47 protein-coding genes and 4 tRNA genes (2 of these 51 running past the window's edge) are annotated in these 57,481 nt (G+C 70.9%); 11 read left to right on the forward strand and 40 right to left on the reverse strand.

Annotated elements, in window-relative coordinates; translation table 11 throughout:
- The 8 genes from fusA to rpoB form a co-directional block, all read right to left on the reverse strand.
- Positions 1 to 1,912, reverse strand: partial view of an elongation factor G gene (gene fusA, locus DAA34_RS01145; RefSeq protein ID WP_106817261.1) — the 5' portion only. Its footprint begins 206 nt before the window's first position; only the first 1,912 of its 2,118 coding nucleotides appear in the window; the start codon lies at positions 1,910 to 1,912; the stop codon falls past the left edge of the window.
- Positions 1,913 to 2,029: 117 nt separating this feature from the next.
- A complete protein-coding gene (rpsG, locus tag DAA34_RS01150; RefSeq protein ID WP_106817262.1) occupies positions 2,030 to 2,500 on the reverse strand; it encodes a 30S ribosomal protein S7 in 471 nt (156 codons plus the stop codon).
- Positions 2,500 to 2,874 (reverse strand): 30S ribosomal protein S12, encoded by a 375-nt coding sequence (gene rpsL, locus DAA34_RS01155; protein WP_050668617.1) that lies wholly within the window; start codon positions 2,872 to 2,874, stop codon positions 2,500 to 2,502. The genes rpsG and rpsL overlap by 1 nt, the downstream gene beginning before the upstream one ends.
- Positions 2,875 to 3,121: 247 nt before the next feature.
- Positions 3,122 to 5,836, reverse strand: a complete 2,715-nt coding sequence (gene ppdK, locus DAA34_RS01160) for a pyruvate, phosphate dikinase (protein WP_106817263.1) — start codon at positions 5,834 to 5,836, stop codon at positions 3,122 to 3,124.
- Positions 5,837 to 5,916: 80 nt separating this feature from the next.
- On the reverse strand, positions 5,917 to 6,189 hold the full coding sequence (locus DAA34_RS01165) for a hypothetical protein (RefSeq protein WP_106817264.1): 273 nt from the start codon (positions 6,187 to 6,189) through the stop codon (positions 5,917 to 5,919).
- A gap of 91 nt (positions 6,190 to 6,280) precedes the next feature.
- Positions 6,281 to 6,556, reverse strand: coding sequence for an HU family DNA-binding protein (locus tag DAA34_RS01170; protein WP_106817265.1), 276 nt, complete (start codon positions 6,554 to 6,556; stop codon positions 6,281 to 6,283).
- A gap of 253 nt (positions 6,557 to 6,809) precedes the next feature.
- Positions 6,810 to 10,715 (reverse strand): DNA-directed RNA polymerase subunit beta', encoded by a 3,906-nt coding sequence (locus tag DAA34_RS01175; protein WP_106817266.1) that lies wholly within the window; start codon positions 10,713 to 10,715, stop codon positions 6,810 to 6,812.
- A gap of 72 nt (positions 10,716 to 10,787) precedes the next feature.
- Positions 10,788 to 14,300: a DNA-directed RNA polymerase subunit beta gene (gene rpoB / locus DAA34_RS01180; RefSeq protein WP_106817267.1), complete on the reverse strand. Its 3,513-nt coding sequence runs from the start codon at positions 14,298 to 14,300 to the stop codon at positions 10,788 to 10,790.
- Positions 14,301 to 14,683: 383 nt separating this feature from the next.
- Between rpoB and DAA34_RS01185 the strand changes: the two genes are divergently transcribed.
- Complete coding sequence (locus DAA34_RS01185; protein WP_106817268.1) at positions 14,684 to 15,919, forward strand: phospholipase D-like domain-containing protein; 1,236 nt, start codon at positions 14,684 to 14,686, stop codon at positions 15,917 to 15,919.
- A gap of 85 nt (positions 15,920 to 16,004) precedes the next feature.
- On the opposite strand, the gene rplL is transcribed toward DAA34_RS01185, so the two are convergent.
- The 7 genes from rplL to DAA34_RS01220 form a co-directional block, all read right to left on the reverse strand.
- The gene (gene rplL / locus DAA34_RS01190) at positions 16,005 to 16,400 is read right to left on the reverse strand and encodes a 50S ribosomal protein L7/L12 (RefSeq protein ID WP_106817269.1); all 396 of its coding nucleotides are present in this window, start codon (positions 16,398 to 16,400) and stop codon (positions 16,005 to 16,007) included.
- A gap of 90 nt (positions 16,401 to 16,490) precedes the next feature.
- Entirely contained in the window at positions 16,491 to 17,108 is a 618-nt protein-coding gene (rplJ, locus tag DAA34_RS01195) for a 50S ribosomal protein L10 (protein WP_106817270.1), read from the reverse strand.
- Between the two features lie 357 nt (positions 17,109 to 17,465).
- Entirely contained in the window at positions 17,466 to 18,299 is an 834-nt protein-coding gene (locus DAA34_RS01200) for a hypothetical protein (protein WP_158707545.1), read from the reverse strand.
- Between the two features lie 85 nt (positions 18,300 to 18,384).
- The gene (locus DAA34_RS01205) at positions 18,385 to 19,551 is read right to left on the reverse strand and encodes an ABC transporter permease (protein WP_106817272.1); all 1,167 of its coding nucleotides are present in this window, start codon (positions 19,549 to 19,551) and stop codon (positions 18,385 to 18,387) included.
- A complete protein-coding gene (locus DAA34_RS01210; protein WP_106817273.1) occupies positions 19,548 to 20,231 on the reverse strand; it encodes an ABC transporter ATP-binding protein in 684 nt (227 codons plus the stop codon). The genes DAA34_RS01205 and DAA34_RS01210 overlap by 4 nt, the downstream gene beginning before the upstream one ends.
- The gene (locus tag DAA34_RS01215; RefSeq protein WP_106817274.1) at positions 20,228 to 21,301 is read right to left on the reverse strand and encodes a peptidoglycan-binding domain-containing protein; all 1,074 of its coding nucleotides are present in this window, start codon (positions 21,299 to 21,301) and stop codon (positions 20,228 to 20,230) included. Before DAA34_RS01215 ends, DAA34_RS01210 begins: the two co-directional genes overlap by 4 nt.
- Positions 21,298 to 21,522, reverse strand: coding sequence for a hypothetical protein (locus DAA34_RS01220; protein ID WP_106817275.1), 225 nt, complete (start codon positions 21,520 to 21,522; stop codon positions 21,298 to 21,300). Before DAA34_RS01220 ends, DAA34_RS01215 begins: the two co-directional genes overlap by 4 nt.
- A gap of 63 nt (positions 21,523 to 21,585) precedes the next feature.
- Between DAA34_RS01220 and DAA34_RS01225 the strand changes: the two genes are divergently transcribed.
- Entirely contained in the window at positions 21,586 to 23,025 is a 1,440-nt protein-coding gene (locus DAA34_RS01225) for an IS30 family transposase (protein WP_456077576.1), read from the forward strand.
- A 144-nt stretch (positions 23,026 to 23,169) separates the two neighbouring features.
- On the opposite strand, the gene DAA34_RS01230 is transcribed toward DAA34_RS01225, so the two are convergent.
- The 7 genes from DAA34_RS01230 to DAA34_RS01260 form a co-directional block, all read right to left on the reverse strand.
- A complete protein-coding gene (locus DAA34_RS01230; protein WP_158707546.1) occupies positions 23,170 to 23,832 on the reverse strand; it encodes a hypothetical protein in 663 nt (220 codons plus the stop codon).
- A 55-nt stretch (positions 23,833 to 23,887) separates the two neighbouring features.
- A complete protein-coding gene (locus DAA34_RS12705; RefSeq protein ID WP_106817277.1) occupies positions 23,888 to 24,292 on the reverse strand; it encodes a peptidase inhibitor family I36 protein in 405 nt (134 codons plus the stop codon).
- 176 nt (positions 24,293 to 24,468) lie between these two features.
- Positions 24,469 to 25,212 carry a 50S ribosomal protein L1 gene (rplA, locus tag DAA34_RS01240; RefSeq protein ID WP_106817278.1) on the reverse strand — a complete coding sequence of 248 codons (744 nt, stop codon included), beginning with the start codon at positions 25,210 to 25,212 and terminating at the stop codon, positions 24,469 to 24,471.
- Between the two features lie 98 nt (positions 25,213 to 25,310).
- A complete protein-coding gene (gene rplK, locus DAA34_RS01245; protein ID WP_106817279.1) occupies positions 25,311 to 25,745 on the reverse strand; it encodes a 50S ribosomal protein L11 in 435 nt (144 codons plus the stop codon).
- A gap of 88 nt (positions 25,746 to 25,833) precedes the next feature.
- Positions 25,834 to 26,664: a transcription termination/antitermination protein NusG gene (gene nusG / locus DAA34_RS01250; protein WP_106817280.1), complete on the reverse strand. Its 831-nt coding sequence runs from the start codon at positions 26,662 to 26,664 to the stop codon at positions 25,834 to 25,836.
- 58 nt (positions 26,665 to 26,722) lie between these two features.
- Complete coding sequence (gene secE, locus DAA34_RS01255) at positions 26,723 to 26,962, reverse strand: preprotein translocase subunit SecE (protein ID WP_106817281.1); 240 nt, start codon at positions 26,960 to 26,962, stop codon at positions 26,723 to 26,725.
- Between the two features lie 97 nt (positions 26,963 to 27,059).
- Positions 27,060 to 27,132: transfer RNA gene (locus tag DAA34_RS01260), tRNA-Trp, on the reverse strand.
- A 184-nt stretch (positions 27,133 to 27,316) separates the two neighbouring features.
- Between DAA34_RS01260 and DAA34_RS01265 the strand changes: the two genes are divergently transcribed.
- From DAA34_RS01265 to DAA34_RS01275, 3 genes are read left to right on the forward strand one after another with little or no spacing between them, the layout of a single operon-like run.
- On the forward strand, positions 27,317 to 28,636 hold the full coding sequence (locus tag DAA34_RS01265; protein WP_267894603.1) for an aminotransferase class I/II-fold pyridoxal phosphate-dependent enzyme: 1,320 nt from the start codon (positions 27,317 to 27,319) through the stop codon (positions 28,634 to 28,636).
- Positions 28,633 to 29,139 carry a DUF5709 domain-containing protein gene (locus DAA34_RS01270; protein WP_106817282.1) on the forward strand — a complete coding sequence of 169 codons (507 nt, stop codon included), beginning with the start codon at positions 28,633 to 28,635 and terminating at the stop codon, positions 29,137 to 29,139. The genes DAA34_RS01265 and DAA34_RS01270 overlap by 4 nt, the downstream gene beginning before the upstream one ends.
- A 5-nt stretch (positions 29,140 to 29,144) precedes the next feature.
- A complete protein-coding gene (locus DAA34_RS01275) occupies positions 29,145 to 30,188 on the forward strand; it encodes an adenosine deaminase (RefSeq protein WP_106817283.1) in 1,044 nt (347 codons plus the stop codon).
- A 23-nt stretch (positions 30,189 to 30,211) separates the two neighbouring features.
- Here DAA34_RS01275 and DAA34_RS01280 read toward each other — a convergent pair whose 3' ends face one another.
- From DAA34_RS01280 to DAA34_RS01305, 6 genes are all read right to left on the reverse strand, one after another.
- Positions 30,212 to 31,282: a UDP-N-acetylmuramate dehydrogenase gene (locus DAA34_RS01280; protein ID WP_106817284.1), complete on the reverse strand. Its 1,071-nt coding sequence runs from the start codon at positions 31,280 to 31,282 to the stop codon at positions 30,212 to 30,214.
- Positions 31,283 to 31,368: 86 nt separating this feature from the next.
- Positions 31,369 to 31,539 (reverse strand): 50S ribosomal protein L33, encoded by a 171-nt coding sequence (gene rpmG, locus DAA34_RS01285; RefSeq protein ID WP_106817285.1) that lies wholly within the window; start codon positions 31,537 to 31,539, stop codon positions 31,369 to 31,371.
- Between the two features lie 163 nt (positions 31,540 to 31,702).
- Positions 31,703 to 31,776, reverse strand: a tRNA-Met gene (locus DAA34_RS01290).
- A 41-nt stretch (positions 31,777 to 31,817) separates the two neighbouring features.
- A tRNA-Thr gene (locus DAA34_RS01295) sits at positions 31,818 to 31,890 on the reverse strand.
- 28 nt (positions 31,891 to 31,918) lie between these two features.
- The gene (locus DAA34_RS01300; protein WP_106817286.1) at positions 31,919 to 32,614 is read right to left on the reverse strand and encodes a DNA-3-methyladenine glycosylase I; all 696 of its coding nucleotides are present in this window, start codon (positions 32,612 to 32,614) and stop codon (positions 31,919 to 31,921) included.
- A gap of 93 nt (positions 32,615 to 32,707) precedes the next feature.
- Positions 32,708 to 32,790, reverse strand: a tRNA-Tyr gene (locus tag DAA34_RS01305).
- 114 nt (positions 32,791 to 32,904) lie between these two features.
- On the opposite strand from DAA34_RS01305, the gene DAA34_RS01310 reads away from it, so the two are divergent.
- The gene (locus DAA34_RS01310) at positions 32,905 to 33,399 is read left to right on the forward strand and encodes a YajQ family cyclic di-GMP-binding protein (RefSeq protein ID WP_106817287.1); all 495 of its coding nucleotides are present in this window, start codon (positions 32,905 to 32,907) and stop codon (positions 33,397 to 33,399) included.
- A 27-nt stretch (positions 33,400 to 33,426) separates the two neighbouring features.
- Here DAA34_RS01310 and DAA34_RS01315 read toward each other — a convergent pair whose 3' ends face one another.
- Both DAA34_RS01315 and DAA34_RS01320 read right to left on the reverse strand, forming a co-directional pair.
- Positions 33,427 to 35,046, reverse strand: coding sequence for an aspartate:alanine exchanger family transporter (locus DAA34_RS01315; RefSeq protein ID WP_106817288.1), 1,620 nt, complete (start codon positions 35,044 to 35,046; stop codon positions 33,427 to 33,429).
- A gap of 104 nt (positions 35,047 to 35,150) precedes the next feature.
- Positions 35,151 to 36,506 (reverse strand): MFS transporter, encoded by a 1,356-nt coding sequence (locus DAA34_RS01320; RefSeq protein WP_106817289.1) that lies wholly within the window; start codon positions 36,504 to 36,506, stop codon positions 35,151 to 35,153.
- A 44-nt stretch (positions 36,507 to 36,550) separates the two neighbouring features.
- Here DAA34_RS01320 and DAA34_RS01325 point away from each other — a divergent pair, with 44 nt between their 5' ends.
- Entirely contained in the window at positions 36,551 to 37,558 is a 1,008-nt protein-coding gene (locus DAA34_RS01325) for an NADPH:quinone oxidoreductase family protein (RefSeq protein WP_234354051.1), read from the forward strand.
- Positions 37,559 to 37,570: 12 nt separating this feature from the next.
- On the opposite strand, the gene pepN is transcribed toward DAA34_RS01325, so the two are convergent.
- Complete coding sequence (gene pepN / locus DAA34_RS01330) at positions 37,571 to 40,051, reverse strand: aminopeptidase N (RefSeq protein ID WP_106817290.1); 2,481 nt, start codon at positions 40,049 to 40,051, stop codon at positions 37,571 to 37,573.
- The gene (gene htpX / locus DAA34_RS01335; protein ID WP_106817291.1) at positions 40,048 to 40,932 is read right to left on the reverse strand and encodes a zinc metalloprotease HtpX; all 885 of its coding nucleotides are present in this window, start codon (positions 40,930 to 40,932) and stop codon (positions 40,048 to 40,050) included. The genes pepN and htpX overlap by 4 nt, the downstream gene beginning before the upstream one ends.
- A 190-nt stretch (positions 40,933 to 41,122) precedes the next feature.
- On the opposite strand from htpX, the gene DAA34_RS01340 reads away from it, so the two are divergent.
- The 3 genes from DAA34_RS01340 to rarD are packed head-to-tail and all read left to right on the forward strand — an operon-like array spanning position 41,123 to position 45,044.
- Positions 41,123 to 42,991, forward strand: coding sequence for a 2-oxoacid:acceptor oxidoreductase subunit alpha (locus DAA34_RS01340; RefSeq protein WP_106817292.1), 1,869 nt, complete (start codon positions 41,123 to 41,125; stop codon positions 42,989 to 42,991).
- The gene (locus DAA34_RS01345; RefSeq protein ID WP_106817293.1) at positions 42,988 to 44,100 is read left to right on the forward strand and encodes a 2-oxoacid:ferredoxin oxidoreductase subunit beta; all 1,113 of its coding nucleotides are present in this window, start codon (positions 42,988 to 42,990) and stop codon (positions 44,098 to 44,100) included. The genes DAA34_RS01340 and DAA34_RS01345 overlap by 4 nt, the downstream gene beginning before the upstream one ends.
- A complete protein-coding gene (rarD, locus tag DAA34_RS01350) occupies positions 44,097 to 45,044 on the forward strand; it encodes an EamA family transporter RarD (RefSeq protein ID WP_106817294.1) in 948 nt (315 codons plus the stop codon). The genes DAA34_RS01345 and rarD overlap by 4 nt, the downstream gene beginning before the upstream one ends.
- Positions 45,045 to 45,114: 70 nt before the next feature.
- Here rarD and DAA34_RS01355 read toward each other — a convergent pair whose 3' ends face one another.
- Positions 45,115 to 47,151, reverse strand: a complete 2,037-nt coding sequence (locus DAA34_RS01355; protein ID WP_234354052.1) for a PhoX family protein — start codon at positions 47,149 to 47,151, stop codon at positions 45,115 to 45,117.
- A 144-nt stretch (positions 47,152 to 47,295) separates the two neighbouring features.
- On the opposite strand from DAA34_RS01355, the gene DAA34_RS01360 reads away from it, so the two are divergent.
- Entirely contained in the window at positions 47,296 to 48,474 is a 1,179-nt protein-coding gene (locus DAA34_RS01360) for an alanine racemase (protein WP_106817295.1), read from the forward strand.
- 6 nt (positions 48,475 to 48,480) lie between these two features.
- Here the strand turns inward: DAA34_RS01360 and DAA34_RS01365 are convergent, their stop codons facing one another.
- The 7 genes from DAA34_RS01365 to nuoH all read right to left on the reverse strand — a co-directional run.
- On the reverse strand, positions 48,481 to 49,500 hold the full coding sequence (locus DAA34_RS01365) for a polyprenyl synthetase family protein (RefSeq protein ID WP_234354053.1): 1,020 nt from the start codon (positions 49,498 to 49,500) through the stop codon (positions 48,481 to 48,483).
- Positions 49,497 to 52,466, reverse strand: a complete 2,970-nt coding sequence (locus tag DAA34_RS01370; RefSeq protein ID WP_106817296.1) for an NADH-quinone oxidoreductase subunit M — start codon at positions 52,464 to 52,466, stop codon at positions 49,497 to 49,499. The genes DAA34_RS01365 and DAA34_RS01370 overlap by 4 nt, the downstream gene beginning before the upstream one ends.
- Positions 52,466 to 54,343, reverse strand: a complete 1,878-nt coding sequence (gene nuoL, locus DAA34_RS01375; RefSeq protein ID WP_106819641.1) for an NADH-quinone oxidoreductase subunit L — start codon at positions 54,341 to 54,343, stop codon at positions 52,466 to 52,468. The genes DAA34_RS01370 and nuoL overlap by 1 nt, the downstream gene beginning before the upstream one ends.
- A gap of 73 nt (positions 54,344 to 54,416) precedes the next feature.
- Positions 54,417 to 54,716 carry an NADH-quinone oxidoreductase subunit NuoK gene (gene nuoK / locus DAA34_RS01380; protein WP_106817297.1) on the reverse strand — a complete coding sequence of 100 codons (300 nt, stop codon included), beginning with the start codon at positions 54,714 to 54,716 and terminating at the stop codon, positions 54,417 to 54,419.
- Positions 54,713 to 55,564 (reverse strand): NADH-quinone oxidoreductase subunit J, encoded by an 852-nt coding sequence (locus DAA34_RS01385; RefSeq protein WP_106817298.1) that lies wholly within the window; start codon positions 55,562 to 55,564, stop codon positions 54,713 to 54,715. Before DAA34_RS01385 ends, nuoK begins: the two co-directional genes overlap by 4 nt.
- The gene (nuoI, locus tag DAA34_RS01390; protein WP_199847390.1) at positions 55,561 to 56,184 is read right to left on the reverse strand and encodes an NADH-quinone oxidoreductase subunit NuoI; all 624 of its coding nucleotides are present in this window, start codon (positions 56,182 to 56,184) and stop codon (positions 55,561 to 55,563) included. Before nuoI ends, DAA34_RS01385 begins: the two co-directional genes overlap by 4 nt.
- Positions 56,177 to 57,481: the 3' portion of an NADH-quinone oxidoreductase subunit NuoH gene (gene nuoH / locus DAA34_RS01395; protein WP_199847391.1), read on the reverse strand. 69 nt of this gene lie beyond the right edge of the window; 1,305 of the gene's 1,374 nt are visible here — the last part of the coding sequence; the start codon falls outside the window, past its right edge; it ends in the stop codon at positions 56,177 to 56,179. Before nuoH ends, nuoI begins: the two co-directional genes overlap by 8 nt.

Genomic DNA, 57,481 nt, shown 5'->3' on the forward strand with positions numbered 1-57,481 from the left:
GGGCGTTGATGTCACCGATGACGTCACCCATGTAGTCCTCGGGGGTACGGACCTCGACGCTCATCATCGGCTCCATGAGGACCGGGTCGGCCTTGCGGACGGCCTCCTTGAGCGCCATCGAACCGGCGATCTTGAACGCCATCTCCGAGGAGTCGACGTCGTGGTACGCACCGTCGAGCAGGGTCGCCTTGATCCCGACGAGCGGGTAGCCGGCGAGCACGCCGTACTGCATGGCGTCCTGGATGCCGGCGTCGACCGAGGGGATGTACTCGCGCGGGACACGACCACCGGTGACCTGGTTGTCGAACTCGTACAGATCCTCGGACTCGGTCGTGTCCAGCGGCTCGAGGCTGATCTGGACCTTCGCGAACTGACCGGAACCACCCGTCTGCTTCTTGTGCGTGTAGTCGTACTTCTCGACGGCCCGACGGATGGTCTCGCGGTAGGCGACCTGCGGCTTGCCAACGTTCGCCTCGACCTTGAACTCGCGCTTCATCCGGTCGACGAGGATGTCGAGGTGGAGCTCGCCCATGCCGGCGATGATCGTCTGGCCGGTCTCCTCGTCGAGCTCGACGCGGAACGTCGGGTCCTCCTCGGCGAGCTTCTGGATAGCGGTGCCGAGCTTCTCCTGGTCGCCCTTCGTCTTGGGCTCGATGGCGACCTGGATGACGGGCTCGGGGAAGGTCATCGACTCGAGGACGACCGGGGCGTTGATGTCGCAGAGCGTGTCACCGGTGGTGGTCCCCTTGAGACCGATGGCCGCGTAGATGTGCCCGGCGAGGGCCTCCTCGACCGGGTTCTCCTTGTTCGCGTGCATCTGGAAGAGCTTGCCGACGCGCTCCTTCTTGCCCTTCGTCGAGTTGAGCACCTGGGTGCCCGCGTCGATCCGGCCCGAGTAGACCCGGATGAAGGTGAGCGTGCCGAAGAACGGGTGCGCCGCGACCTTGAACGCCAGCGCCGAGAAGGGCTCGTCCGTCGAGGGACGGCGCATGATCTTCTCGTCCTCGTCGTTCGGGGCGTGGCCCTCCATCGCCGGGACGTCGAGCGGGCTGGGGAGGTAGTCGCAGACCGCGTCGAGGATCGGCTGGACGCCACGGTTCTTGAACGCGGAGCCGCAGAAGACCGGGTACAGCTCGGAGTCGATCGTCAGCTTGCGGATCCCGGCCTTGAGCTCCTCGATCGTCAGCTCCTCGCCACCGAGGTACTTCTCCATGAGGGCGTCGTCGGCCTCGGCGACGCGCTCGACGAGGTGGTTGCGGTACTCCTCGGCCTTCTCGAGCAGGTCCGCGGGGATCTCCTCGATCTCGTACTTCGAGCCCATCGTCACGTCGCCCTTGGCGTCGCCGGGCCAGGTGAGCGCACGCATGTAGAGCAGGTCGACGACACCGACGAAGTCGTTCTCGGCGCCGATCGGCAGCTGCATGACGAGCGGCTCCGCGCCGAGGCGGTCCTTGATCGTGTCGACCGTGAAGTAGAAGTCCGCGCCGAGCTTGTCCATCTTGTTGACGAACGCGATGCGGGGGACGTTGTACTTGTCGGCCTGGCGCCAGACCGTCTCGGACTGGGGCTCGACACCCTCCTTGCCGTCGAAGACCGCGACGGCACCGTCGAGGACGCGCAGCGAGCGCTCGACCTCGACCGTGAAGTCGACGTGGCCCGGGGTGTCGATGATGTTGATCTGGGTGCCCTCCCAGAAGGAGGTGACAGCGGCGGAGGTGATGGTGATCCCCCGCTCCTTCTCCTGCTCCATCCAGTCCGTCGTCGAGGCACCGTCGTGCGTCTCACCGATCTTGTGGTTGACACCGGTGTAGAAGAGGATGCGCTCCGTCGTCGTCGTCTTGCCGGCGTCGATGTGCGCCATGATGCCGATGTTGCGGACCTTGTTGAGGTCCGTCAGGACGTCGAGTGCCACTCGTTTCTCATCTCGTTCGTGGGACTGATCTGGGGGGTCGTGCGCACCGCTGCCGCGGTGGTCGTGCGCCACCGGCGCACCGGCGGGGTGGCCCCGGTCGGGACCACCCCGGCGGCGTCACCAGCGGTAGTGCGCGAAGGCCTTGTTCGACTCGGCCATCTTGTGCGTGTCCTCGCGACGCTTGACCGCGGCACCGAGACCGTTGCTCGCGTCGAGGATCTCGTTCATGAGGCGCTCGGTCATCGTCTTCTCGCGGCGCTGCCGGGCGTAGCCGACGAGCCAGCGGAGCGAGAGGGTCGTCGCGCGACCCGGCTTGACCTCGATCGGGACCTGGTAGGTCGCACCACCGACCCGGCGGGACTTGACCTCGAGGCTCGGGCGGACGTTGTCCAGCGCGCGCTTGAGCGTCTGCACCGGGTCCGTGCCGGTCTTGTCGCGGCAGCCCTCGAGGGCGCCGTAGACGATGCGCTCGGCGGTCGACTTCTTGCCGTCGAGAAGGATCTTGTTGACGAGCTGCGTGACGAGGGGGCTGCCGTAGACGGGGTCGACGACGAGCGGCCGCTTCGGGGCGGGACCCTTGCGAGGCATTACTTCTTCTCCTTCTTGGCGCCGTAGCGGCTGCGGGCCTGCTGGCGACCCTTGACACCCTGGGTGTCGAGCGAACCGCGGATGATCTTGTAACGGACACCGGGAAGGTCCTTCACACGGCCACCACGCACGAGCACGATCGAGTGCTCCTGCAGGTTGTGACCGACGCCCGGGATGTACGCCGTGACCTCGATGCCCGAGGTGAGGCGGACGCGCGCGACCTTGCGGAGCGCGGAGTTCGGCTTCTTGGGGGTGGTGGTGTACACGCGCGTGCACACCCCGCGGCGCTGCGGCGAGCCCTTGAGCGCAGGAGTCGAGACCTTCGAGGCCTTGTCCTGCCGGCCCTTGCGCACCAGCTGGTTGATCGTGGGCAACCTGTTCTCCGTCTGTATCGATGTGATCCGCCCCGCGAACGGGGCTCCTTGACCTACGCCCTCGACCCCCGAGGTCGGGTATGTCGTGGGCGGGCTCCTCCCTGCACTCCCGGCTGCGGCATCGGCCGCGTCGAGCTCCGGGCGCCCGGCAGGAGGTGGTCGCAGGCACACGTGTGCCCGTTACCTCGGTCGAGACTACCGGCGGGCCACCGGGCGGCCAAATCGCGCGGCGACGCCCGGGGCCTGCTCAGTCCCGCGCCGCGACGGCCGCGCGGCCGGCCTCGAGCCGCGCGATCGGCACGCGGAACGGCGAGCAGGAGACGTAGTCGAGCCCGGCGCGGTGGAAGAAGTCGACGGACTCCGGGTCGCCGCCGTGCTCCCCGCACACGCCGGTCTTCAGCGTCGCCTTCCTCGCCCGGCCCTCGGAGACGGCCAGGGTGATGAGGCGACCGACCCCGTCGACGTCGAGGGTCTCGAAGGGTGACACCGGGAAGACCCCCTTCTCGAGGTAGGTGGAGAAGAAGCTGCTCTCGACGTCGTCCCGGCTGAAGCCCCACGTCGTCTGGGTGAGGTCGTTCGTCCCGAAGGAGAAAAAGTCGGCCGAGCCGGCGATCGCACCCGCCGTCAGGCAGGCGCGCGGCAGCTCCATCATCGTGCCGATGGAGACCGGCTCGCCCGGGCCGGGGTCCTCGCCGTGGGCCCGGGCGATCTCGAGCGCCTCGGCGCGGACGAGGTCGAGCTCCTCGACCGAGTCGACGAGCGGCACCATGATCTCGACCGTGCCGCGGTGGCCGGTCCGGCGGACCTCGACGAAGGCCTCGAGGATGGCCCGGATCTGCATGGCGAACAGGCCCGGGCGCGCGATCCCGAGGCGGACGCCTCGCAGGCCGAACATCGGGTTCGACTCGTGCAGGCGCTCGACCGCGGCGAGCATCCGACGGCGGCCGGGGTCGGACTCGCCGCGCTCCGTCGCGAGCGCCTCGTCGACGGTGAGGTCGACGAGGTTCGGCAGGAACTCGTGCAGCGGCGGGTCGATGAGCCGGACGGTGACGGGCCGGTCCCCCATCGCCCGGAAGATCTCGACGAAGTCCTGCTTCTGCAGGGGGCGCAGCGCCTCGAGGGCGCCCTCCCGCTCGGCATCGCCTTCCGCGAGGATGAGGTGCTCGACGAGCTCGCGCCGCTCGCCGAGGAACATGTGCTCGGTACGGCACAGGCCGATCCCCTCCGCGCCGAAACGGACGGCACGGGCCGCGTCCTCGGGCGTGTCCGCGTTGGCCCGCACCTTGAGCCGGCGGGCGTCGTCGGCGATCGCCATGATCCGCGCGACGGCGCGGACGACCTCCGCTGCGCCCTCGTCGGGGACGGTGCGTCCCTCGAAGAAGTCGACGACCGGGCTCGGCACGACGTCCACCGCACCCTCGAAGACCCCGCCGGTGCTGCCGTCGATCGAGATGACGTCGCCCTCGTGGAGGATGTGCCCCGCCTCGCCCCGCACCATGAGGGACCTGTTCGCGACGTCGACGACGAGGGACTCCGCCCCGCAGACGCACGTCTTGCCCATCCCCCGCGCGACGACGGCCGCGTGGCTGGTCTTGCCGCCGCGGGAGGTGAGGATGCCCCGCGCGGCGATCATGCCCTCGAGGTCGTCCGGCGTCGTCTCCGCACGGACGAGGATGACGTCCTCCCCCGCCGCCGCCCGGCGGGCCGCCGTGGCCGAGTCGAAGACGATCGCCCCGACCGCAGCGCCGGGGCTGGCCGCGACGGCCCGGGTGAGGACGCGCGCGGAGGAGTCGGTGGCGAACCGGGGGAACATGAGCATCGACAGCTGCTGCCCCGTGACCCGACGCAGCGCCTCGTGCGCGTCGATGACCCCCTCGTCGACGAGCTGGCAGGCGATGCGGAAGGCGGCCTCGGCGGTGCGCTTGCCGACCCGCGTCTGCAGCATCCACAGCCGACCGCGCTCGATCGTGAACTCGATGTCGCACAGGTCGCGGTAGTGCCCCTCGAGCCGATCCATCGCGGCACGGAGCTCGACGTAGGCAGCGGGCGAGACGTGCTCGAGCTCCGCGAGCGGCGAGGTGTTGCGGATCCCGGCGACGACGTCCTCGCCCTGGGCGTTCATGAGGAAGTCGCCGTAGACGCCGGTCGCACCCGTCGCCGGGTCTCGGGTGAAGCACACGCCCGTGCCGGAGTCGTCGGAGAGGTTGCCGAAGACCATCGCCTGCACGTTCACCGCCGTGCCGAGGTCGTGCGGGATCCGCTCCTGACGCCGGTAGAGGACCGCCCGCTCACCGGTCCAGCTGGTGAAGACGGCACGGATCGCGGCGTCGAGCTGCTCGCGCGGGTCCTGCGGGAAGTCCCGGCCGGTGGCGGCGTGGATCGCGCGCTTGAAGCTCTCGACGAGCGACCGGAGGTCGTCGGCGGTCAGACCCGTGTCCGCCTCGACACCCCGCTCTGTCTTCAGCTCCTCGATCCGCGTCTCGAAGACCTCGCCGTCCACGCCCATGACGGTCCGGCCGAACATCTGGACCAGCCGGCGGTAGGAGTCCCATGCGAAGCGCTCGGACCCGGAGGCGGCAGCGAGCCCGGCCACCGAGTCGTCGTTGAGCCCGATGTTGAGGACGGTCTCCATCATCCCGGGCATCGAGAACTTCGCGCCCGAGCGGACGGACACGAGCAGCGGCTCGGCGGTCGCCCCCAGGCGGCGCCCCATCTCCGACTCCATCCGCGCCAGGTGCGTCGACACCTCGTCCGGCAGCTGGGCGGGCTCCTCGCCGTGGGCGAGGAAGTACCGGCAGGCGTCGGTCGTGATCGTGAACCCCGGTGGGACGGGAAGCCCGAGCCGCACCATCTCGGCGAGGTTCGCGCCCTTGCCCCCGAGCCGGTCCTTCTCGCTCATCGACCCCTCGGTGAAGTCGAAGACGTAGCGATCCACCTGCGCCCCGTCGCGCCTGCCGTCCATCGCCGTTCCTCCTCGCCCACCCGTCGTTCGGGCGGTCCCTCCATTCCATCACCCGCAGCCGCCGCGTGGTGGGACGGCCGTCAGAAGGGGGCCTGGGCCCCCGTGAGGACGAGCACGAGACGGTAGGCGGCGATCACGAGCAGGGTGACGACGATGACGGTCGCATCGAGACGGTGACGCCCGGACCAGCGGCTGACGGCCCATGCCGCCAGCCCCACCGCGAGCAGCTTCGTCGTCAGGCCCGCGGGCTTGAGCGCGAGCAGGACGGCGGCGAGGAGCAGACCGACGGCGATCGCGCGGTCCCGCAGCCTCGCCCCGCGGCCGGCCGGAGGGTTCGGCGTCGGCGTGGTCATACGGGGATCCTCTCAGCCCGGGACGGCTCGAGGCCGCCGACCCAGCGGTCGACGGCCTCGATCAGCGCGGCGGGCACGGCCCGCCGGCGGGTCACTTCTTGACGGCGTTCTTCAACGCAGAGCCGGCCGTGAGCTTGGCGGCGAAACCGGCCGGGATGGTCATCGACTCACCGGTCTGCGGGTTGCGGCCCTGGCGGGCGGCGCGCTCGGTGCGCTCCAGCGAGAAGAAGCCGGGGACGCTGACCTTCTCACCCTTGGCGACGGCGTCGACGAGGACGTCCTGCATGGCGGTGATGACGGCAGCGGCCTGGGCGGCGGAGACGCCGGCCTTCTCGGCGACGGCGGAGGCGAGCTCGGACTTGTTCATGTGGATCTCCGTTTCGGTTCACGGGCGGCCGGTCGGCCACCTGGACGTTCCACGACGGGGTGGTCCCGCGGGTCCGGGCCGACCGCAGCCAACCCGTCTGCCGCCCACACTACGCACGATCGCCGGAAATCCGGGGATCCTCAGCGAGTCGCGCGTTCCGCGCGTGGTCCGGGGCGCCCCGACCCGGGCCGGCCCGCACGCAGGGCGGCCCCGCACCCGGGGCGGGTACGGGGCCGTCCTGATCGGACCTGCGTCAGCGGAGCTCGTCGAGGCCGAGCTCGGCGTCGTCGAGGCGGATCGCCTCTCCGGTGCCGGGGCCGAACGCGGCGTAGCCGTAGTCCTCGTAGCTCGGCATCGAGTACGCGGCGGCCTTCGCCTCCTCGGTCGGCTCGACCGCGACGTCGCGGTAGCGGGACAGACCCGTACCCGCCGGGATGAGCTTTCCGAGGATGACGTTCTCCTTGAGGCCGAGCAGCGGGTCGGAGCGACCCTCCATCGCGGCCTCGGTGAGCACCCGCGTCGTCTCCTGGAAGGAGGCGGCCGAGAGCCACGAGTCGGTCGCCAGCGACGCCTTCGTGATGCCCATGAGCTGCGGACGCGCGGCCGCCGGGGTGCCGCCCTCGGCGACGACCCGACGGTTCTCCTCCTCGAAGCGGGCGCGCTCGGCGAGCATGCCCGGCAGGAGGTCGGTGTCGTGCGCCTCGAGGATGGTCACCCGGCGGAGCATCTGCCGGACGATGACCTCGATGTGCTTGTCGTGGATCGACACACCCTGCTGGCGGTAGACCCCCTGGACCTCGTCGACGAGGTGCTTCTGCGCCTGGCGCGGGCCGAGGATGCGCAGCACCTCCTTGGGGTCGATCGCACCCTGGACGAGCTGGTCACCGACCTCGACCGAGCCGCCGTCCTCGACGAGCAGGCGCGCACGCTTGCTCACCGGGTAGGCCTGCTCCTCGCTGCCGTCGTCGGGGACGACGACGATCTGCTTGCCCTTGTCGGTCTCCTCGACGCGGACGCGACCGGCCGCCTCCGAGATCGGCGCGACACCCTTGGGCGTCCGGGCCTCGAAGAGCTCGACGACACGCGGCAGACCGTGGGTGATGTCGTCACCGGCCACACCACCGGTGTGGAAGGTCCGCATCGTCAGCTGGGTGCCGGGCTCACCGATCGACTGGGCCGCGATGATGCCGACGGCCTCGCCGATGTCGACGAGCTGACCGGTCGCCAGCGAGCGACCGTAGCAGCGGGCGCACGTGCCGACCTTCGACTCGCAGGTGAGGACGGAGCGAACCTTGAGCTCGTCGACACCCGCCTGGTAGAGCCGCTCGATGGCGACGTCGCCGATGTCGTCCCCGGCGCGGTAGAGGACCTCGCCGTCCTTCTCGACGTCGGCCGCGAGGCACCGGGCGTACACGGTGAACTCGACGACCTCGTGCTTGCGCCGCTCGCCCGTCACCGGGTCGGCCTCGGCGATCGGCATCGTCAGGCCGCGCGTGGTCCCGCAGTCCTCCTCGCGGACGATGACGTCCTGGGAGACGTCGACGAGACGACGGGTGAGGTACCCCGAGTCGGCCGTACGCAGGGCGGTGTCGGCCAGACCCTTGCGGGCGCCGTGCGTCGAGATGAAGAACTCGACGACGGACAGGCCCTCACGGAAGTTCGTCCGGATCGGGCGCGGGATGATCTCGCCCTTCGGGTTGGCCATGAGCCCGCGCATGCCGGCGATCTGCCGCAGCTGGAACCAGTTGCCTCGGGCACCGGAGGAGACCATGCGGAAGATCGGGTTCTTGCGCGGGAAGTTGTTCTCCATCTCCTTGGAGACCTCGTTGGTCGCCTGGGTCCAGATCTCGATGAGCTCCTGGCGGCGCTCGTCGTCGGTGATGAGACCGCGCTCGTACTGCGTCTGGACCTTCGTCGCCTTCGCCTCGTAGCCCTCGAGGATCTCGCCCTTGCGCGGCGGGGTGACGACGTCCGAGACCGCGACGGTCGTGCCCGAGCGGGAGGCCCAGTAGTACCCGGCCTCCTTGAGCGCGTCGAGGGACGCGGCGACCTGGACCTTCGAGTACCGCTCGGCGAGGTCGTTGACGATGCGGCCGAGCCGCTTCTTGTCGACCGGCTCGTCGACGAACGGGTAGTCGACCGGCATCGCCTGGTTGAACAGGGCGCGGCCGAGCGTCGTGTCGGCGAGCCAGGTGGCGACCCGGCCGTCCTCGGCGACCTCGGTGCCCTCGGGCAGCGCGGTGCCCGCCGGCGGGACGATGTCGACGAGCCGGACCCGGATCGGGGTACCGATCTTGATCTCGCCGGCGTCGTAGGCCATGCGTGCCTCGGCCACCGTCGAGAACGCCCGGCGGTCCTTCTGCTCGACCTCGTCGGCACCCTCGACCTCGGAGGTGAGGTGGAAGAGCCCGATGATCATGTCCTGCGTCGGCATCGTCACCGGGCGACCGTCGGCCGGCTTGAGGATGTTGTTCGAGGACAGCATGAGGATGCGGGCCTCGGCCTGCGCCTCCGTCGACAGCGGCAGGTGCACGGCCATCTGGTCACCGTCGAAGTCCGCGTTGAAGGCGGTGCAGACGAGCGGGTGGATCTGGATGGCCTTGCCCTCGACCAGCTGCGGCTCGAAGGCCTGGATGCCGAGGCGGTGCAGCGTCGGCGCCCGGTTGAGCAGGACCGGGTGCTCGGTGATGACCTCCTCGAGCACGTCCCACACCTGCGGCCGCTGCCGCTCGACCATCCGCTTGGCGGACTTGATGTTCTGGGCGAGGTCGAGGTCGACGAGACGCTTCATGACGAACGGCTTGAACAGCTCGAGCGCCATCTGCTTCGGCAGACCGCACTGGTGGAGCTTGAGCTGCGGGCCGACGACGATGACCGAACGGCCCGAGTAGTCGACGCGCTTGCCGAGTAGGTTCTGGCGGAACCGACCCTGCTTGCCCTTGAGCATGTCGGACAGCGACTTCAGCGGCCGGTTGCCCGGGCCGGTGACGGGACGGCCGCGGCGACCGTTGTCGAACAGGTTGTCGACGGCCTCCTGGAGCATCCGCTTCTCGTTGTTGACGATGATCTCCGGCGCGCCGAGGTCGAGCAGCCGCTTGAGGCGGTTGTTCCGGTTGATGACGCGGCGGTAGAGGTCGTTGAGGTCCGAGGTGGCGAAGCGGCCACCGTCGAGCTGGACCATCGGACGCAGGTCCGGCGGGATGACCGGGATCGCGTCGAGGACCATGCCCACGGGCTCGTTGTCGGTCGTGAGGAAGGCGGTGACGACCTTGAGACGCTTGAGGGCGCGGGTCTTCTTCTGGCCCTTGCCCGTCGCGATGATCTCGCGCAGGACCTCGACCTCGGCCTCGAGGTCGAAGGTCTCCAGGCGCTTCTGGATCGCCGCGGCGCCCATCCCGCCCTCGAAGTACATGCCGAAGCGGTCACGCATCTCGCGGTAGAGGATCTCGTCGCCCTCGAGGTCCTGGACCTTGAGGTTCTTGAACCGGTCCCAGACCTGCGTGAGGCGCTCGACCTGCTGGTCGGCCCGCTTGCGGATCTGGTTCATCTCGCGCTCGGCCGAGTCGCGGACCTTCCGCTTCTGGTCCGACTTCGCGCCCTCCTCCTCGAGCTGCGCGACGTCCTGCTCGAGCTTCTTGGCGCGCGCCTCGATGTCGGCGTCGCGCTTGTTCTCCAGCTCCTTGCGCTCGACCTCGATCTGCGCCTCGAGCGAGGGCAGGTCGGCGTGCCGCTGCTCCTCGTCGACGTGCGTGATCATGTAGGCCGCGAAGTAGATGACCTTCTCGAGGTCCTTCGGGGCGAGGTCGAGGAGGTACCCCAGGCGGCTCGGGACGCCCTTGAAGTACCAGATGTGGGTGACCGGGGCGGCGAGCTCGATGTGGCCCATCCGCTCACGCCGGACGCCCGCGCGGGTCACCTCGACGCCGCAGCGCTCGCAGATGATGCCCTTGAAGCGGACGCGCTTGTACTTGCCGCAGGAGCACTCCCAGTCCCGGGTGGGGCCGAAGATGCGCTCGCAGAACAGGCCCTCCTTCTCCGGCTTGAGGGTGCGGTAGTTGATGGTCTCCGGCTTCTTGACCTCGCCGTGGCTCCACTCGCGGATGTCCGCGGCGGTGGCCAGGCCGATGCGCAGCTCGTCGAAGAAGTTGACGTCGAGCACGGTGTCCTTCTCTCGTTCGGTGTCGAGGAGGTCTGACGGGAGCGGGGCGCCGGTGGGGGCGCCCCGCTCCCGTCAGACCTCCTCGACGCTGCTCGGCTCGCGCCGGGAGAGGTCGATGCCGAGCTCCTCGGCGGCGCGGAACACGTCCTCCTCGTTCTCGCGCATCTCGATCGCGCTGCCGTCCGTCGAGAGGACCTCGACGTCGAGGCAGAGGGACTGCATCTCCTTGATGAGGACCTTGAAGGACTCCGGGATGCCCGGCTCGGGGATGTTGTCGCCCTTGACGATGGCCTCGTACACCTTGACGCGGCCGTTGACGTCGTCCGACTTGATCGTCAGCAGCTCCTGGAGGGCGTAGCTGGCGCCGTAGGCCTCGAGCGCCCAGACCTCCATCTCGCCGAACCGCTGACCACCGAACTGCGCCTTACCACCGAGCGGCTGCTGGGTGATCATCGAGTACGGCCCCGTGCTGCGCGCGTGGATCTTGTCGTCCACGAGGTGGTGCAGCTTGAGGATGTACATGTAGCCGACCGAGACCGGGTCCGGGTACGGCTCGCCCGAGCGCCCGTCGAACAGCTGCGCCTTGCCGGAAGCACCGATGAGGCGCTGGCCGTCGCGGGTCTTGCGGGTGCTGTCGAGCAGGCCCTTGATCTCCTCCTCGCGGGCACCGTCGAAGACGGGGCTGGCGACGCGCGAGTTCGGCTCGGCCGCACGGGCGTCCTGCGGGATGAGCTCCGCCCACTCCGGGTTGCCCTCGATCTCCCAGCCGCGGCTGGCCGCCCAGCCGAGGTGGAGCTCGAGGATCTGACCGATGTTCATCCGGCCGGGGACGCCGAGCGGGTTGAGGACGACGTCGACGGGCGTGCCGTCCTCGAGGAAGGGCATGTCCTCGACCGGGAGGATCTTGGAGATGACGCCCTTGTTGCCGTGCCGGCCGGCGAGCTTGTCGCCGTCGGTGATCTTGCGCCGGTTGGCGACGTGGACCCGGACGAGCTGGTTGACGCCCGGGGGCAGCTCGTCGCCGGCGTCCTTGTCGAAGACCTTGACGCCGATGACGGTGCCGGTCTCGCCGTGGGGCACCTTGAGGGAGGTGTCGCGGACCTCGCGCGCCTTCTCACCGAAGATCGCGCGCAGGAGGCGCTCCTCCGGCGTCAGCTCGGTCTCGCCCTTCGGCGTGACCTTGCCGACGAGCAGGTCGCCGTCGCGGACCTCGGCGCCGATGCGGATGATGCCGCGCTCGTCGAGGTCGGCGAGGACCTCCTCGGCGACGTTCGGGATGTCCCGCGTGATCTCCTCGGGGCCGAGCTTCGTGTCGCGGGCGTCGACCTCGTGCTCCTCGATGTGGATCGAGGAGAGGACGTCGTCCTGGACCAGGCGCTGGCTGAGGATGATCGCGTCCTCGTAGTTGTACCCCTCCCACGGCATGAACGCGACGAGGAGGTTGCGCCCCAGCGCCATCTCGCCGCCGTCGGTCGCCGGACCGTCCGCGATGAGCTGGCCGGCCTCGACCCGGTCCCCCTCGGAGACGACGACCCGCTGGTTGTAGCTGTTGCCCTGGTTCGAGCGGGAGAACTTCATGATCTTGTACGTCCGCTGCGTGCCGTCGTCGTGGGCGACGGTGACGAGGTCGGCGGACACGGAGGTGACCGCGCCGGCCTTCTCGGCCCGGACGACGTCACCGGAGTCGAGCGCGGCACGCCACTCCATGCCGGTGCCGACGAGCGGGGCCTCGGCGCGCACGAGCGGGACGGCCTGACGCTGCATGTTCGCGCCCATGAGCGCGCGGTTGGCGTCGTCGTGCTCGAGGAAGGGGATCATCGCGGTCGCGGCGGAGACCATCTGCCGCGGCGAGACGTCCATGTAGTCGACCTCGTCGCCGGGGATGTACTCGACCTCGCCGCCCTTGGACCGGACCAGGACGCGCTCCTCGAGGAACGAGCCGTCCTCGGCCAGCGGCGCGTTCGCCTGGGCGACGACGACCTTGTCCTCCTCGTCGGCGGAGAGGTACTCGACGTCGTCGCTGACGACACCGTTGCTCACCTTGCGGTACGGCGTCTCGATGAAGCCGAACGGGTTGATCCGTCCGTAGCTCGCGAGCGAGCCGATGAGACCGATGTTCGGGCCCTCGGGGGTCTCGATCGGGCACATCCGGCCGTAGTGGCTCGGGTGGACGTCACGGACCTCCATCTGGGCGCGGTCACGGGAGATACCGCCCGGGCCCAGCGCCGAGAGCCGACGCTTGTGCGTCAGACCCGACAGCGGGTTGTTCTGGTCCATGAACTGCGACAGCTGGCTGGTGCCGAAGAACTCCTTGATGGAGGCGACGACCGGCCGGATGTTGATGAGCGTCTGAGGCGTGATCGCCTCGACGTCCTGTGTGGTCATCCGCTCGCGGACGACGCGCTCCATCCGGGACAGGCCCGTGCGGACCTGGTTCTGGATGAGCTCGCCGACGCTGCGCACGCGGCGGTTGCCGAAGTGGTCGATGTCGTCGACCTCGACGGGCACGTCGTACGCCTCGCCGTCGCGCGTGCCCGGGAGGGTCTCGTCGCCGGCGTGGAGGGCGACGAGGTAGCGGATCGTCGCGACGATGTCGTCGATCGAGAGCACCGAGTCCTCGAGCGGCACCTCGACCCCGAGCTTGCGGTTCATCTTGTACCGGCCGACCTTGGCCGTGTCGTACCGCTTCGGGTTGAAGTAGAGGTTGTCCAGCAGCGTCTGGGCGGCCTCGCGGGTCGGCGGCTCGCCCGGACGGAGCTTGCGGTAGAGGTCGAGGAGCGCGTCGTCCTGACCCTCGGTCGTGTCCTTCTCGAGGGTGAGGTCGACCGACTCGTAGTGGCGCTCGGCCCCGTTGGCGTCGACGCCGACGAGCGCCTCGCGGATCTCGGCCTCGGACATGCCGAGGGCCTTGAGCAGGACGGTCGCCGACTGCTTGCGCTTGCGGTCGACGCGGACGCCGATCATGTCGCGCTTGTCGATCTCGAACTCGAGCCACGCACCGCGGCTGGGGATGATCTTCGCCGAGTAGACGTCCTTGTCGGAGGTCTTGTCGGGGGTGCGCTCGAAGTAGACGCCCGGGCTCCGGACGAGCTGGCTGACGACGACCCGCTCGGTGCCGTTGATGACGAACGTGCCGCGCTCGGTCATGAGCGGGAAGTCGCCCATGAAGACCGTCTGGCTCTTGATCTCGCCCGTCGTGTTGTTCATGAACTCGGCGGTGACGAACAGCGGCGCCGAGTACGTCTGGTCGCGCTCCTGGCACTCCTCGATCGAGTACTTGGGCGACTCGAAGCGCGACTCGCGGAAGCTGAGGCTCATCGACTCGGCGAAGTCCTCGATCGGGGAGATCTCCTCGAAGATCTCCTCCAGGCCCGAGCGGTCCGGCACGTCGGTGCGACCGGCCTCGATCGCCTCGGCGACGCGGGCCTGCCACTTCTCGTTGCCGAGCAGCCAGTCGAAGCTCTCCGTCTGGAGCGCGAGGAGGTCCGGGACCTCCAGGGGCTCCCGGATCTTGGCGAACGACAGCCGGCCGGAGGCCGTGCGTGCGGTGGTCAGGGACTGGGGCGCGGTGCGCGAGGCAGCCAAGGGTGGTCCTTCCACGGTCCTCGAGAGACGGAGCGGCGCGCCGTCCGACCGGCATCCTCCGGCCGGGACGCCCACTCGCCGGACGTGGCCGGACCCGCGGGACGGGTCGGGCCACGGCGAGGTGGGGGCGATCAGGGCAGGCAGACGCGGACAGGGCAGCGCAAAGCACAACGATAGCGCATCTGGGCATGACAGTCCAACCCCGTCAAACCGTACGGCCGGGGGCTGGCGCCGGGTCCCGTCGGGCGACGGGCATGGTGCGGCGCGAACGCAACGAGGATGACTCGCGGGGGCGCGCACGTCAAGCAGGCACGGCCGCTGCGGGACCGTGGGGTCGGCAGCCGGGCACCCCGGCCTCGCCGCTGCGTCCTACGCTGGCGGCCATGACCGGCCGACCATCTCTCCGCCGCCTGGCCGTCCGCGGTGGCCTCGCCGTCGTCGGCGCGCAGGTGGCGACAGCCGCCGGTCTCGTCGCAGTGGACCAGGCGCGCAAGAAGGACCGGCCGTACAAGGAGTTCCCCCGCTCCCCCGTGACCACCGTCCCCGTCGAGGGCGGCGAGCTGTCGATCTACTCCTACGGGGACGACGTCTACGACGCGATGCTCGAGGCGATCGGGACCTCCACGACGTCGGTCATGCTCGAGACGTTCATCTGGAAGGACGACGTCCTCGGGCAGCGGTTCAAGGACGCGCTCGTCGCCGCCCACGAGCGGGGGGTCACAGTCCACGTCATCTATGACCGCTTCGCCAACCTCGTCGTCCCGCAGGAGTTCTTCCGCTTCCCGCCGGGTGTCCACGTCAAGCCCCACCCGGTCTTCGCCGGCGGGTGGAAGAGCATCAGCCCGCGATACTCCGGGCGGGATCACCGCAAGCTCCTCGTCGTCGACGACGACACCGCGTTCATCGGCGGGTACAACATCGGGGCCCTGTACGCGACGCAGTGGCGGGACACCCACGCGCGCCTGACCGGAGACCTCGTCGTCGAGCTGAAGAACGCCTTCATCGACTTCTGGAACCTCATTCCCGCCAAGGGCGAGCAGCCGCTGGCGGAGGTGAGGCATCGGACCTGGTCGACGACGATCCGCGTCCACCGGAACATTCCCCGGCACGTGGTGTTCCCCATCCGCTCGATGTACCTCGAGGCGATCGACCGGGCCGAGCACCACATCTACCTGACCCAGGCGTACTTCCTGCCCGACGAGGCCCTGACCCGCGGCCTGGTCAAGGCGGTCGAGCGCGGCGTGGACGTGCAGATCATCGTCCCGGAGATCTCCAACCACGTCGTCGCCGACTGGATCAGCCGGGCGCTCTACGACACCCTCCTCGCCGGCGGGGTACGGATCCTGCGGTACCGCAACGCGATGGTGCACGCCAAGACGGCGACGATCGACGGGCGCTGGTCGACGATCGGGACGGCCAACCTCGACCGGCTCTCGCTCGCCGGCAACTACGAGATCAACATCGAGCTCACCGACAAGGACGTCGCGGCGCGGATGGAGGAGATCTTCGCCACGGACGCCGAGAACTGCGCGGAGCTCACCCTGGAGGAGTGGCGCTCGCGCGGCACGGTCGCGCGGACCGTCGAGGGCCTGCTGTCCCCCTGGCGGCCGATCCTCTGAGGACGGCTGAACGCCGAACGGGCGGGCCGGGATGTTCCCGACCCGCCCGCTGGCGGTGGTGCGCGCGCCCGTCAGGGCGCGGGTGTCACTTGAGCTCGACGGTGGCGCCGGCGCCCTCGAGGGCCTCCTTGGCCTTCTCCGCGGCAGCCTTGTCGACCTTCTCCAGGACGGGCTTCGGGGCGCCGTCGACGAGGTCCTTGGCCTCCTTGAGACCGAGGGACGTGAGGGCGCGCACCTCCTTGATGACCTGGATCTTCTTGTCACCGGCAGCGGTGAGGACGACGTCGAACTCGTCCTTCTCCTCGGCGGCCGGGGCGTCGCCACCGGCGGCGCCACCCGCAGCGCCGGCGGCCGCGACGGCGACCGGGGCGGCGGCGGTGACCTCGAAGGTCTCCTCGAACTGCTTCACGAACTCGGAGAGCTCGATGAGGGTCATCTCCTTGAAGGCCTCAAGGAGCTCGTCGGTGCTGAGCTTCGCCATGATGGGCGTCCTTTCTCGAATGTGTTTCAGCCGTGAGTGGCGTCGTGCTGGTTGTCGAGCGGGCGGAACGCGGGTCACCCCGCGGTCACGTCAGCTCTCGTCGCCACCCTCGGCGACGGTCTCGGTGGCGGCGTCGGCCTCCGCCGGCGCCTCCGTGCTCTCGGCCTCCGCGGCGGCCGGCTGCGCCGGACCCTCCGCCTCGACCTTCTGCCGCAGCGCGTCGACGACCCGGGCCGTCTGGGCGAGCGGGGCCGCGAAGAGGTACACCGCCTGGCTGAGCTGGGCCTTCATGGCACCGGCCAGCTTGGCGAGCAGCACCTCGCGCGACTCGAGGTTCGCGAGCTTGCTGATCTCCTCGACGCTGAGGGCCTTGCCCTCGAGGACACCGCCCTTGATGACGAGGAGCGGGTTGTCCTTGGCGAAGTCACGCAGACCCTTGGCGGCCTCGACCGGGTCGCCCTCGACGAAGGCGATCGCGCTCGGGCCCTCGAGCAGGCCGTCGAACGCCGTGACACCGGCGTCCTTCGCGGCGAGCTCGGTCAGCGTGTTCTTCACCACGGAGTAGGTGGCGTTGCCCCGGAGCTTCGTGCGCAGGTCGGTGATCTGCGCGACGGTCAGCCCGCGGTACTCCGTCAGAACGGCCGCGTTCGAGGTGCGGAGCTTCTCCGACAGCTCAGCGATGGCAGCAGCCTTGTCAGCCTTGGCCATGGGGCCTCCTTCCGTGCGTGGTGCCGTCGGCGAGGGGCCCGAGCACGACGAGAGCCCCGCGCAGGGCACGGGGCTCGGAAGGCACGCCGGAAGGCGTGGATCGGAACTCATGGCCTGCGCTGGACGCCCGCTGCTGCGGGACCTTCGGCCCGTCACCCCGGGACGGGGATCAGGACGACCGGCGGTCTGTGGTCGAGGGGAGACCATACGCGGCCGTCGGGCGGGCGTCCAATCGGCGCCCGGGTCACCCCCTCGCGCCCCTTCACCGGGGTCGATGCACGCGAGGCGTCCCGCCCCGAGGACGCCGCAGGGCCCGACCGCGGCGTGCGGTCGGGCCCTGCGCCGTGCGGCGCGGCGTCAGAGCGTGGCGCCGGTGGACCCGGAGCTCATCTCCGGCATCTGCGCCGTGCCGGCCTCGCCGGCCGGCGGCGCCTCGATCGTCACGTCCTTGCCCCAGTCGGAGTAGGTGACCTCCATCGGGGTGCTCGAGTTGGTGGCCCGGGTCCGGACCGGGAGGTTGTCCTTGTCGACCGTCAGCTCGATCTTCTGGTCCGCGGCGGAGGCCGACGGGGCCGACGTCGAGGAGCTGCTGGAGCCCTTGTTCGGGTCGAGCTTCTCGGCGAGCTTCTTCTGCTGCTCGGCCGTGAGGGTGATCTCGTACGTCGTCTCGTCGCCCGAGGTGCTCTTCACCTTCGCGTCACCGTCTATCCCGCCGATGAGCTTGCCCGGGTCGGTGATGTTCTCGAAGACCCCGATGACCGGGCCCATCATCTTGCTCATCATGTCGGTGCCGTCGGCGGTGATCTTGATCCACTTCTTGCCGCCGGACACCTGGTCGACGCCATCGCCGCTGAGGTAGAGAGTCTTGTCGATGTAGACCATCTCCATCGGGGCGCTCTCCATGTCGCCCTTCATCGTGAAGGCCGGCGTGTCGCCCAGCCGGACCGCGCCCGTGACCTTCTCGTTCTCGCTGTTCATCTCCACCGCGACGGTCTTCTTCTCGGACGTCGCTCCGCTGATCCGCTGAGCGAGCTCCTTGACCGGGACGGTGTCACCGACCTTGACGTCCTGCGCCTGGCTCGCGCCGCCCCCACCGTTGCCACCGTCGGAACCACCGGTCGCGCCGCAGCCCGTGAGCGCGATCGCCATGCCAGCCACGAGCGCAGCGGCGCTCCCCATCGTCTTCTTCATGGGTTGTCTCCCCTGCGGGTCGTCTGTGGTTGGAACGCCTGTCACCGTAGCCCAGGAAGCCGGCCGCGCCGCCGGCCCGTGCACCTCAGCCTGCGGAATCGCGCAATGCGGTCGACGGCTCGATGGCGGCTGCTCGCATCGCCGGCGGGAGCCCCGCAGCCGAGCCGATGACCAGCCCTGCGAGCGGGCCGAGCACGAGGGCCCACGGGGACATCACCGGTACCCAGCCTCGGATGGTCGAGGCGATGAGTACCGCCAGCTGCCCGAGGACCACGCCGCTGACGCTGCCGAGCAGCCCGATGACGACCGACTCGGCGAGCACCTGAAAGGCGACGTCCCGCCGCCGAGCGCCGAGCGCGCGGCGGAGCCCGAACTCCGAGCGGCGTTGCGACACCGACAGCAGGGTCGCCGTGAGGATGCCGAGGACCCCGACGATGAGTGCGACGGCGACCGTGACCCACATGACCGACCCGAAGTCGGCCAGGACGGTGTCCCGGACCGCGCCGATCTCGGGCGATGCCTGGGCGATGACCGAGTCGGGGGCTGCCGGAGCGACGACCAGCGGAAGGGCACCGGCGACCTCGGAGGCGGCACCGGGACGGACGGTGACGAGCATCTCGGTCGACCACGGGCCGGGCACCGAGGTCGAGTCCAGCATCACGACCGAGCCGACCAGCTCGGGGCGCCGCTCGACCGATCGGACGACGCCGGCGAGCACGCACCGCGCTCCTTCGACGGACAGCACGCGAGATGAGTCGAGGTAGGTCAGCCCGAGCACCTGGGCGACCTCGCGGCCGACGGCGCAGGGTGGGTACTGGCCGTCGCGGCGGAGCGTCGTGAGGTCTCGCCCCCACGACATCGTGGGCTGGAGGGCAGCGAAGGACTGTGCGTCCATGATCTCGACCCCGGCGTCCGCGTTGACCCCCGGCGCGCCGGCATCGACGGTCACGTCGTCCTGGTGGATCGCGTAGACGGACACCGCTTCGACGCCGTCGAGCCGCTCGACCTTGCGCCGTGCTCGCGCATCGATGGGCCCGCGGCCGTCTCCCGCCGGGACGAGCGCGACCGTCGTCGCCTCGATCGACAAGAAGCTGTCGGTCACCTGGCTGCGCCCGGTCGCCTGAAGGCCGGTCACCGCGACGATGCCCGCGATGGCCAGCACCGTGCCGAGGGCGGTGAGGAACGACCGGGCCGGCTTGTGGAAGATCGCCATGGCGGCCTCCGTCCACAGCTCGGTCGATGCCCGCCTCATCCCTCGCCGTCCTCGATGAGCCCGGCCGTCATCCGCAGCCGTCGGTCCGCGCGCCGCGCGACCTCCGGGTCGTGGGTGACGACCACGAGCGTCGTCCCGTCCGTGCGCAGCGCGTCCAGGAGGGCGAGCACGTCCTCGGCGTTGTCCGGATCGAGGTTGCCGGTCGGCTCGTCGGCGAGAAGGAGAGCGGGGGCTCCTGCGATTGCGCGCGCGATCGCGACCCGCTGCTGCTCCCCGCCGCTGAGGTGGCGGACGGAGGCGGAGGCGCGGTGCGCCAGCCCGACGCGCTCGCACACGTCGATCGCGCGAGCGCGCCGCTCGTCAGCGGGGCACCCGCCGTACAGCATCCCGAGGGCGATGTTCTCCACGACGTCCCGGTCGGGAAGCAGGTGGAAGCTCTGGAAGACGAACCCCAGATGAGCCGCCCGCATGGAGGATCGGGTGGCGTCCGGCATCTGGGAGGTCTCCACCCCGGCCAGTGCGTAGTGCCCGGCCGACGGGCGGTCGAGCAGGCCGAGGATGGCCATGAGCGTCGACTTGCCCGACCCGGAGCGGCCGACGACGGCGACGTGCTCGCCGGCCGCGATCGACACGCTCACCCCCCGCAGCGCCTCGACCGCCGGCGGCCCCGGGTAGGTCTTGACGACGTCCCGCAGCTCGACGATCAGCGGGTCTGTCATGCCGGGTCGGCCTCACGCTCGCCGACGACGACCTCGTCACCGGCCGAGAGCGCGGTGCTGCTGACCGCCGTGTAACCCCCGCCCGCCACGCCGACGGTGACGGGCACCTCACGGACGGTGTCGCCCGTCGCGACCCGCACGACGGTCTGCGCGCCGCGAACGACGACGGCGGTGCTGGGCACGGCGAGGACCGCCCCGGACGACTGGGCGCGGACGAGCTCGGCTGTCGGACGCCCCCGGGTCGGACGCGGGCACCGGACGGCGACCTTCCCCTTGGTCGATCCTGCCGTCCGGCACTGCTGCGTGCCGCCGGCGCCCCGGACCTCGACGCGAAGCCCCGCGCCGACCGCAGCTGCTCCGCGGCAGGAGAGGCTGGCCGTTCGGGTCGTGGCGGTGGCGAACGGCTTGCCCGGCTCGAGCACCTGGCCGACCGTCGCGGCGATGCGTACCGTGTCGGCCCGCAGCCTGTCGACGAAGACGAACTCACCCTGATCGATGGTGATGGTCGCCTTCTTTCCCCGGCCGCTGGTACGGATCGGCGGTGGCGCTCCGAGGTGGGTGTAGAGGGAGCGGAGCGCGCGGACCGTCCCCGCCCCCATCCTGCCCCGCTCGCCCGTGGGGTAACCGGCTGCGGCGAGCGCGTCCTGGAGCTGGAGGACGTCCGAGCCGCGCGCTCCGGTCCTCAGCGACCGATAGACGGGAAGGCGCCCGGGGAGCACGACGATCGGCCGGTCCTGGACGTACAGGGGCACCCACCCCGCAGGGATGGAGCCGGCAAGGTCGTCGGACACCGAGGTGACGACCGCCATCCCCCCACCGCCGGCCCACCGGAGCGGGCGCTCGGTGATCTTCGGGGTGCAGGTGAGCGGCGTGGCATCCCGGATCCGTCGTCGCTCGACCGGTGCGGTGATCCGGCTGAGGTCCGGGGGTGCCACCTTCGCCGCCTCGCTCGCCGGGGTCGAGAAGCTCCGGCCGGCGACGAAGGACCCGACCGCGACGAGAGCGAGGACAAGGGCAAGGACCAGCAGGCGACGACGGGCCGCCCGGCGAGGGTGCTCGTCGTACGTCACTCCTCGAGCACCGTTCGGGCCTCGCGCAGCCCGCGGGCCCGCAGCTCGAGATACCGCACGATCAAGCCGTTGGGGGCCTTCTTCTCCTTCAGGAGCTCTGTACGCCACGCCGCGTCGACGACCGGCGTGTAGCGATGCTGGTCGTCGCACCGGTACACCGCCGTCGCCAACGCGATCTCGCGGTCCTTCGCCTGCGGTACACGGTCGGCGTTCCACTCCAACGCTCGGGCGTAGGGCGGATTCAACTGGTCGTCGCAACACCTCGATCATGGAGGTGTTCAGGGATGGCGACGAGCGACTGGCGTAGGAAGACCAGCGATGTACCGGAGGGGCTTCGTCGGCAGTGGCGTGCGGATCGGGCGTTGCGCCCGCCAATGCGTTCGCCTGGACGGCCCGAGCCCTCGCGGGCGGTGCAGCGACAGTTCTGGCGGTTGATCGCCACGGGCATCACCTCGGCCGAGGCTGCGGTGAGGGTGGGCGTGTCCGTGCCGGTGGGCTCGCGCTGGTTTCGTCACGCTGGCGGCATGCCACCGATCTGTCTGGCCGAGCCCACGGGCCGTTACCTGTCTTTCGAGGAACGCGAGGAGATCGCGATCCTGCGCGCCCGAGGTCAGGGAGTGCGCCAGATCGCCCACGCGATCGGTCGTGACCCGGGGACGATCTCACGCGAACTGCGCCGCAACGCCGCCACCCGTGGCGGGAAGCTGGAGTACCGGGCGGGGGTGGCGCAGTGGAAGGCTCAGCAGGCGGCCAAGCGCCCCAAGACCGCGAAACTCGTCAAGAACGAACGGTTGCGGCAGTACGTCCAAGAACGGCTCGCGGGCAGCGTCCGGGGACCTGACGGCACGCCCGTCGAGGGTCCGAGACCGCCCGCGTGGAAGGGGCTGAACAAGCCGCACCGCCAGGATCGTCCGTGGTCGACGGCGTGGAGCCCGGAGCAGATCTCACAGCGGCTGAAGGTCGACTTCCCCGATGATGAGTCCATGCGCATCAGCCACGAGGCGATCTACCAGTCGCTGTTCATCCAGGGGCGTGGCGCGCTCCAGCGCGAGCTGGTCGCCTGCCTGCGCACCGGTCGAGCGCTGCGGCGGCCGCGGGCCCGTACGCGCAACAAGGCGCAAGGGCACGTCACCGCTGATGTCGTCCTGTCCGAGCGTCCGGCCGAGGCCGATGACCGTGCCGTACCCGGTCACTGGGAGGGCGATCTGATCATCGGCACCGGCAGGTCAGCGATCGGCACCCTCGTCGAACGCAGCAGCCGGAGCGCGTTGCTCGTATACCTGCCGCGGCTGGAGGGCTGGGGCGAGAAGCCGCACGTGAAGAACGGGCCGGCCCTGGGTGGCTACGGAGCCGAAGCGATGAACGCCGCGCTCACCAGATCGATGACCACGCTGCCCGAGCAGCTGCGCAAGACCATCACCTGGGACCGCGGCAAGGAACTCTCCGGCCACGCAACGTTCGCGCTGGCGACCGGCACCAAGGTGTTCTTCGCCGACCCGCACTCGCCCTGGCAGCGGCCGACCAACGAGAACACCAACGGGCTTCTGCGGCAGTACTTCCCCAAGGGCACCGACCTGTCCCGCTGGTCGGCCGAGGACCTCGAAGCCGTCGCATACGCACTGAACAACAGGCCCCGCAAGGTCCTCGGGTGGAAGACCCCCGCCGAGGTCTTCGAAGAGCAACTACGCTCCCTTCAACAACACGGTGTTGCATCGACTGGTTGAACCTGCCTNGACCTCGAGGCCGTCGCATACGCACTGAACAACAGGCCCCGCAAGGTCCTCGGGTGGAAGACCCCCGCCGAGGTCTTCGAAGAGCAACTACGCTCCCTTCAACAACACGGTGTTGCATCGACTGGTTGAACCTGCCTAGGCTCCGTCCGGATCCTTCACAACCTCCCCGGTCGCGTCCTTGACGCACCGTCGCCACGAGCGGGTCACCGTCCGCACGTCACTGCGCCTGTCGACCACGGCACCGACGATGGAGTCGAGGTTCGCCGCGTGGAACGTGGAGACGTTCCATCCCCCGACGTCGCCGTACAGACGACGGTCCGCTGACGCCTGGCATCCGTCCGTCGGGTACTCGAGGACCGAGCCCTGCGCGGTGCGGACCTTCTCGTAGCGCGTCCCGAAGAGCGCCTCCTGGCGCGCGCGATCGTCCGGCCCGGCCGGCGGCTGGACGTCCTCTGCCGGCTCGGGCGTCGGCGCGGTGTCGGGGTCGATGCCCCAGCCGATCTTCCGGGCGAGGGTGTGGTCCTTCTCGACCTCGTCCCGCCTCGACGCACCAGCGGCGATCTCGACCGCCCGGTCGTCACTCGCCTTGATCTCGTCGAAAGACGTCTCCTCGAACTCGAAGCCGGCATCCTTCATGCAGCGGGCGACGAGCTTCATCTGAGCCGCGTGGAGGGTCCGCTGGTCCGCCTCCGGCAGCGGCGGAACGACCTCGTCGCTCCTGGAGCTCGTCGACGGGGTGTCTGCGACGTTCTGGCCCGAGGAGGCGCAACCCCCGGCCAGCAGAATGCAGAGGAGCACGGCTGCAGCAGGTGCCGCGGTCCGCCGACCCAGGACGTGCCGACCCATCACCCGGTCAGCACCCACCCGCCGTGTAAGGCCACCGGTTCGACGTGCCCAGATTGTCGAGGGCCTGGTACCCAATCCTCTGCCCAGGCCGTAGGCACACCTCAACACGACCGCCAAAGTTCGGATATTCGTACACGGCCGCGAAGCGGTTCTGCGCGCTGTTGTTGTACCAAGACGAGTCAGCGTTGGTGATCATCCACCCCGAGTCCCAGCGCGCGTTCTCCTGGGAGAACTGAGAGCCGCCGGATACGGGCGCTTGCGTGTAGTATGGGCCGACCCACGCGCACAGGTTCCCCGATCGACAGTTCACGTAGTCATCGGAGGCCATGGCCGGCGCGAACGCCCCTGATGTCGCCACGATGACCCCGGCGACCACCGCGACCCGGCCAAGGGTCTTACGAATACCCCTCATCACGATCTCCTCAAGCGAGACGAAGACGCCGAGGGAAGCCCCCCCCCCCCCACGTGTGGCTGACGGTACCACTGCGGTCGAGGCAGCCGTCAAGACACCAGCTCGCCACCCTGAACCACACGCAGGCCCCCGCCGACGGGGTTGTCGACGGGGGCCTGCGTGGTGGTGCGGTCAGGTCACTCCTGCTCGGCGACCTCCGCGGCGGCGACGGGGGCCGCCTCCTCGAGGAGGGCCTTGGTGCGGGTGTGGTCGAGCGGGATGCCCGGGCCCATCGTCGTGCTCATCGTCGCCTTGACGATGTAGCGCCCCTTGGAGGCCGACGGCTTGAGCCGGAGGATCTCCTCGAGCGCGGCCTGGTAGTTCTCCACGAGCTTGGTCTCGTCGAACGAGGCCTTGCCGATGATGAAGTGCAGGTTCGCGTGCTTGTCGTTGCGGAACTCGATCTTGCCGCCCTTGATGTCCGAGACGGCCTTGGCGGTGTCCATCGTGACCGTGCCGGTCTTCGGGTTCGGCATGAGACCACGCGGACCGAGGACCTTGCCGAGCCGGCCGACCTTGCCCATGAGGTCGGGCGTCGCGACGACAGCGTCGAAGTCGAGCCAGCCACCCTGGACCTTCTCGAGCATGTCGTCGCTGCCGACGTAGTCGGCGCCGGCCGCGCGGGCGGCCTCGGCCTTGTCCCCGTTGGCGAAGACGAGGACGCGGGCGGTCTTGCCCGTCCCGTGCGGGAGGTTGACCGTGCCGCGGACCATCTGGTCCGCCTTGCGCGGGTCGATGCCCAGCCGGAACGCGACCTCGACGGTCTCGTCGTACTTGGCCTTCGCACCCTCCTTGGCGAGGCGCACGGCCTCGAGCGGGCCGTAGAGGGCGTCGGCGTCGATCTTCTCCGCGGTGGCGCGGTAGTTCTTGCTGCGCTTCATGTGCTGCTCCTGCGGTGTGCGGTGGAGTCGTGGTCGTCGGGCCAGCGCTGGCCCTGCCACACCGGACGCGGCGCGCCCGGGGTCCTGGTGAACCAGCCTCAGCCGAGGTCGGTCGTGATGCCCATCTGGCGGGCGGTGCCGGCGATGATCTTCATCGCCGCGTCGATGTCGTTCGCATTGAGATCGGGCATCTTCGTCTCCGCGATCTCCTTGAGCTGGTCGTGCGAGAGGTGCGCAACCTTGTTCGTGTGCGGCTCGCCCGAGGCCTTCTGGATGCCCGCGGCCTTCTTGATGAGCTCGGCGGCCGGCGGCGTCTTCGTGATGAAGGTGAAGGAACGGTCCTCGTAGACCGTGATCTCGACGGGGATGACGTTCCCGCGCTTGTCCGCCGTGGCGTCGTTGTACGCCTTGACGAACTCCATGATGTTGACGCCGTGCTGACCGAGCGCCGGACCGACCGGCGGGGCGGGCGTCGCCTGACCGGCCTGGATCTGCAGCTTGATGAAGCCGGCGACCTTCTTCTTGGGGGGCATGCGTGCTCTCTTCCGTGGTGGGCCGACGCCGTGGGCGATGACCCGGTTGCACGGCCGACGCGGTCGCGGCGGCCGGGGTGGGGCTCGATCAGATCTTGGCGACCTGGTTGAACCCGAGCTCGACCGGGGTCTCCCGGCCGAAGATGGAGACGAGGACCTTGAGCTTCTGCGACTCGGGCAGGATCTCGGAGATCGTCGCGGGCATGGTCTCGAAGGGACCCTCCATGACGGTGACCGACTCCCCGACCTCGAAGTCCACCTCGACGGGGGCGGCGGTCGTCGCGAGGACGTCCCGCTGCTCGCCCGAGCCACCGGCGGCGAGCTCGGCCGCGGCCTTGGCCGACGCCTCGAGGTCGGCCGGCTTGAGCATCGTGTAGACCTCGTCGAGGCTCAGCGGCACCGGGTCGTGGGCGTTGCCGACGAAGCCCGTGACGCCGGGCGTGTGCCGGACGGCGCCCCAGGACTCGTCGGTGAGGTCCATGCGGACGAGGACGTACCCGGGCATCCGCGGCTGCTTGCGGGTCTTCTTCTGGCCGTTCTTGATCTCGGTGACCTCGTCGATGGTCACGGCGACCTCGAAGATGTAGTCCTCCATGTCGAGGTTCGAGATCCGGGTCTCGAGGTTGTGCTTGACCCGGTTCTCGTAGCCCGCGTAGCTGTGGATGACGTACCAGTCGCCGAACTTGCCCGCCAGCTCGTCCTTGAACGCCTGCACCGGGTCCGCGGGCAGCTCGTCGTCCTGCGAGCCGTCCTCGACCGCCTCGCCAGCGTCAGCAGCGGTCGCGTCGGCAGCGTCCGCGACCGCGTCGCTCGCGGGCTCGCCGAGGGTGTCGGCCTCGGCGGTCACGTCGGCCGTCAGCTCGTCGGCGGGGTCGACGACGGGCGCCTCCTGCTCGGGGGTCGGCTCCAGGTCGCTCATGAGGGCTCCTCGGTGGATGGGTGGGCGCCGCGCGGGGCGGGCCGGGTCGGTGCGCGCGTCAGGCCGCGAAGGCCCAGAAGACGAGCTTGGTGAAGACGAAGTCGAGCGCCGAGACGAGCGCCATCATCACGGTGACGAAGACGATGACGACGAGCACGTAGTTGAGCAGCTCCGAACGGGTCGGCCGGACGACCTTCCGCAGCTCGTCCACGATCTGCCCGACGAACGTGATCGGGTTCGTCGTGCGGCGACGCTCCGCGTCGTCCGACGTGCGCGCGGTGGTGCCCGCTTCGCTCACGATGTCCTCTTCTCGTCGTCTTCCGGCGTGCCCGGACTGCTCCGGATGCCCGGGGACGAGCACCGCGTACCCGCAGCGGCTGCGGGGTCCTTCGACGCAGGGCAGGAGGGACTCGAACCCCCAACCGCCGGTTTTGGAGACCGGTGCTCTACCAATTGAGCCACTGCCCTTCGGAACCCGCCGGTGGGGCGGCGAGCTCCGCGGCCGCTGACCAACCTCACTCGCCCCGGAAGGATCCGGGCACGACGAGACGATGGTCGAGACAACCAAGGTCCGATCATACGCAACCGGGGCCGCCGGTGCGAACCGAGACCGCGGCCCCGTCCGGGCGGGGTGTGGTGCGAGGATGACCGGGTGAGCACGACACCCGCCGCCCGCACCCCCCTGCCCCGCCTGTCGCCGCAGGAGCTGACCGAGCTGCGCGACCGGCTCGCCGCCGAGCACTCCGACCTCGCCGCGCGGGGCGTGAAGCTCGACCTCACCCGGGGCAAGCCGTCGTCGGACCAGCTCGATCTGTCGGACGGCATGCTCCGACTGCCCACGCGGCACACGGACGCCTCCGGGACGGACGTGCGGAACTACGGCGGGCTCCAGGGCCTGGCCGAGCTCCGGACGATCTTCGCCGAGCTCCTGGGCGTCGAGACCGAGCAGCTCGTCGCCGGTGGCAACTCCAGCCTGACGATGATGCGCGACTGCCTCGTCGACCTCCTGCTCTTCGGCGGGGTCGACTCGCCGCGCCCGTGGAGCCAGGAGGAGAAGGTCACCTTCGTCTGCCCCGTCCCTGGCTACGACCGGCACTTCACGCTGCTCGAGTCGCTCGGGATCGACATGGTCACCGTCCCGATGCACGACGACGGCCCCGACGCCGAGGCGGTCGCGGCGCTCGTCGCCCAGGACCCGAGCATCAAGGGCATGTGGATCGTCCCGACCTACTCCAACCCGGCGGGGGCGGTCTGCAGCCAAGAGGTCGCCTCGCGGCTCGTCGGCATGGAGACGGCGGCCCCGGACTTCAAGATCTTCTGGGACAACGCGTACGCCCTGCACCACCTCACGGACGACGAGGCGAAGAGCGCGGACGTGCTCAGCCTCGCCTCCGCCGCCGGCCACCCGCACCGCCCGATCATGTTCGCCTCGACGAGCAAGATCACCTTCGCCGGCGCCGGGGTCGCCTTCCTCGCGGCCTCCACCGAGCAGGTCGCGTGGTACCTGAAGCACCTGGGCACGGGCTCGATCGGCCCCGACAAGGTGAACCACCTGCGGCACGCGGAGTTCTTCGGCGACGCCGACGGGGTGCGCCGCCACATGGTCGAGCACCGACGGATCATCGCGCCGAAGTTCGACGAGGTCGACCGGGTGCTCACCGAGAAGCTCGAGGGGTACGACGTCGCGACGTGGAACCGTCCCGCCGGCGGCTACTTCGTCAACCTCGACGTCGTCGACGGCACGGCGAGCCGGGTCGTCACGCTCGCGAAGGAGGCCGGGGTCGCGCTCACACCGGCCGGCGCGTCCTTCCCCCGCGGGGAGGACCCGCGCGACCGGAACATCCGCCTCGCCCCGACGATGCCGCCGGTGGCCGAGGTGACCGAGGCGATGGAGATCGTCGCGACGTGCGTCCTGCTCGCCGCGGTGGAGAAGGCGCTCGGCGACGCCGGGCAGAGCGGAGGAACGGCATGAGCAGCATGGACGGCAGCGCCGCGGGCGAGGGCCTCGAGCGGTACGCGAGCGACCCGAGCGACTTCGAGAACCAGCTCCAGCCCGAGGACACCTTGATCGAGGACGGCGTCGACGACGTCCTCGACCGCGGCTACTCCCCGCCGGACTCCGCCCGCGGGTCGATGGCCCACGGCGTCACCGCGGACGAGGCGCGCCACGAGGAGACGATCGAGGAGCGCATCCGCCAGGAGGTGCCGGACCCGGCGACCGCCTACGGGGCACCCGACGACGAGTCCGGGCTCGACCGCGAGCGGGTCGGCGGCGACGACCCCGACGCGATCGACGCGGACGACGACTGGCTCGGTGACGCCGAGGTCGGCGACCGGCGCGCCGGTCGGCTCGTCGCCCCGGACGAGGGCTCGCACGGCGACGACACGAGCGAGGCCTTGGGCCGGGACGTCGGTGTCGACGGCGCCGGCGCGTCGGCCGAGGAGGCCGCGGTCCACATCATCGACGCCGACTGAGGACCGTGCGCGACCTCACCCTCCTGCCCAAGGCCCACCTGCACCTGCACTTCACGGGGTCGATGCGCGTCCCGACCGTCCTCGAGATGGCCGATCGGCACGGCCTGCACCTGCCCGAGGTGTTCCGCTCGCAGTGGCCGCCAGAGCTCACCGAGGCTGCCGACGCCCGTGGCTGGTTCCGCTTCCAGCGGCTCTACGACGCGGCGCGAGCGTGCGTGCGGTCCGAGGCCGACATGCGCCGCATCGTCCGTGAGGCGGCGGAGGACGACCACGCGGAGGGCTCGCGCTGGCTCGAGATCCAGGTCGACCCGACGTCCTACGGGCCGTTCGTCGGCGGGATCACCCCGGCGCTGGAGATCGTTCTCGACGAGGCGCGTGCCGTCTCGGCGGAGGCCGCCGCGGGCGGGCCGGTGTCCCCCGTGGCGGTCGTCGTCGCCGCGAGCCGGATGCGGCACCCGCTCGACGCCCGCGCGCTCGCTCGGCTCGCCGCCCACCACGCCGGCGACGGTCCGGGCAGCGTCGTCGGCTTCGGCCTGTCGAACGACGAGCGTCGTGGCGTCACCCCAGAGTTCGCCGGAGCCTTCCGCATCGCCCACGCGGCCGGTCTCGCGCTGGTCCCCCACGCCGGCGAGCTCCTGGGGCCCGAGGCCGTCGTCGAGACCCTCGACGCCCTGCACCCGGACCGGCTCGGGCACGGGGTCCGTAGCGTCGAGGACCCAGCCGTCCTCGACCGGGTCGTCGAGCAGCAGGTCGCGCTCGAGGTGTGCCCGGGCAGCAACGTCGCGCTCGGGGTCTACGACGACGCCCCGCAGGTGCCGCTGCGCCGGCTCGTCGACGCCGGGGCGACGATCGCCCTCGGCGCCGACGACCCGCTGCTCTTCGGCTCCCGCCTCGTCGACCAGTACCGGACCGCCCGGGACGTCCACGGGCTGCCGGACGAGACCGTCGCCGAGCTCGCCCGTGGGTCGATCCGCGCGAGCCGCGCCCCGCGCACGCTGCGGGAGCAGATGCTTGGCGAGGTCGACGCCTGGCTCGCCACGCCGACCTGAGACCCGCGCGGGCGACCGGGGGGTCAGAGCGTCATACCGACGAGCACCGGCTCGTTGACGAGGGTGACCCCGAAGGCGTCGCGCACCCCGTCCCGGACCGTGCGGGCCAGATCGATGACATCGGCAGCGCTCGCACCGCCGCGGTTCGTCACGGCGAGGGTGTGCTTGGAGGACAGGGCGGCCCGCCCGGTCGTCGTGAACCCCTTGCCGAAGCCGGCACGGTCGATGAGCCAGGCCGCGCTCGTCTTCGCCTGGCCGTCGGGGGCATCGAAGCGTGGCGGCTCGGCGTCAGCGCCGCACCGGGCGTGCACGGCCTCTCGCATCCGCTCGAAGTCCGGCGCCGAGACGATCGGGTTGGTGAAGAACGAGCCGCAGGACCACGTGTCGTGGTCGTCGGGGTCGAGCACCATGCCGCGCCGGCGGCGCTGCTCGATCACCGCCGCCCGGGCGTCCGCGAGCGGGACGCGGTCGCCGAGCTCGACGCCGAGCTGGCGGGCGAGGTCGGCGTACGCGACCGGCGCGGAGAGGTCGGCGAGGACGAGCTGGAAGAGGACGTCGAGGACGACGTAGCGGTCGCTGCCCTTGAACCGGGAGTGGCGGTAGGTGAAGGCGCACTCTGCGTTGGTCAGGGTGCGGACGGCCTGCTCGTGCCGGTCCCACGCACGGACGGACGCGATGGTCTGGGCGACCTCTTGGCCGTACGCTCCGACGTTCTGGATCGGCGTGGAGCCGGTCGCCCCAGGGATCCCCGCCAGCGCCTCGATCCCCGACCACCCCTCGGCCACCGCGCGCTCGACGAGGCCGTCCCAGGACTCCCCCGCGGCGACGCGGACCATCGCCCCACCGCAGTGGTCGGCCGACTCGACGGTGATCCCCCGCGTGGCGACCCGGACCACCGTGCCCGCGACACCCTCGTCGGCGACGACGAGGTTCGACCCGCCCGCGACGATCAGGAGCGGCTCGTCGGCGTCGTCGACCTCGCGCACGGCGTCGACGAGCTCGTCTGTCGTGCTCGCCTCGAGGTAGCGCTGCGCCGGGCCACCGACCCGCATCGTCGTGAGGTCGGCGAGGCGGACGGGGTCGGTCTGCGGCATGCGGGGAGCCTAACGGCGTCGGGAATGCACGAACCGCCCCGGTCGCAGCGGCGACGGAGGCGGTTCGGGCGTGTGGCGGGACCGGCTCAGCGGGTCTCGCGGTGCGCCGTGTGCTTCTTGCAGCGCGGGCAGAACTTCGCGAGCTCCAGGCGGTCCGGGTCGTTCCGCCGGTTCTTCTTCGTGATGTAGTTGCGCTCCTTGCAGTCCGTGCACGCCATCGTGATCTTGGGGCGCACGTCCTTGCTGTTGCTGGCCATGGGCCTACCTTCTCTCGGGTCCTGCTGTCTGTAGGGCGGCACGCACGCGAGGTGGTCCCTCGGGCTGCGGCCGGGTGGTCCGCGGAGCGGACCTGCAACCGTCAAGGATACGCGAGGTCCGGAACGATCGACGATCGCCCCGGACACCCGCGTCTCCGAGCCGTAGCGGGAGCGGGGCTCGATCCCGCGACCTCACGATTATGAGTCGTGCGCTCTAACCAGCTGAGCTACCCCGCCAAGGAGGACGACGGTCCCGGCAGGCCGGTCTCGTCACCCAGAGCCCCCTGTCGGAATCGAACCGACGACCTTTTCCTTACCATGGAAACGCTCTGCCGACTGAGCTAAGGGGGCGTCTCCCGCACGTGCTGCGCGGGAAGCGCTAGGCGAGGGTACACGCCCCGACCGCCGGGGTTGAAATCGGCCCGGCTTCCCCCCCGGTCCAGACTCCCGAGCTCCCCCGCCGATGGGAGCCGATCACATGGGTGTCGACGATGCCCAGGGCCTCCATGAGGGCGAAGATCGTCGTCGGCCCGACGAAGCGGAAGCCTCGCCGCTTGAGCTCGTTGGCCAGTGCGACGCTCTCGGGCGAGGTGGAGGGCACGTCCGTCACGCGCGTCGGGGTCGGCGTCGTCGCCGGCCGGAACGCCCACACGAGCCCGGCGAGGTCCCGCACCCCGTCCGGCAGGTCGCCGGCCTCCCGCAGCGCCACTGTGGCCCGCGCGTTGACGATCGTCGCCTCGATCTTGCGGCGGTTGCGGACGATCCGGGCATCGGCCAGGAGGCGCGCCACGTCGCCGTCGTCGAAGACGGAGACGACGTCGGGGTCGAAGTCGGCGAAGGCCTCGCGGAAGGCCGGCCGTTTCCTCAGGATGGTCGCCCACGACAGGCCCGACTGGAAGGCCTCGAGGCTGAGCCGTTCGAAGACGCCGCGCTCGTCGGTGACGGGCATCCCCCACTCGGTGTCGTAGTAGTCGCGCAGGAGCGGGTCGGTGGCGGCCCACGGCGGGCGGGCCAGCCCGTCCTCGCCGGTGACCAGCCCGCTCCCGGCGGCGGGGGTGCTCGGGATCTTCGGCATGGCCCCGACGATGGCAGGGACCGCCGACAACGCGGCGGAGGTTATTGACGTGGAAGGCCCCGGACGCACGAGCGTCCGGGGCCTTCCACGGGGTGGCAGGTGCAGGATTCGAACCTGCGTAGCGTTACCGCGACGGATTTACAGTCCGCTTCCATTGGCCACTCGGACAACCTGCCGGGCTTGCGGGCCTGCTCCGAGTCAGGAGCGTCGGCCAGCGCGCGTGCAAGGATAGCAAGCCGCGCACCGATCAACGAACCGGCAGATGCCGGAAGACCCCCCGGGAGGCACCCATGGCCGACAGCTCGTTCGACATCGTCAGCAAGGTCGACCGGCAGGAGGTCGACAACGCCCTCAACCAGGCGGCCAAGGAGGTCGCCCAGCGCTACGACTTCAAGGGGGTCGGCGCCTCCATCGCGTGGAGCGGCGACAACGTCGTCATCAAGGCGAACACGGCCGAGCGCGTCCTGGCCGTCCTCGACGTCTTCGAGTCCAAGCTCGTCCGCCGCGGCGTCTCGCTGAAGAACATCGACTTCGGCGAGAAGGAGCCCCAGGCATCGGGCAAGGAGTACGTCCTGTCGGGCCCGACCAAGGAGGGCATCGACCAGGAGAACGCGAAGAAGATCAGCAAGATCATCCGCGACGAGGGACCCAAGGGCATCAAGGCGCAGATCCAGGGCGACGAGCTGCGCGTCACGGGCAAGTCGCGCGACGACCTCCAGGCCGTCATCGCCCTGCTGAAGGGCAAGGACCTCCCGGTCGCCCTCCAGTTCACCAACTACCGCTGAGGCCCGCACCGCAACGGGCCGAGGCTGCTACAACGCGGCAAGGACCGTCGCCGTGAGGATCTTGGCGATCATCGCCGTCGGGTAGACGAGCGCGTAGCCCAGCATGACCCGCGGGTCGTGGTTGGTCCGCCCGTTGGCGTACGCGAGCAGCGCCGGCTGGGTCTGCATGCCCGCGAGCACCCCGGACAGGCGGGTACCGCCGAGACCGAGGACGAACCCCATGAGGACGTACGCCGACGCACCCGAGAAGGCGGTGACGACCGCACCCAGGACCAGGATGCGCCACCACTTGCCCGAGGTGAAGGCCTGGGCGATCTGGCTCCCGGCCCTCGTCCCGGCGTAGGCGAGGAAGAGCGTCAGCCCGAGCTCGGTGAGCACCATGGCCGCGGTGTGCGGCAGCGCCGTGACGAAGCGGCCGACCCGCCCGACGCGACCCATGACGAGGCCGACCACGAGTGCCCCGGCGGCCGAGCCGACGGCGAAGGTCGACCCGCCCGGCAGCGGGATCGGGATGGCCCCCAGGACCAGTCCCAGGCTGAGCCCCACGCCGAGCGCGACGGGGTTGATGTCGGTCAGCCCGCGCGCGGAGTCACCGAAGAACGCGCTGACCTGCTTCATCCGGGAGGCCGGTGCGATGACCCGGACCCGGTCCCCGAGCTGCAGCACCGTCGAGCCGACACCCACGATGTCGACGTCCCCGCGACGCACGCGCGAGATGGTCGCGCCGTACGTCCGCTCGAGGTTCAGCTCGCGGATCTCGCGGCCGGCGAGCTTCGGGTCCGACACGGTGATCCGTCGGAAGTCGAGGTAGCGACGGTCCTTCGGCAGGGCCAACGACGAGGGGTGGCCGAGCTCTCGAACGATCGCCTCGACCTTCTCCCGCGGACCGATGACCGTGACGACCATCCCCTGCTCGAGGACGTCCTCGTTCGTGGCGACGTGCTGCGTCGCGGCATCGCCGTGCCCCTCCCGGATCCGGTTGAAGCGGACGTCCGAGCCGTGCCGCTGCGTGATCGCCTCGACCGTCGGACGGTCGTCCCGCTCGACCCGCACCGACTGCTCGAACAGCTCCGAGGGGGCGTCGGTGTCGCTGCGGCGGTACGCGAGCGCCATGTTGATGACGACCAGCATCCCCACGACGCCGAAGAGGTAGGACACCGAGTACCCGACAGTGGCACCGGGGGTCCCTCCGGCCGCTGAGAGCGAGGGCGTGTTCGTCAGGGCCCCGGCGAAGGTCCCGGCCGTCGTGTCGGGGGCCAGGCCGAGCAGCCGGCCGCCGGCGGCCGTCACCCCGCCGGCGACGACGAGGACGAGCGCGCTGACGAGGATCCGCGACCATGCCGTGCGCACCGCGTGGAAGAAGCTCGGGCCGCTCGTGATGCCGATGGCGAAGGCGAAGAGCGCCAGACCGAGGTCACCGACAAGCGTGGAGATCTCGATCGTCACCCCGTTCGCCACCCCGAGAGCGGTGACGGCGATGGCGACGAAGAGGACCGCGGCCGCGTGGAGGCGGATGCCCCCGACCTGGATGCTCCCCAGCAGGGCGCCGATCGCCACGGTGACGAAGAGGTGGACGAGGGGCTCCTCGGCGAGGAACGCAAGAACGGTGTGAACGGCTGCCTCCGGCGGTCGGTACGACGTCGTCACCGTCGACGACCGGACGCCTTCAGCCTACGAAGGCGCCGGGCCGCAGGCACCTCGGCTCGCCCCGTCCGGCACCCGCGCTGACCCCGGGTGCCGGACGGCGGGGCTCACTCGGTCAGCTGGGCCCCGCGCCGCTCGGGCAGGAGGAAGGCTGCCGCCGCCGCGAGGAGGAACGATGCCGCGAAGATCGTGAAGACGACGCCCTGCCCGCCCCAGCTCGCGGCGAGGACGAAGGGCACGGCGAACGGCGCGATGATCGAGGCGATCCGCCCGAACCCGGCCGCCGCACCGGCCCCGGCCCCGCGGACCGACGTCGGGTAGATCTCCGGGGTGATCGCGTAGAGGGCACCCCAGGCGCCGAGGTTGAAGAAGGACAGGGCGCACCCGGCGGTGAGCAGCTCGGTGCCGGTCGTCGCCTGCCCGAAGAACCACGCGGAGACCGCCGAGCCGACGAGGAAGGTCGCGAGCGTCGAGCGTCGGCCCCACAGCTCGATGAGGACGGCCGCGACGGCGTACCCGGGCAGCTGCGCGAGGGTGATGATGAGCGTGTACTCGAACGACTTCGTCATCGCCGACAGCCGTTCGTCGAGGATCGTCGGGATCCAGATGAAGGCGCCGTAGTACGACAGGTTGACGAAGAACCAGACCACCCAGATCCCCAGAGTGCGGACCCGCAGGGCGGAGGTCCACAGCCCCGCCGGTCCGCTCGCCGACGGCGGGGGCAGCGGACGCGAGGCCTGCGGCTCGACGCCGGCCGACTGCTCGAAGGACCGCACGACCTTCTCGGCCTCGTCGACCCGCCCGCGCCGCTCGAGCCACAGCGCCGACTCGGGCAGACCGAGCCGGACGACGATCGCGTAGAGCGCCGGCAGGAGCCCCAGGGCCAGGCCCCAGCGCCACCCGTTCTCCCCGTGCGGGACGACGAAGAACCCGATGAGTGCCGCGAGGATCCACCCCACGGCCCAGAAGGACTCGAGTGCGACGACGATCCGGCCGCGCAGACGTGTCGGTGAGAGCTCGCTGACGAGGGTCGAGGCGACGGGCAGCTCGGCCCCGAGGCCGAGGCCGACGAAGAACCGCAGGACGAGGAAGAGCGCCAGACCGCCGACGAGCGCCGAGGCGCCGGTAGCCAGGCCGTAGACGAGCATCGTCAGCGCGAAGACGGTGCGCCGCCCGAACCGGTCGGCGAGCGCCCCGCCGAAGGTCGCACCGATGGCCATCCCGATGAACCCGATGGCGACGGTCCACGACTTCTCGGCGGGGGTGAGCTCCCACTGCTTCGACAGGACGACGAGGACGAAGGAGATGAGGCCGACGTCCATGGCGTCGAGCGCCCAGCCGGCACCGGAGCCGAGGACGAGCCGACCGTGACGGCGGGTGAAGGGGAGCCGACCGAGGCGTTCGAGGCGGGTGGGGTCGGCGCCCTTCGAGGGGACCGTCGCCACCGCGGGCGTGGAACTCATGTGCGCATCATGCCGCCCCCCATGCGTCGATACCCTCCCGTCTCATGAGCATGCGCGCGTGGCAGGTCGCCGAGCTCGGCGAACCGGCGGAGGTCCTTCGTCTCCGCGAGGTCCCCGAGCCGGTCCCCGGCCCGGGTCAGGTCCTCGTCGAGGTCGCGGCCTCGGCGATGAACTTCGCGGACTCGCTGCTGTGCAGGGGCGAGTACCAGGTGAAGCCGCCGCGCCCGTTCACGCCGGGGCTCGAGGTGTGCGGGCGCGTCCTCGCGACGGGCGACGGGGTGACCTCGCCGGCGGTGGGCGAGCGGGTGCTCGGCTCCGCCGCGCTGCCCGCCGGCGGGTTCGCCGACCGGGCCCTCATGGACGCCAGCGCCGCGTTCCCCGTGCCGGACGCGGTGAGCGACGTGACCGCCGCCGCGCTGTACATCGGCTACCAGACGTCATGGTTCGCCCTGCACCGCAGGGCGAACCTCCGCCCCGGCGAGCACCTGCTCGTCCATGCCGCCTCGGGCGGGGTCGGCAGCAGCGCCGTCCAGCTCGGCAAGGCCGCGGGCGCGCACGTCATCGGCGTCGTCGGCGGGCAGCACAAGGTCGAGGTCGCCCGCGCGCTCGGGTGCGACGTCGTCATCGACCGCAAGGCCACCGTCGGCGGCGGGCCGGTCGACCTCGCCGCGGCCGTCCTCGAGGCCACGGACGGGCACGGCGCAGACGTCGTCTACGACCCGGTCGGCGGCCCGGCGTTCGAGGCGTCGACCCGCTGCATCGCGTTCGAGGGGCGGATCGTCGTGATCGGTTTCGCCTCCGGGACGCGCCAGCAGGCCAGGCTCAACCACGCGCTCGTGAAGAACTACACGATCCTCGGGCTGCACTGGAGCCTCTACCTCGAGCACACCCCGGACCTCGTCCGGCAGTGCCACGACGAGCTGCTCGGGCTGGCCGCGGACGGCCGGCTCGAGCCGCTCATCGCCGAGGTCGTCGGGCTCGAGGACGTGCCCGCCGCGCTCGGTCGGCTCACCGGCGGCGGGACGACCGGGCGGATCGTCGTCCGCCCCTGACCGCCCCCGCGCTCAGCCGCCGAAGCGCTCCCGTGAGGCGAGGGCCTCGTCGAGCCGGGCGCCCTGGTCGATAAGGACGCGCCGGATCCCCGCGCTGAGGTCGTCCCGGGCAGCCGCCTGCGCCACCTGGCCGCGGAAGGCGCCATCGACCCGATCCGCAGGGAACGACGCGGTCGCCAGCCGGGCCAGCGCGTCGTCGCGCATCCACGACGACATCGTCGGGACGTCGACCAGCCACCGGTCGGCGAGCGCGTCGGCCAGAGGCGGGTCGCCCAGCCACAGGCCGCGCGCGATCGCCATCGCCTCGTGCGCGGAGAGGGTCCGGTCGGTCGTCATCTCCAGCCAGGACATCTCCTTGGCCTTCGCGTCCGGCATCGCCGCGAGCGCCGTGAGCCGGTGCTGCCGCCCGCTGACGGTCGGGTCGACCTCGGCCGCGGCCTCGATCCGGTCGGCGTCGACGCCGCCGAGCGCGCTCGCTCGGATGAGGGCGCTCCACCGCAGGTCGTCGTCGGTGCGCAGCTCCTCCGGCAGGTCCCGGCCGGCGGCCATCGGCAGCAGGGTGCACTCGACGTCGCGGGCGTGCCGGGCGAGCAGGCGCGCGCCGACGAGACGGCGGCCGGGCTCGTCGGCGGCGAGCAGCCGGCGGCCGACCTCGGCGAGGGCGTCGTCGGCCGCCGGGCGCTCCGCCGCGGGCAGGACGACGGACACGAGCCGGGCCCCGAGCTGGGTGGCGACGGCCGCGAGGATCGACTCGTTCCGCTCCCCCGGCAGCGCCGCGGCGGCGGCCGAGACGACGAGCCGCGGGTCGACGTCGGCGGTCGCGACCCCGGACAGCAGGGTCTGCCACAGGACCCCGCGGGCGGTCTCGTCCGGGCAGCCGACGAGCGCCTCGACGGCGCCCGCGAGGGACTCCTCGTCGAGGACGGCCTGGGCCCACGTGAGGTCGGCCGCGTTCGGCAGGACGAGGCCGTGCGCGCCGGCGAGGCCGGGGATCTCGACACCGGGCGCCCCGGCGGGCAGGACGACCTCGTGCCGGGCGGTCGCCGCGGCGCCGTCGAGCTGCAGGACGTCGAGGGTGTGGGGGCGACCGGCGGGTGTCGCCGGCTCGTCACGGCGCAGCGTCCCGGTCGCGCGGTCGACGGAGAGCCGGTCGAGCCCGGCCCGCTCGAGCCACGAGCGGGCCCACGGCCGCAGGTCGGTCCCGCTGGACCGGCCCATCGCGTCGAGGAAGTCGGCGAGCGTCGCGTTGCCCCACGCGTGGGTGCTCAGGTGGTCGCGGATGCCCGCGAGGAAGGCCTCGTCGCCGATGTGCGCGACGAGCTGGCGCAGGACGGAGGCGCCCTTGGCGTAGGAGATGCCGTCGAAGTTCTGCAGCGCGTCCTTGGTGTCCTCGACGGACTCCGGGGCGATGGGGTGCGTCGACGGCGAGCGGTCGGCGGCGCTGCCCCACGTCCGCCGGGTCATCCCGAAGTGGACCCAGGCGTCGGTGTACGTCGTCGCGTCGACGAGGCAGCGGTGGGCCATGTACTCGGCGAACGACTCGTTGAGCCACAGGTCGTCCCACCAGCGCATCGTCACGAGGTTGCCGACCCACATGTGCGCGAGCTCGTGGGCGATGATCCCCGTGCGGACGAGGCGCTGGTCGTGGCTCGCCGCCCCGCGGAAGATCTCCTCGTCGCGGAAGACGACGCAGCCGGGGTTCTCCATCGCCCCCCAGTTGAACTCGGGGACGAAGACCTGGTCGTAGCCGGCGTACGGGTACCGGATGCCGAAGACCTCGTGGTGGTGGTCGAACGCGCGTCGGGTGGCGTCGAAGAGGTCGGGCGCCTGCTCGCGCAGGTCGTCGGCGCGGGAGGCCATGGCGAGCACCCGCAGCGGAATCCCGTCGTGCGTCGTCGCCTCGCTCGCCCAGGGCCCTGCGCACACGGCGGCGACGTACGTGGGGAACCGCCGGGTGCGGGAGAAGACGTGGCGGACCCCGTCGGCGCCCTCGGCCGGGGTCGAGGTGACGAAATCTCCGTTCGACACGACGGTCCACGCCGAGGGGGCGACGACCGAGATCTCCCACTCGGGCTTGAGGTCGGGCTGGTCGAAGCACGCCAGGACCCGCGGGGCGGCATCGAGCGCGAGGTTGCTCCACACGTAGTCCTGCCCGTCGGCGGGGTCGGTGAGCCGGTGCAGGCCGACACCCTCCCGGCTGTAGGGCATGACCGCGTGGACCTCGACGACGTGCTCGCCCTCGGCGACCTCGAGCGGGATCCGCCCCTCGGCCCACACCTCGAGCGGCAGCGGCTCGCCGTCGAGGCTGATCGCCGTGACCCGGACGGCCTGGCAGTCGAGGAAGGTCTCCCCCGCCTGCCGGGCGCGGAAGCGGACCTGCGAGCGGGAGCCGAAGGTCTCCGGCCCCGTCGTCAGGTCGAGCTCGAGCGTGACGTCGTCGACGTCGAGGAGTGCGGCGCGGCCCTGGGCCTCGGTGCGGGTGAGTACGGTCACCGGGGCATCATGCCGGTCGCCATCCCCTCGAGCCGGGCGATGCGCTCGGCCATGGGCGGATGGGTCGACATGAGCGCCGAGACGTCCTGCGGGCGGAAGGGGTTGGCGATCATCATGTGGCTCGCGTTCTGCAGCCGCGGCGTCGGGGCCAGGGGTGCCCGGGCGACACCGGCCTCGAGCTTGCGCAGGGCGCTGGCGAGCGCGAGCGGGTCACCGGTCAGGCGCGCACCGTCCTCGTCGGCGTCGAACTCGCGGGTGCGGCTGATCGCCATCTGGATGACCGCGGCGACCAGCGGGGCGAGCAGGGCCATGACGAGCCCGACGAGGGGGTTGGGCCGGTCGTCGTCGCGCCCGCCGGAGAACATCGACGTGAACATGAGCATCTGGCCGACGCTGCTGATGATCCCCGCGATGGCCGCGGCGACCGAGCCGGTGAGGATGTCGCGGTTGTAGACGTGCATGAGCTCGTGGCCGAGGACACCGCGCAGCTCTCGCTCGTCGAGGATCGAGAGGATCCCCTCGGTGCAGCACACCGCCGCGTTGCGGGGGTTCCGGCCGGTGGCGAAGGCGTTCGGGGCCGCGGTCGGGGAGACGTACAGCCGCGGCATCGGCTGGTTCGCTCGCTGCGAGAGCTCCCGGACGATGCGGTGCATCGCCGGGGCCTCGGCCTCGGTCACCGGGTAGGCCTGCATCGCACGGATCGCGAGCTTGTCGGAGTTCCAGTACGACCAGAAGGTCGTCACGAGCCCGAGGAGGGCGAAGACGAGGATGAGCGCCGAGCTGCGGAAGTACGCCGCGGCGGCCCAGCCAAGTCCGAGCAGGACGGCCCAGATCCCCGCGAAGAGGACGGCGGTCTTCAACCCGTTGTGGTGCGAGTGCATGCCCGGTGAACGTCGCCCGCACGTCGGACGTTCCCGAGGACCCCGGTGCGCCCCCGATGCATAACGCTGCGTTATCCGTCGCATAATGGACGGTAAAGCAGAGCGCGGAACCGTGCGTCCTACCATGGACGAACGTGCCCGCGCCGACCAGGCCAGGCCCCCCCGCACCCGTCAGGACCGCACCCCTCACATGAGCACCCCCAGCGTCCAGCAGCGCGACCGCGTCATCATCCGCTTCGCCGGCGACTCCGGCGACGGCATGCAGCTCACCGGCGACCGGTTCACCTCCGAGACCGCGCAGCTCGGCAACGACCTGTCCACGCTGCCCAACTTCCCGGCCGAGATCCGCGCCCCGCAGGGCACCCTGCCCGGGGTGAGCTCATTCCAGCTGCACTTCGCCGACCACGACGTCCTCACCCCCGGCGACGCCCCCGACGTGCTCGTCGCGATGAACCCCGCCGCGCTCAAGGCGAACATCGCCGAGATCCCCCGCGGCAGCACCGTCATCGTCGACAGCGACGAGTTCTCCAAGCGCAACCTCTCGAAGGTCGGCTACGCGACCAACCCGCTCGAGGACGGCACGCTCGACTCGTGGCACGTCCACGCCCTGCCGCTGACCTCGACGACGGTCGAGTCCCTCGCCGACCTGCCCGACCTCACGCGCAAGGAGAAGGAGCGGGCCAAGAACATGTTCGCCCTCGGTCTCCTGTCGTGGATGTACGGGCGCCCGACGACCGGCACCGAGCAGTTCCTCCGGACGAAGTTCGGCAAGAAGCCGTCGATCCTCGCCGCCAACCTCACCGCGCTGAAGGCGGGCTGGAACTACGGCGAGACGACCGAGGACTTCGCCGTCCGCTACGAGATCGCCCCGGCGGCGATGGCCGAGGGCACGTACCGGAACATCACGGGCAACCAGGCGCTCGCGCTCGGGCTCGTCGCCGCCGCCCACCGCGCCGGTCGCCCGCTCGTGCTCGGCACGTACCCGATCACCCCGGCGAGCGACATCCTCCACGAGCTGAGCCGTCACAAGCGGTTCGGCGTGACGACGATGCAGGCCGAGGACGAGATCGCCGGGATCGGCATCGCGCTCGGCGCGAGCTACGGCGGGGCGATCGGCGTGACCTCGACGTCCGGGCCGGGCGTCGCGCTCAAGTCGGAGGCGATCGGCCTGGCCGTCGCCCTCGAGCTCCCGCTCGTCATCGTCGACGTCCAGCGCGGCGGCCCCTCGACGGGTCTGCCGACGAAGACCGAGCAGGCGGACCTCCTCCAGGCGATGTACGGCCGCAACGGCGAGTCGCCCGTCGCGATCGTCGCACCGCAGACCCCGACGGACTGCTTCGACGCGGCCGTCGAGGCCGTCCGGATCGCGACGACCTACCGCACCCCCGTCTTCCTGCTGTCTGACGGCTACCTCGCCAACGGCTCCGAGCCGTGGTCGCTGCCCGAGGTCGAGGACCTGCCCGACCTCACCGTCGAGCTCGCGACCGAGCCGAACGGCCTGGACGAGGACGGCAAGCCCGTCTTCCACCCCTACCTGCGCGACCCCGAGACGCTCGCCCGCCCGTGGGCCGTCCCCGGCACGCCGGGCCTGGAGCACCGCATCGGTGGCATCGAGAAGGCCGACGTCACCGGCAACATCTCCTACGACCCCGACAACCACGACCTCATGGTGCGCACCCGCGCGAGCAAGATCGCGGGCATCGAGGTCCCCGACGTCGTCGTCGACGACCCGACCGGCGACGCACGCGTCCTCGTCCTCGGCTGGGGCTCGACCTTCGGGCCGTGCGCCGCCGCGGTCCGCGAGGCCCGGCGCGAGGGCGCCGCGGTCGCCCACGCACACCTGCGCCACATCAACCCCTTCCCGGCCAACCTCGGCGACGTCCTGCACGGCTACGACCGCGTGCTCGTGCCCGAGATGAACTCCGGCCAGCTCGCTCTCCTGCTCCGTGGCACCTATCTCGTCGACGTGCGCCCGTACAACCGCGTGCGCGGCCTGCCGTTCACCACGGCCGAGCTCACCGAGCAGATCCACACCCTCCTGAAGGAGCTCTCCGCGTGACCACGATCGACCTCGGCCTGCCCGCCGTCGGCGGGACGGGCCTCGTCCCCCGCCTCGGCGAGGACGAGCCCCGCCAGACCAAGAAGGACTTCACCTCCGACCAGGAGGTCCGCTGGTGCCCCGGCTGCGGCGACTACGCCGTCCTCGCGGCCGTCCAGGGCTTCCTGCCCGACCTCGGCCTGCGCCGGGAGAACATCGTCTTCGTCTCCGGCATCGGCTGCTCCAGCCGCTTCCCGTACTACCTCGACACGTACGGCATGCACTCGATCCACGGCCGGGCCCCGTCCATCGCGACCGGCCTCGCGACGAGCCGGCCCGACCTGTCCGTGTGGGTCGTCACCGGGGACGGCGACGCGCTGTCCATCGGGGGCAACCACCTCATCCACGCGCTGCGCCGCAACGTCAACATGACGATCCTGCTGTTCAACAACCGGATCTACGGCCTGACGAAGGGCCAGTACTCGCCGACGTCCGAGCCGGGCACCGTGACGAAGTCGTCCCCGAGCGGATCCGTCGACGCCCCGTTCAACCCCGTCAGCCTCGCGCTGGGCGCCGAGGCGACGTTCGTGGCCCGGACCATGGACTCGATGCGCAAGCACCTCACGGACGTCCTGCGCGCCGCGGCCAAGCACCGGGGCACCTCGCTCGTCGAGATCTACCAGAACTGCCCGATCTTCAACGACGGGGCGTTCGAGCCGATCAAGGACCGCGAGCAGCAGAAGGAGCGCCTGGTCCACCTCGAGCACGGCCAGCCCGTGACGAGCGGCGCCAACGCCGAGCGCATCCTCGTGCGCGCCGACGACGGCTCCCTGTCGTTCGTCGCGCGCGAGGGGGTCGACGAGCGGCGCGTCGTCATCCACGACGTCCACGCCTCGGACCCGAGCCAGGCCTTCGCCCTCTCGCGTCTGGACACCCTCGACATGGCGCACGTCCCCATGGGCATCTTCCGGGACGTCGAGCGCCCGACGTACGACGACGCGGTCCGCGAGCAGGTCGACGGGGCCGTCGCGACGGCCGGCGGTCCGGCGACGAACGCCGATCTGCGCGAGCTGCTCCACGGCCGGGACACCTGGACGGTCGGCGGGCCGAGCACCGGCCCGGTGGGGTGACGCCGGGGGGCGACCTCCGCACCGACCGGCGGACGGGCCTACTCCAGGCCTTCGGCGCGTACGGCATCTGGGGCGCCTTCCCGATCTACATCCATGCCCTCGCGCCGGCCGGCGCGTGGGAGGTGCTCGCCCACCGGATCCTGTGGACCCTCCTGCTGTGTCTCGGCGTCCTCGCCGCGCTGGGACGGCTGCCGGGGCTGCTCGCCGCCCTGCGGCGGCCGCGGCTGTTGGTCGGGGTCGCGATCGCCGCGGTCCTCATCGGGATCAACTGGCTCACGTACGTCATCGCCGTGCTCGGTGGACGGACGCACGAGGCGGCGCTCGGCTACTTCCTCAACCCCTTGGCGACCGTCGCCCTCGGTGTGCTCGTCCTGGGCGAACGCCTGCGCCGCCTGCAGTGGGTGGCCATCGCGATCGGTGCCCTCGCCGGGGTGTACCTGGTCGCCGTCGCCGGATCCCTGCCGTGGGTCTCCGCGGCGCTCGCGGCGAGCTTCGCCCTCTACGGGCTGGCGAAGAACAAGCTCGGCGCGAGTCTCCCCGCCCTGGAGTCACTCACGGCCGAGACCATCGTCCTCGCGCCCGCCGCCGCCGTCACGGTGGCGCTGCTCGCCGGCCGGCACGCGACGACCTTCACCGGCCACGGCTGGGGGCACACGATCCTGCTCGTCCTCGCCGGTGCCGTCACCGCGGCGCCCCTTCTGCTGTTCGCGGCATCGGCCCGGCGCATCCCGCTGGCGCTCATCGGTCTGGTCCAGTTCTGCACGCCGGTGATCCAGCTGCTGCTCGGCGTGCTCGTCCTCGGTGAGCACCTGCCCCGCGAGCGGTGGGTCGCCTTCGGGATCGTCTGGGTCGCGCTCATCGTCCTCTCGTGGGACTCGGTGCGTGCGCTGCGCTCCCGGCGGGCCGATGCGCGCGAGGCCGCCGGACCGGTGCGCCCGGCCTGAGCACGCACGCCCCGGACGGGCGAGGGCCCCGCACCGATGGGTGCGGGGCCCTCGCGTCGGGGCGGACGGGTCAGGCGTTCGGGCCCATCGCGCTCGAGCGCGTGTACTTGTTCGCCTTCTGGACCTGGATGACCGACGGCCGCGGCTGCGTGTTGCCACCCCACGGGAAGGTCGACTTCGGCGCGTCCGGGGAGGCCCCGTCGATCTCACCCGGGTGCTGCGGGGCCGCGAACACCGTGCGACCGTCGAAGCTGATGAGCGGGCCGCAGCACTCCGCGCCGGCCGGCATCGTCAGGAACTGCTGCAGGTGACCCTTCTTCGGGCCGCTCATCGGCATGTGGAACAGACCGTCGGCGAAGCCGAGCGCGTTGCCGTCCGTCGCGATCCACAGGTCGCCCTTGGCGTCGAAGGCCACGTTGTCCGGGCAGGAGATCGGGGTGACCTGGTTCTTGTCGAACCCGTTGAAGTACGTCGTCGGGTCCTGCGGGTCACCGGCGATGAGGACGATCCGCCACGTGAAGCGCGAGCTCGTGTGGTCGTCGTACAGCGGGTCGATCGCGATGATGTGCCCGTGCTTGTTGTTCGCGCGCGGGTTCGCCTCGTCGATCTCGCTCGGCTGGCGGCGGGTGTTGTTCGTGCAGGCCACGTAGACGCGGTTGTCGACCGGGTTGACCTCGACGTCCTCGGGGCGGTCCATCTTCGTCGGGCCGACCTTGTCGGCGGCCAGACGGGTGTGGACGAGGACCTCCGCGACGCTCATGCCGGGGACCTTCGACTCGCCGTCCTTGACGAGCGGGATCCAGCGCCCGGTGCCGTCGCTGACACCGTCCTCGAAACCGTCGCCCGCGAACTCGGCGACGTAGAGGTCACCCTCGGCCAGCAGCGTCATGTTGTGGGCCTTGTCGCCCTCGCGGTAGGTGTGCTTCGAGACGAACTTGTAGAGGTAGTCGTACCGCTCGTCGTCACCGGAGTAGCAGACGACCTTGCCGTTCTCGGCGATCGTGACGTTCGCGCCCTCGTGCTTGAAGCGACCGAGCGCCGTGTGCTTGACCGGCGTCGAGTTCGGGTTGAACGGGTCGATCTCGACGACCCAGCCGAAGCGGTTGGCCTCGTTCGGCTCCTCCGCGAGGTCGAAGCGCGAGTCGACCCGCTCCCACCCACGGCCCGAGCTGGTGATCCCGTAGCGCTTCCAGGCCGCCTTCTGCTCCGCGGAGACGGTCGAGGACGCGAGCGCGGTGTCGGCCTTGAAGTACTGGTTGAAGTTCTCCTCGCCCGAGAGGACCGTGCCCCACGGCGTCATGCCGCCCGCGCAGTTGTTGAGCGTGCCCTTGATGCGGATGCCGTTCGGGTCGGCCGACGTCTTCAGGAGGGGGTGGTTCGCGACCGGGCCGTCGACCGTGAAGTTCGTCGTGGCCGTGATGCGGCGGTTGCGCCACGCGCCCTTCACGTACGTCCAGGGGTGGAGGTAGGACTTCCGGCTGAGCTCGACGACCGAGGCACCGTGCGCGGCCATGATGACCTTGAGCTGCTCGTCGGTCAGGCTGGCCGGGCCGGTGTAGCCGCGGAACATGAGCTCGTCGTTCGTGTACTCGTGGTTGACGAACATGACGGCCTTGTTCGCGATACCGCGCGGGAAGACCGCGACGAAGTCGTTGTTGTAGCCGAACTGCTTCTCCTGGGCGGCCGCCGTCTGGTTGTCGAAGTCGAACTTCGGCGAGTCGTCGAAGAGGCCCTCGCCCCACGAGATGACCCGCTTGTAGACCATGCCCTCGGGGACCTGGATCCGGTCCTCGCCGAACGGCTGCGGCGGGACGCCCTGGAAGTTGAACGGGGCCTTCGCGGTGACCGTCGAGGTCGACTCCGCGGCGGCGACCGGCTGGACCTGGCCCGCGACCGCGTTGACGCCGACGACCGCCACACCGAGGCCGGAGCCCTTGAGGACGGCGCGGCGGGAGGCCGAGGCGGTGACGATCTCTCCGAACGTCGGGTTCGACGTCGTGTTCGGGATCTCCTGGCTGCACGCGTCCGCGCAGCGGTACTGGCACGTCATCGACTGACGGCCGGGGTGGTTGACCGGAGTCAGGGGGAGCACGGTGCGCTTGCTCATCGAGGGTCCTTTCACGGGTGGGCGATCCGACCCGACGCTAGGGGTGCCGGGCGGAACCGGCGCGCCGCTGCGGTGAACGTTGCGTGACGGCTCGGTGACGCTCACGCCGCCGGCGGGGGATGACCCCCCCAGTAGGGTGGCCGGGTGATCAGCTGGGACGCCGCGACGGAGGGCCTCCAGGCCCCGTTCGCCCTCGTGGACCTCGACGCCTTCGACGCGAACGGCGCCGACCTCGCCCGACGGGCCGGTGGCGTCCCCGTCCGTGTCGCGAGCAAGTCGGTGCGCTGCCGGGGCCTGCTGCGCCGCGCGCTGTCGACGGACGGCTTCGCCGGCGTCATGGCGTACACCGTGCGCGAGGCGATCTGGCTGGCCGGGGGCCCGGGCGGCGCCGCCGACGACGACCCCGCCGACCCCACGGTGTCCGACGACGTCTACGTCGCCTATCCCTCGGTCGACGTCGCGGCGCTCGCGGAGGTGGCCGCCGACGAGGTGCTGCGCGAGCGGGTGACGATCACCATCGACTCCCCCGAGCACGTCCGGTTCCTCGCCGCCCACGCGCTGACCGGCCTGCGGGTCGCGGTCGACGTCGACGCCTCGCTCAAGGTCGGCCCGGCCCACCTGGGCGCGCGACGCTCGCCGGTGCGCGAGCCGGCCGACGCGGTCGAGGTCGTCGTGGCGGCGCAGACGGCCGGCCTGCGGGTCGTCGGGCTGATGTTCTACGACGCCCAGATCGCGGGGGTGCCGGACAGCTCGCTCGCGGTGCGGGCGATGAAGCGCCGCTCGCACGCAGCGCTCATGGAGCGGCGCCACCGGGTCGTCGAGGCCGTCTCGGCGCTCACCGAGCTGGCGTTCGTCAACGGGGGTGGCACGGGCAGCCTCCACCTCACCGGCACCGACCCGTGCCTCACCGAGCTCGCCGCCGGGTCGGGCTTCCTCGCCCCTGCGCTCTTCGACGGGTACGGCGACTTCGCGCCGCGACCGTGCGCGGCCTTCGCCCTCCCGGTCGTCCGGCGCCCCGGGCCGGGGTTCGTCACCGTCCTGCAGGGTGGCTACCTGGCCTCGGGCGCCCCCGGGGCATCCCGGTTGCCGACGATCCACTCCCCGGCCGGGCTCCAGTACCTCGGGGCCGAGGGCGCGGGCGAGGTGCAGACGCCGCTGCGCGGCGCCGTCGCCGACACGCTCTCGATCGGCGACCGGGTGTGGTTCCGGCACGCCAAGGCCGGGGAGCTGTGCGAGCGCTTCGAGGCGCTCCACCTCGTCTCCGGCGGGCGGGTCGTCGGGTCGCTGCCGACGTACCGCGGCGAGGGTCGCTGCTTCGGCTGAAGGCCCTCAGCCGACCCGCTCGACGACGCCCGAGGCAAGGGCGACCAGCGCATCCTTGGCCTCGCTCGCCGGCAGGGGCTCGAGCACTTCGACGGCCCGCCGCGCGACCGCGCGGGTCTGCTCCCGCGCCTCGTCCATCGCGCGGTGCCCCCGCAGGAGGGTGAGGGCCTCGGCCAGCCGGGCGTCGTCGTCGAGGTCGCCGGTGAGCAGCTCCTTGAGCCGGTCGTCGGCCCGGTCCGTCGACGCGAGGGCGTGGAGCACGGGCAGCGTGCGCTTGCCCTCACGCAGGTCGGTGCCGGGGGTCTTGCCCGACTCCTCCCCCTCGCTGCCGATGTCGATGAGGTCGTCGGCGAGCTGGAAGGCCATGCCGAGCCGCTCCCCGTACTCCGTGGCCATCGCGACGACGTCCTGCGGGCACCCCGCGAACATCGCGCCGTACCGCGCCGCCGTGGCGATGAGCACGCCCGTCTTGTCGGCGAGGACGCCGAGGTGGTACTCGACGGGGTCGGTGCCGTCCGGGCACGGCCGCTCGTCGCGGATCTGCCCCGAGCACAGCCGGACGAAGGTCCGCGCCTGGAGCTTCACGGCCTGGGGACCGAGGTCGGCGACGATGTCGGAGGCCGTCCCGAAGAGGAGGTCGCCGACGAGGATCGCCGTCGAGTTGCCGTAGCGAGCGTTCGCGCTGGGGGCGCCTCGGCGCACGTCGGCCTCGTCCATGACGTCGTCGTGGTAGAGCGAGGCGAGGTGCGTGAGCTCGACGCCGGCCGCGGCCGCGACGACCTCGTCGGTCGCGCCTGCTCCCAGCTCGGCGACGAGGAGCGTGAGCAGGGGTCGGAACCGCTTGCCGCCGGCGGCGAGGAGGTGGCCCGAGGCCTCGGCGACGAACGGGTCGTCCGCCGCCACTCGTGCCGACAGCAGGGCCTCGACCCGCGCCATCCCCTCGAGCACCCGCTCGCGGAGCTCGGGCGCGAGGCCGGGGATGGACAGGACAGGCGGCGTCCCCTGCCCGGTGGCGGGCTGGGTCACCGGAGGAACTGCGCCGAGTCGGCCGCAGCCGACAGGAGCGGGGCCGGGAAGACGCCGAGGAGGATCGTCACCACGAGCCCGACGACGACGACGAGCAGGGTGCCGGCACCGGGCGCGAGGACTGTCGCCGGGGCCGCCACGGCGTCAGCGGACGGGAGCGCGGCGGTGGCGCCGTCGACCGCGCCGGGACCGTCCGCGCGCTCGCCGTCACCGTCGGCGTCGAAGAACATCCGCACGACGATCCGGAAGTAGGCGTACGCGGTGATGGCGCTGCACAGCACACCGAGGACGACGAGCGCGGCTCCGGCACGGCCGCCGTGGGCGATGGCGGGCTGGAAGACGAGGAACTTCGCCGTGAAACCGGAGGTCAGGGGGATGCCGGCGAAGGCGAGGAGGAGGACCGTGAATGTCGCCGCCACCGCGGGGTGACGACGGCCCAGACCACGCCACTGCTCGAGGTCCGTCGCCTCGGACCCCCCGCTGCGGACCATCGTGACGACGCCGAAGGCGGCGAGCGTGGCGAATCCGTAGCAGACGAGGTAGACGAGAACCCCGCTGACGGCGGTCCGGTCGAAGGCGAGCAGGCCGACGATGATGAAGCCGGCGTGGGCGATCGAGGAGTAGGCGAGCAGCCGCTTGACGTCGCGCTGGACGACGGTGAGGACCGAGCCGACGACCATCGTCAGGGCCGCGACCGCGATGAGACCCCAGCGCCAGTCCCAGCGGTCGGCCGCGAGACCGACGTAGACCAGCCGCAGCATCGCACCGAAGGCGGCGGCCTTCGTGCACGCGGCCATGAACCCGGTGACGGGGGTCGGGGCGCCCTGGTAGACGTCGGGCGTCCAGCTGTGGAAGGGCACGGCGCCGACCTTGAAGAGCACGCCGACGAGGAGGAGGACGACGGCGGGCAGCAGGAGCGACTCCGTCTGGGCGTCCGCGCCGCCGATCGCAGCCGCGATGCGGTCGAACCGGACCGAGCCGGCGTAGCCGTACATGAGCGCCGCGCCGAAGAGGAAGAATGCGCTGGAGAAGGCACCGAGGAGGAAGTACTTCAGCGCCGCCTCCTGGCTGAGCAGCCGGCGCCGACGGCCGAGCGCGCACAGGAGGTACAGCGGCAGGGAGAGCACCTCGAGGCCGACGAACATCGTCAGCAGGTCGTTCGCGGAGACGAACATGAGCATGCCGGTCACCGACAGGAGCGTCAGCGGGAAGACCTCGGAGGTGCTCCAGCCCTCGCGGGCGACGGCGTCCTCGAGCGGCGAGCCGGGGACGCTCGCACCCATCGGGGTGAACGCGTCGGCTCCGGAGCCACCGAAGCGCTCGGCCATGAGGAGGACGCCGAGCAGGGCCATCACCAGGAGCGTCACCTGGAGGAAGATCGCCGGTCCGTCGACGGCGACCGACCCGTCGAGGGTCACGCCCTGGGCGTCGACGGTCCGCAGGAGGGCGACCGCCGTCGCCGCGACGGCGGTCGGGGCGGGGTCGGACGCGCCGATCCACGACAGCGTGCGCTCGACGCTGGGGTTGATGACGTCGAGCACCGGCTTGGGGTACACGCCGAGCACGAGGAACAGCGCGACGAGCGGCGCGACGACGACCTTCTCGCGCCACGTGATGTCGCGCACCGGCGTCGCCAGCTGCGGGACGGGGCCGGTCATCGTCCGCTTGTACATGAGCAGGACGTACGTCGCGGCCAGCACGATGCCGACGGCCGCGATCGCGCCGGCCCACCGGTTGCGCTGGAAGGTGCCGGTGATGACGAGGAACTCCGAGAGGAAGGAGCCCATGCCCGGCAGCGCGAGCGTCGACAGGCCCGCGATGAGGAAGACCCCCGCCAGGCCGGGCGTCACCCGCTGCCAGCCACCGAAGTCGGGCACCATCCGGCTGCCGCGGCGCGCGATGAGCATCCCCGCGACGAGGAAGAGCCCGGCCGTGGAGAAGCCGTGGTTGATCATGTAGAACGCGCTGCCCGCCTGGGAGGTCCGGGTGATCGCGAAGATCCCCAGGACGATGAAGCCGAAGTGGCTCACCGAGGTCCACGAGATCAGGCGCATGAGGTCCCGTTCCCCGATCGCCATGAACGCCCCGTAGAAGATCGACACGAGGGCGAGGACGGTGATTGCCGGGGTGGCCCAGCGGCTCGCGTCGGGGAAGAGCTCGAGGCAGAACCGGATCATCCCGTAGGTGCCGACCTTGTCGAGCACCCCGACGAGCAGGGTCGCCGTCGCCGGGCGGGAGGCGCCCGCCGCGTCGGGCAGCCACGAGTGCACCGGCCACATCGGCGCCTTGATCGCGAAGGCGATGAAGAAGCCGAGGAAGAGCAGACGCTCGGTCCATGTCGACATCTCGAGGTCACCGAGGCGCTCGATGAGGTAGCCCTGCGAGCCCCCCGGGCCGACGACGTAGAGCCCGATGACCGCCGCGAGCATGACGAGCCCGCCGGCGAGGCTGAAGAGGAGGAACTTCATCGCCGCACGCTGCCGCCCCTCGCCGCCGAACATCCCGATGAGGAAGTAGACGGGGATGAGCATCGCCTCGAAGAAGACGTAGAACAGCAGGACGTCCGCGGCGGCGAAGACGCCGACCATGAAGGCCTCGAGCAGGAGCATGAGCGCGAAGTACGTCTTCACGCGGCCCGGCTCGTGCTCGTCGTCCCAGGCCGCCAGCAGGCAGATCGGGGTGAGGATCGCGGCCATCGCGATGAGGAGGTAGGAGATCCCGTCGACGCCCAGGGCCCACGAGGTGCCCAGCTGCGGGATCCAGTCGTGCCGCTCGGTGAGCGAGAAGAAGCCCGAGCGCACGTCGATCGCCGTCGTCAGCCCGACGGTGAGCAGCAGGACCAGGAGCGAGTACGCGAGCGCGATCGGCTTCGCCAGCCGGGCGACGTTCCGCGGCAGGCACGCGATGGTCAGGGCGCCCACCGCGGGCACCGCGATCATCAGGGTCAGCCAGGGGTAGTCGTTCATCAGTTCATCACCCACAGGGAGGCGAGGACGGCGACGACGCCGACCAGCATGGTCAGGGCATAGGAGCGGACGAAACCGTTCTGGGCACGTCGCAGGCCGGAGGCGGCGCCCGTGACGAGCCTGCCGATCCCGTCCGCACCACCGTCGCCCAGCGCACGGTCCGTGGCGCGGGTCGCCCCGGCCAGGCCCATCACCGGCCCGATCGCGAGGAGGTCGTTGACGTCGTCCTGGAAGAGGTCCTTGCGGGCCGCCCGCGTGGCGAACGAGCCGTGCGGTGCGACGACCGGGACCTCGGCGCGCCAGTACCGGACGAACGCGAGGGCGGCCCCGGCGAGGACGAAGAGCAGCGTCAGGCCCATGAGGACGGGGACCGGCAGGACCGGCTCGCCGTGCTCGTGGTGGCCGGTGACCGGCTCGAGCCAGCGGGTGAAGACGTTCGTCGGGCCGAGCGCGAGGCCGAGCAGGGCCGAGCCGACGGCCAGGACCATCATCGGGATCGTCATCGACAGGGGCGACTCGTGCGGGTGGACGTCGTCCTCCCAGCGGCGGCGGCCGTGGAAGGTCATGAAGAACAGTCGCGACATGTAGAACGCCGTGACCCCGGCACCGACGAGCGCGGTGAGCCCGAAGACCCAGGGGCGCCAGCCCTCGCCGACGAAGGCGGCCTCGATGATCTTGTCCTTGCTCCAGAAGCCGGAGAACGGCGGGACGCCGAGGATCGCCAGCCAGCCCAGGCCGAAGGTGACCCACGTGATCTTCATGACCGTCGAGAGCCCGCCGAAGCGGCGCATGTCCACACGGTCGTTCATGGCGTGCATGACCGAGCCCGCACCGAGGAACATCCCGGCCTTGAAGAAGCCGTGGGTGATGAGGTGGAAGATCGCGAAGGCGTAGCCGATCGGGCCCAGGCCGGCGGCGAGCATCATGTAGCCGATCTGGGACATCGTCGATGCGGCCAGCGCCTTCTTGATGTCGTCCTTCGCGCAGCCGACGATCGCGCCGTACGCGAGCGTGATCGCACCGACGATCGCGACGACGAGCTGGGCGCCCGGCGCGCCCTCGAAGATCGCGTGGCTGCGGACGACGAGGTAGACGCCCGCGGTGACCATGGTCGCCGCGTGGATGAGCGCCGAGACCGGGGTCGGGCCCGCCATGGCGTCACCGAGCCAGCTCTGCAGCGGGAACTGCGCGGACTTGCCGCACGCCGCGAGGAGCAGCAGGAGGCCGATCGCCGTGAGGGCGCCCTCGCTCGCACCGGGCACGCCGGCGTTCACCCCCGCGAAGTCCGCCCGGCCGAAGGTCGCGAACATCATCGCCACCGCCAGGGCGAGGCCGACGTCACCGACGCGGTTGACGATGAAGGCCTTGTTCGCGGCGGCTGCGTAGTCGGGGTTGTGGTTCCAGAACCCGATGAGCAGGTACGAGGCCAGGCCGACGCCTTCCCAGCCGACGAACAGCAGGAGGTAGCTGTCGGCCAGGACGAGCAGGAGCATCGCCGCGACGAAGAGGTTGAGGTAGGCGAAGAAGCGCCGCTTGTCCGGGTCGTGCGCCATGTACCCGAGCGAGTACACGTGGATGAGCGAGCCGACGAAGGTCACGAGCAGGACGAAGGACATCGACAGCTGGTCGACGAGCATGCCGGCGTCGAGGTGGAAGCCGCCCGCGTGCACCCACTCGAAGAGGTGCAGGTGGCCGGCCCGCGCCTGCGGGTCCTGGCCGAGCATCCCCACGACGATCGCGGCGGCGACGGCGAAGCTCGACCACGACAGGATCGTCGCGAGGATCGGGCCGAAGGAGTCCGAGACCCGGCCCAGGAGGAGCAGGAGCGCGGCACCCAGCAGCGGCAGCGCGACGAGGAGCCACGCGAGGGAGGACATCCCGCTCGCGGCGGCGACGGCCTGGTCGCCACCCTCGAGAGCCAGGGAGTACAGGGAGGTCAACGTCGGCTCCTCACAGCTTCAGCAGGTTGGCGGCGTCGACCGAGGCCGACCGGCGGGAACGGTGGATCGCCATGATGATGGCGAGCCCGACGACGACCTCGGCCGCAGCGACGACCATGACGAAGAGGGCGATCGCCTGCCCCTCGACGGTCCCGTGCATCCGGGCGAAGGTGACGAACGCGAGGTTCGCGGCGTTGAGCATGAGCTCGACACCCATGAACACGATGAGGGCGTTGCGGCGCAGGAGCACCGTCACGGCACCGATCGAGAACAGCAGGCACGCGAGGTAGAGGTAGTTGAGCAGGCTCACTTCGTCTCCTCCGAGCCCAGGGTGTCGGTGTTCGGCCCGCCGACGAGCTCGGGGTCCACGGCCGCGAGGTCGTCGGTCGCCTCGGTGCGCGCGGTGCCCGGGACGACGTCGGTGTCCCGGTGGTGGCTGAACCGGTCGGGGTCGCTCACCTGGTGGCGTGCGTCGAGGGTGCGGTTGACCGACAGCTCGCTCGTCGTGCCGTCCGGCAGCAGGGCCGGGGTGTCGGCGGCGTTGTGGCGGGCGTACACGCCGGGCGCGGGCAGGCCCGCGACGTTGCGGCCCGAGCGGATGCGGCGCTGGCTCCACTCGCGCTGCGTCGGCTTCGGCGTGAGCCGCTCGCGGTGCGCGAGGACCATCGCACCCATCGCCGCGGTGATGAGCAGGGCGGAGGTGAGCTCGAAGACCCAGACGTAGCGGCCGAAGATGAGGAACGCGATCGCGTTGACGTTGCCCGGGTCGGTGTTGACGGCGCTGAGGTCGCCGCCGCCGGCCGGGACGCGGGTTCCGCCGATCGTCGCGACGAGCAGCGCGGCGATCGCCAGGGACGCGAGGATCCCGGCGACCCGCTGCCCGCGGATCGTCTCGACGCGGCTGTCCGAGGCGTCGACACCGACGAGCATGATGACGAAGAGGAAGAGCATCATCACGGCGCCCGAGTAGACGAAGACGTGCACGACGCCGAGGAACGGGGCCTGCTGCGCGAGGTAGAAGACACCGATCGTCACCATCGTGATGACCATCCCGAGCGCCGCGTGGACCGCCTTGCGGGCGAAGATCAGCCCGAGGGCGCCCAGGACGGCGACGGGCGCGAGGATCCAGAAGGTCACGGCCTCGCCGGTGCCGGTCATCGGGTGCCTCCGTCGGTCGCTGCGCGGACGTGGCTGTCGACCCAGGCCTGCTGCTGGCCGGTCGCGCCCGTGACGGACCCGAGGTAGTAGTCGCGCTCCTCCATGCCCTCGACCATCGGGTGGGGCGGCGGGAGCATCCCCTGCTGCACCGGGGCCAAGAGCTGCTCCTTGGTGAAGATGAGGTCCTTGCGGTGGTGGTCGGCGAGCTCGTACTCGTTCGTCATCGTCAGCGCCCGCGTCGGGCACGCCTCGATGCACAGACCGCAGAAGATGCAGCGCAGGTAGTTGATCTGATAGATCCGCCCGTACCGCTCACCGGGGCTGTACCGGCCGGTGCCGCCGTCCGCGACGGGGGTGTCGTCGTTGTCGGCGCCCTCGACGAGGATCGCATCCGCGGGGCAGGCCCAGGCGCACAGCTCGCAGCCGACGCACTTCTCGAGCCCGTCGGGGTGGCGGTTGAGCTGATGACGGCCGTGGAAGCGGGGCTGGGTCGCCCACTTCTCGTCCGGGTACTGCTCCGTCTCGACCTTGCGGAACATCGTCGCGAAGGTCACGCCGAAGCCGGCGACCGGCGCGAACAGGTCGGACAGGAACCCGCCCTTCTTCTGGGCGTCAGCCACGGGGGGCCTCCTTGGTCGGGCTGGTGCTGCGGTGGGCCGTGACGGCGGGTGCGGTACCGGCGGCCGCAGGCTCGCGAAGCCGCTGGCCGGGCAGGGGCGGCACGGGGTGGCCACCCGCGAACGGGTCGATCTCCTCCGGCGGAGGCGCCTGCCGGCTCGCCTCGGCCCGGGCCACGCGGCCCTCCCACACCCAGACCGCGGCGAGGACGAAGAGCGCGAGCACGCTGACGATGATGAGCGTCGCGATCGGGACGGCACGGCCGAGCAGGGTGATCGTCGCGTCACCGAGGTAGCCCAGCTGCGCGCCGCGGATGAAGGCGACCGCGATGACCCACACGAGGGTCAGCGGGATGAGCAGCTTCCAGCCGAAGGCCATGAACTGGTCGTACCGGGTGCGGGGAAGCGAGCCGCGCAGCCAGACGAAGAAGTACATGAACAGCCACATCTTCAGCGTGAACCACAGCAGGCCCCACCAGCCGCCGGCCATGAAGCCGAGGCCGGGCAGCGCCGCCGGGCCACCGAGGAAGAGCGTCGTGGCCAGGGCGGAGACGGTGAACATGTTCACGTACTCGCCGAGGAAGAACATGGCGAAGCGCATCGAGGAGTACTCGGTGAAGTACCCGCCGACGATCTCGCCCTCGCCCTCCGCGAGGTCGAACGGCAGGCGGTTCGTCTCGCCGACCATCGTGATGACGTAGACGACGAAGGACACGAACGCCGGGACGATGTACCACAGGTCGCTCTGGGCGGCGACGATCTGGCTGGTGCTCATCGACCCGCTGTAGAGGAAGACCGCGACGAGCGCGAGACCCATCGCGATCTCGTACGAGATGATCTGCGCCGAGGCGCGCAGGCCACCGAGCAACGGGTAGGTCGAGCCCGAGGACCAACCGGCCATGACGATCCCGTAGGCCGCCACACCGGCGACGGCGAGGACGAGGAGCGAGGCCACCGGCAGGTCGGTCAGCTGCAGCGGCGTCGTGTGGCCGAACATCCGGACGGTGCCGCCGAGCGGGATGATCGCGAAGGAGACGAACGCCATCGTCGCGAAGAGGATCGGCGCCAGCGTGAAGATCAGCCGGTCGGCGTTCTTGGGGATCACGTCCTCCTTGAACATCGACTTCATGCCGTCGGCGAGCGACTGCAGGAGCCCGAAGGGGCCGGTGCGGTTCGGGCCCGGCCGCTGCTGCATCCGTCCGATGACGCGCCGCTCGAACCAGATCATCAGCAGGACGCTGACCAGCAGGTAGACGAACAGCAGGAGCGCCTTGACGAGCGAGAGCCACACGGGGGTGTC

This window comes from Janibacter massiliensis, assembly GCF_900289115.1.
In the GTDB taxonomy this organism is placed as follows: Bacteria; Actinomycetota; Actinomycetes; order Actinomycetales; family Dermatophilaceae; genus Janibacter_A; species Janibacter_A massiliensis.

Bases quoted from the DNA above. Each gene is read 5' to 3' on its own strand.
- rpsG (WP_106817262.1), bottom strand. From the start codon at position 2,500: ATGCCTCGCAAGGGTCCCGCCCCGAAGCGGCCGCTCGTCGTCGACCCC.
- ppdK (WP_106817263.1), bottom strand. From the start codon at position 5,836: ATGGACGGCAGGCGCGACGGGGCGCAGGTGGATCGCTACGTCTTCGAC.
- DAA34_RS01165 (WP_106817264.1), bottom strand. From the start codon at position 6,189: ATGACCACGCCGACGCCGAACCCTCCGGCCGGCCGCGGGGCGAGGCTG.
- DAA34_RS01170 (WP_106817265.1), bottom strand. From the start codon at position 6,556: ATGAACAAGTCCGAGCTCGCCTCCGCCGTCGCCGAGAAGGCCGGCGTC.
- DAA34_RS01185 (WP_106817268.1), top strand. From the start codon at position 14,684: ATGACCGGCCGACCATCTCTCCGCCGCCTGGCCGTCCGCGGTGGCCTC.
- rplL (WP_106817269.1), bottom strand. From the start codon at position 16,400: ATGGCGAAGCTCAGCACCGACGAGCTCCTTGAGGCCTTCAAGGAGATG.
- rplJ (WP_106817270.1), bottom strand. From the start codon at position 17,108: ATGGCCAAGGCTGACAAGGCTGCTGCCATCGCTGAGCTGTCGGAGAAG.
- DAA34_RS01200 (WP_158707545.1), bottom strand. From the start codon at position 18,299: ATGAAGAAGACGATGGGGAGCGCCGCTGCGCTCGTGGCTGGCATGGCG.
- DAA34_RS01205 (WP_106817272.1), bottom strand. From the start codon at position 19,551: ATGAGGCGGGCATCGACCGAGCTGTGGACGGAGGCCGCCATGGCGATC.
- DAA34_RS01210 (WP_106817273.1), bottom strand. From the start codon at position 20,231: ATGACAGACCCGCTGATCGTCGAGCTGCGGGACGTCGTCAAGACCTAC.
- DAA34_RS01225 (WP_456077576.1), top strand. From the start codon at position 21,586: ATGGCGACGAGCGACTGGCGTAGGAAGACCAGCGATGTACCGGAGGGG.
- DAA34_RS12705 (WP_106817277.1), bottom strand. From the start codon at position 24,292: ATGAGGGGTATTCGTAAGACCCTTGGCCGGGTCGCGGTGGTCGCCGGG.
- rplA (WP_106817278.1), bottom strand. From the start codon at position 25,212: ATGAAGCGCAGCAAGAACTACCGCGCCACCGCGGAGAAGATCGACGCC.
- rplK (WP_106817279.1), bottom strand. From the start codon at position 25,745: ATGCCCCCCAAGAAGAAGGTCGCCGGCTTCATCAAGCTGCAGATCCAG.
- nusG (WP_106817280.1), bottom strand. From the start codon at position 26,664: ATGAGCGACCTGGAGCCGACCCCCGAGCAGGAGGCGCCCGTCGTCGAC.
- DAA34_RS01270 (WP_106817282.1), top strand. From the start codon at position 28,633: ATGAGCAGCATGGACGGCAGCGCCGCGGGCGAGGGCCTCGAGCGGTAC.
- DAA34_RS01280 (WP_106817284.1), bottom strand. From the start codon at position 31,282: ATGCCGCAGACCGACCCCGTCCGCCTCGCCGACCTCACGACGATGCGG.
- rpmG (WP_106817285.1), bottom strand. From the start codon at position 31,539: ATGGCCAGCAACAGCAAGGACGTGCGCCCCAAGATCACGATGGCGTGC.
- DAA34_RS01300 (WP_106817286.1), bottom strand. From the start codon at position 32,614: ATGCCGAAGATCCCGAGCACCCCCGCCGCCGGGAGCGGGCTGGTCACC.
- DAA34_RS01310 (WP_106817287.1), top strand. From the start codon at position 32,905: ATGGCCGACAGCTCGTTCGACATCGTCAGCAAGGTCGACCGGCAGGAG.
- DAA34_RS01320 (WP_106817289.1), bottom strand. From the start codon at position 36,506: ATGAGTTCCACGCCCGCGGTGGCGACGGTCCCCTCGAAGGGCGCCGAC.
- DAA34_RS01325 (WP_234354051.1), top strand. From the start codon at position 36,551: ATGAGCATGCGCGCGTGGCAGGTCGCCGAGCTCGGCGAACCGGCGGAG.
- htpX (WP_106817291.1), bottom strand. From the start codon at position 40,932: ATGCACTCGCACCACAACGGGTTGAAGACCGCCGTCCTCTTCGCGGGG.
- DAA34_RS01340 (WP_106817292.1), top strand. From the start codon at position 41,123: ATGAGCACCCCCAGCGTCCAGCAGCGCGACCGCGTCATCATCCGCTTC.
- DAA34_RS01355 (WP_234354052.1), bottom strand. From the start codon at position 47,151: ATGAGCAAGCGCACCGTGCTCCCCCTGACTCCGGTCAACCACCCCGGC.
- DAA34_RS01370 (WP_106817296.1), bottom strand. From the start codon at position 52,466: ATGAACGACTACCCCTGGCTGACCCTGATGATCGCGGTGCCCGCGGTG.
- nuoL (WP_106819641.1), bottom strand. From the start codon at position 54,343: ATGTCCTCCCTCGCGTGGCTCCTCGTCGCGCTGCCGCTGCTGGGTGCC.
- DAA34_RS01385 (WP_106817298.1), bottom strand. From the start codon at position 55,564: ATGACCGGCACCGGCGAGGCCGTGACCTTCTGGATCCTCGCGCCCGTC.